Source organism: Winogradskyella sp. (assembly GCF_003712105.1).
GTDB lineage: Bacteria > Bacteroidota > Bacteroidia > Flavobacteriales > Flavobacteriaceae > Winogradskyella.
Window position 1 is genome coordinate 1 of sequence record NZ_RHLG01000003.1, and the last position, 57,671, is coordinate 57,671.

Genomic DNA, 57,671 nt, shown 5'->3' on the forward strand with positions numbered 1-57,671 from the left:
TCACGCCGATTTTACTTACGATCAAAAGTATGGCATACGAGATTATCGCGGTGGTGGACGCAGCTCGGCTCGTGAAACGGCTTGTAGAGTAGTGGCTGGTGCAATTGCAAAACAATTTTTGTCTCAGATACATATTAATGCATTTACCTCTTCGGTAGGAGATATTTCTCTAGAAAAGCCTTATCAAGATTTGGATTTTAGTAAGATAGATTCCAATGTTATTCGTTGCCCTGATGCTGAGGCTGCAGAAAAGATGATAGCTAAAGTGCAAGAGGTAAAAAAACAAGGTGATACTATTGGTGGGACTATTACTTGTGTTATTCAAAATGTTCCTGCGGGATTAGGAGAACCAGTGTTTGATAAGCTTCATGCCGAATTAGGAAAAGCGATGTTATCTATTAACGCCGTAAAAGGTTTTGAATATGGTAGCGGTTTTGAAGGTGCAAAAATGATTGGCAGTGAACATAACGACAAGTTTAATGAAGATGGTACTACACAAACCAATTTATCTGGTGGTGTACAAGGTGGAATTAGTAATGGAATGGATATCTACTTCACAGTAGCTTTTAAGCCTGTAGCAACTACCTTGCAAAAGCAAGAAACTATTAATAGCCAAGGCGAAACTGTAGAGATGCAAGGTAAAGGAAGGCACGATCCTTGTGTTGTGCCTAGAGCAGTACCTATTGTCGAAGCAATGGCTGCATTAGTTATTGCAGATTATACCTTACTAGATAGGATTAGTAAGTTATAATAAATTCTATACGAAAATAGTTAAACATATATCGGTTGTAATACTATTTAACTGTACATGAAATATTTAGTTCTAAAGAGAAAAAAGCTATGGAAGCTATTGCTGTATATAGGTTTAATACCTTTATTGGTTCTAAGTATAATTTTTGCATACATCTACTCCAAACAAGATGCAATAGTAAAAAGTCAGATATCTAAATTAAATGAGAATCATGCCGCGCTAATAACTGTAGGAGAAAGCAATATATCGTTGTTTAAGAATTTCCCTTATGTATCTGTTAAAGTCAGTGACTTAGAAATTTTTGAATCTAAGGCGGAAGACGCTTCACTTATTACGCGATTAGATAAAATTTATGTAGGCTTTAATTTGCTAGATATTTTAAATAAAAACTACGATGTACAATCTATTTTGTTAGAAGACGGTTTTGTAAATTTTGTGTTGCATGAAGATGGTACTAATAATATTGAAAATGCTTTAAAAACTGGCTCTGAAGCTTCTGATAGTACATTAGCCACTGATATTCATCTCAAAAAAATTAAGGTCAGAAATTTAGATGTACATAAGTTAGACGAGTCCACTAATTTAGACATAGAATCTTTAATCTATTGGGGAAATGGCGGCTTTAAGACTAAAGATAATCAGATAGAAGCTCATATAGATTCAGAGTTTGAGCTTAACATTATAAAAGATTCTGATACAACTTACATAAAGCACAAACATTTTCAATTTGATACAGATTTAAGCTTTAATCAATCTTCTGGCATACTTAGTTTAGAGCCTACAACAGTAGTGATGGAACATGCAGATTTTGAGTTAGAAGGCACTTTAGATACTAAAAACGATATGGATTTAGATCTTTCTGTTAAAGGCAAAAAATCCAACTTTGATATACTTATAGCTTTTGCTCCTCATGACCTTATTCCTGTTTTAGAAAGCTATAATAATGCAGGTAATATCTATTTCAATAGTATTGTAAAAGGTCCTGTATCTAATAACCAAATGCCTTTTATAGATGCTAATTTCGGAACAGATAAAGCATTTTTAGAGAACACTCAAAAAAAACGACGAATTAGTGATTTAGGGTTTAAAGGTCATTTTACTAATGGCGATGCACGAAGTCTTGAAACTATGGAATTTTCATTAACTAATATGAATGCCAAGTTAGAAACAGGAAATTTTACAGGCAATTTTGTAGTTAAGAATTTTGAACACCCAGATATTGATGCGCAAGTTGATGTTGATTTTAATATAAAGTTTGTTGCAGATTTCTTTAATATTCAAAGTATTCAGAACACAGCTGGGAATATTGCTTTGAAAATGAACTTTCATGATATTATAGATCTCAATCAGCCTGAGTTAGCCATAAGTAAATTAAATCAAGCTTATTTTAGTGAGTTAAAAATTAAAGATTTAAGTATAGATTCTGACGATTTTCCAGTTCCCTTAAAACAGTTAAATGCACATGTGGTATTAAATGGTAAAGACGCCAAAATAGAGAACTTAGATGCACTCGTAGGTAAATCAGATGTATCTATTAAAGGCACACTTTCAGATTTTCCTTCTATTATACATCATACAAGCGATAGTGTAAATGCACATTTAGATATTACTTCAAAGTTAATTGACTTAGCTGAGTTTACCAGATATTCTAAAGTTGATAGTGTTGGTATGAATGAGCAGCTCACAAACCTAAGAACAGGATTATCCTTTAAGGCTTTAGCAAAAGATTTTACTGAATTTGACCATTTGCCAAAAGGTGAGTTTTTTGTAGATAGTTTGTATGCAGAACTAAAACATTACCCTCATAATTTTCACGATTTTCACTCTGATATATTAATTGATGAAAACGACATGAAAATTGTAGACTTTACTGGTTATATTGATGATTCAGACTTTCATCTTAATGGTCTTGCCCATAATTATGAGTTTTGGTTTAAAGACAGTTTAAACGGAGATGTTGATCTTGACTTTAAATTAACTTCAGATAAATTAAGACTCGAAGACATATTTACTTATAAAGGCGAGAATTATGTTCCTGAAGAGTATAGACATGAAATGTTTAAAAACCTAAAGTTGCACTTTAATTCCTCAATGCATTATAAAGCTTCTAGTTTACAATCAATAGATTTAGATGTGCAGCAACTAAATGCAAATATGCAATTACACCCTAATACGTTTGAAGACTTTAGTGGGCATTTTCATTATGAAAACGACCAGCTTGTAGTCAATGATTTTAATGGAAAAATTGGCAATACCAATTTTGATGTAGACTTAAATTATTATTTAGGTAAAGAAGATGGAAAAAGTAGTAATAACTCACTAAACCTTAAGTCGGATTATATTGACTTTGATACCCTTTTTAAATTTGACCCAAAACCGCCTAGTAAAGAAGTAGTTGAAAACGAATTTGAAGATGTAAAATCTCATGCCGAAGCTTTTAACATCTACGAGTTGCCTTTTGCAGATTTGACCTTAAATCTTAATGTTAAGCGTTTAATATACCACAGGATAGATTTAAAAGATATTAAAGGCGAATTGCGCACTACTAAAGATCATTTTATCCACGTCGATACGTTGCAACTTAATTCTGCAGGCGGAAACTTTAAACTTTCAGGTTATTTTAACGGAAGCGATGCAAAGCATATTTACTTTAAGCCAAATCTCGTTATGGAAAATGTGGATATAGATAGACTAGCTTATAAGTTTGAGAATTTTGGACAGGATCATGTCTTATCAGAGAATCTACATGGTAAATTAACGTCTACAATTACAGGTAATGTAAGATTATATCCAGATATGGTGCCCGATTTGGATCAGTCTGAAATTCATATGAATGTCAAGATTTTAGAAGGTAGACTCGAAGATTATGAACCAATGTCTATGTTTTCTGATTATATTGGTGATAAAAATCTAAAGAAGATTCGTTTCGATACGCTTCAAAACAGTTTAGATATAGATAAAGGAAAAGTAGTTATTCCAAACATGACAATTGAATCTACGTTAGGCCATATTGAGTTTTCTGGTACACACGATAGTAGTCATAATATTGAATACTATATACGAATACCGTGGAAAACAGTTAAGAAAGCTGGGCTTTATAAAATTTTTGGAAACAAGAAAAAAGCAGATTCTGTTTATGGAGAAGAGGACATTGTAAAAGTTGACAAAACGAGAAGAACACGTTATTTAAATCTAAAGATTATAGGAACAATGGATGACTATGATATATCTTTGGGAAAGAAAAAGAATAAAAAATAAGATACACTATAAACTAGCATATGAAAAAACTAGCTCTACATTGGAAGATTTTAATAGGAATGCTATTAGGACTCATATTTGGATTTTTTATGACCCAAATAGATGGAGGTAAAGCCTTTGTTTCGGATTGGATAAAGCCTTTAGGTTCTATTTTTGTAAAACTATTAAAGTTAATCGCTATTCCACTAATTCTAGCTTCACTCATTAAGGGAATATCTGATTTAAAGGATATATCAAAGTTTAAGAATATTGGACTTCGTACTATTGGTATTTATATTATAACCACAATAATTGCTATTTCTATTGGTTTAGCATTAGTAAATGTTTTCCAGCCTGGAGATGGAGTTTCACAAGAAACCATAACTAAACTAACAGAGACATATTCTGAAAACAGTAGTGTAAAAGCTAAAATTGCTGAAGCCTCAAAGCAAATGAGTTCTGGACCTTTACAATTTTTAGAAGATATGGTACCGGATAATGCATTTTCTGCACTTAGCAATAATAAGTTAATGCTTCAGGTTATTTTCTTTGCTATATTCTTAGGTATTTCACTATTACTTATTGGTGAAAAGAAAGCCGAGCCATTAAAAAATGTTTTTGATTCTTTAAATGATGTAGTTCTTAAAATGGTTGATCTTATTATGTTGTCTGCGCCTTACGCAGTGTTTGCATTATTAGCAAATGTTGTTGTGTCTTCCGATGACCCTGATATACTATATGCTTTATTGAAGTATGCAGGAGTAGTAGTGTTTGGTTTAGTCTTAATGATTGTTTTTTATACATTTCTTGTGGCGACCTTCACAAAGAAAAATCCATTATGGTTTTTAAAAGAAATTAGCCCTGCACAATTATTAGCATTTTCTACAAGTAGTAGTGCAGCGACTTTACCAGTAACCATGGAGCGTGTGGAAGAGCATATTGGTGTAGATAAGGAAGTCTCTAGTTTTGTTTTGCCTGTAGGTGCTACTATTAATATGGATGGTACAAGCTTGTATCAAGCTGTTGCAGCGGTGTTTATATTTCAGGCATTGGGGTTAGATTTAACTTTTGCTGATCAAATCACAATAGTACTAACAGCCTTATTGGCTTCTATTGGTAGCGCAGCTGTTCCCGGAGCTGGAATGGTAATGTTAGTAATAGTTTTGGAGTCAGTAGGATTACCTCCAGAATTATTACCAATAGGTTTAGCCTTAATATTTGCTGTAGATAGACCTCTAGATATGTGTAGAACAGTAGTGAACGTCACCGGAGATGCTACAGTATCTATGGTTGTTGCAAAATCTGTAGGTAAGCTCGGAGAACCAAAAATAAAAAATTGGGACGATAATTATGAAGCTGTAAAATAGATTTGTAAAACTCTATAAACTTAGTATCTTAACGCTACAAAAATCAACCATAAAGATTATGAATGTTTGTTTTATAATGTACTCTTGGGAAAAGATTGACCCTGAGAATGATACAAGTTTGGCATTAATAAAAGAATGTGTAAAAAGAGGTCATGGTGTAGCCATGTGTACACCTGCAAATTTGACTATAAGAGATAGTGTAACAAGTGCTTTTTGTACGGTAATTGGTCGTATGGAAAAAGTACCAAGTGGATTAAAATCGTTTTACAATAAAGCAAATCTACGCGAAGAAATGTTACCATTAGCTGGTTTTGATGCTATATTTTTTAGAGCAAACCCGCCACTTGATCCACTAATGCTTAACTTTTTGGATTCTGTTAAAGATGATGTTTTCATAGTGAACTCATTACAAGGTATGCGTGAAGCCAATAACAAGTTATACACAGCTGCCTTTGGTGATGCACATAGCAATATTATTCCTAATACACATGTGTCTAAAAATAAAGAATACCTTATTCAACAAATAAAAGAATCTAATGCAGATAAGATGATTCTAAAGCCATTGAATGGTTTTGGAGGTTCTGGAGTTATCTTGATCGAAAAATCAGCAATGAGTAATATTAACTCGCTTTTAGATTTTTACATTAGCGCTGGTGATGGTGAATCTAACTATGTTATTCTTCAAGATTATATCGAAGGTGCTGATAAAGGTGATGTTAGAATATTACTACTTAATGGAGAACCTGTTGGAGCTATGAAACGAGTACCAGGTAGTGACGATCATCGCTCAAATGTTTCTGCTGGAGGTTCGGTTCAAAAGCATACCTTAACTAAAGAAGAGAAAGCCTTATGTAAGCAAATTGGTCCTAAATTAGTAAAAGACGGACTCTATTTTGTGGGTATCGACGTGATTGGTGGTAAACTTGTAGAAGTAAATGTAATGTCTCCTGGAGGAATTACCTACATCAATAAAGTATATAAGAATAAGCGTAAAGTAGAAGAAAAGGTCATTGACTTTTTAGAGAGTAAAGTTATAGACAATCTTCAAGCGTTTAATAGAAGAGCAAGACTGCGTAAAACGGTTGATGAAGCTTAATCGCATGTAACAATGCTTCAGATACAATCACCATTAGTTTCAGTTGAATGGCTTCATGAGCATCTAGAAGCCCAAAATCTTATTGTTTTAGATGCCACTATCCCTAAAGTGTCAGGAGATGTATCTTACGACTCAGGAGAACTTATACCTAAGTCTCGATTTTTTGATATAAAGACAAAGTTTAGTGATGTCAATGCAGAGTTTCCAAATACGTTGCCTTCGATAAAACAATTTCAAGACGAAGCTAGAAAGCTTGGGGTAAATAGAAATAGTCCAATTGTAGCATATGACAAACATGGTATATACTCAAGTGCACGCGCTTGGTGGTTATTTAAATATTTTGGACATGAAAATGTTGCGGTTTTAGATGGCGGCTTTCCTGAATGGAAAGAATGTGGGTTTGATATAGAACAGCAATATTTCATTGATTTCGAAGAAGGTAATTTTTTTGCTACTGAGCATAAAGAATTGATGACTAATTTTGAAGGTATAAAAGAGTATTCTCATGATAAAGATGCTTTAATTATAGATGCACGTGCTAAAAAACGATTTTCTGGTGAAGTTCCTGAACCAAGAAAAGGGTTGAGAAGTGGCACAATCCCGAATTCAAAAAACTTGCCATATACAGATCTATTAATTAATAAAAAGTTTAGAAGCGTCTCAGAGTTAAAAGAAATCTTTGAGGATGTAAATTTTGAACAAAACCATTTGGTTTTTAGCTGTGGTTCAGGAATAACAGCATGTAATTTAGCATTAGCAGCAACTCTTGCTGGATATGATAAATTAACCGTTTATGATGGGTCTTGGACAGAATACGGATCACTGACCAAGTCTTTTTTAGATACACCAAATTGGTCAAAGGACGAATTAATAGCCTATATTTTGCTATATGCTTCACATTCTGACCTTAAAGAAGATAATCATGAGCGCAACGTTATCATCTCTAAGGTAGATATGCAGACATTTCAAAAAATTCACGATGAATTTTCTAATGACAATGACTTTCAAAGTATTCAAAAAATATTGGCTTCTATAGAGAGACACAATTACTCTAAAGAAAAACTAGAAGAACTACTTGTAGATATTAAAGCGCTATTTTTTGCTGACGGTGATTTTGATATCAGAGAGCATTTAATGCTATTATTTTTAAAACGAATCTTAAAATAAAACCTATGCAAAAGTTATCTATTGATGCAATTATAAAAAATATTGAATCAGAGACATGTTTTCATGCGGTAGCTGAGGACTATTCTTTTACAATAAAGATTGACAAATATGTACATTATGCCTGTGGTGCAGTTCATGATGGACATCAGTTTAGGAAAGAATTATGGGACAACTGTTTGCATACCGAGTATGACCGTTGGTATGAAGAAGACCCAGAAACTAAGGCCATGGTGATTTCGCATCCAATTGTGATAGCTGGTTGTGACTCTCGTTTTGAATATGATTTAAACAGAATACCAGATGAAGCTGTTTTTGAAACTGCTTGGGGTAAACAACTATGGAAATCACCTTTACCAGAAGACCAAAAATCTAAAAGTCTGCAGAAGCACACTAACTTTTATAAAGTCGTACATGCATTGATAAAAAAACTAGAGTCAAAGTTTGGTGTATGTGTTGTTTATGATATGCATAGCTATAATTGGCAACGATGGGATAGGGAAGTGCCAACTTGGAATTTGGGTACTGCCAATATAGATAATGAACGATTTGGTAATAGTGTGGAGTCTTGGAGAAGTGTTTTAGGTTCACTTTCGTTACCAGGACATATTAAGCAAACAGCGAAAATCAATGATACCTTTCAAGGTAATGGTTATTTTTTAAAATTTATTACCAATAATTTCAATAATACGTTAGTTTTGGCAACCGAAATCGCAAAAGTATATTGTGACGAATACAATCAGATAATTTATCCTGAAGTTGTAGATGCAGTTGAGAAGCAATTGAGAGATAAATTACCAAAACATGCCGAAGAGTTTTACAAAACGTATTCTAATTAATGACGATAATTAAAACTACAGAAGAGTTTCAAGACATTTTTGATATTGATTCCAATCTCGATAGATTGGTTAAGAATATTGAATTACTTAACTATATAAATCCTTTAAACATATCTGTTGAGAAGAAAAAATTCTTTTCGGCTAAGTACAATTACGAGCCACAATTTAAGTACCCAAAATTAAAATTCAATGGCTATAAATTGCACCGTCTATTCTTTTCGCAACGATTGGAGCGAATTGAAGATGATGATATTCGTCAATTATATGAAGACGTCATTTATGAATATTCTGGGCTCATAGAATGTATACAAACTATTGGTCAAGGTCGTAAGTTCTATTACAATAGTCTAAAAAGTTTTGGTACACCAACTGAACGCGACATTGAAAATGCGCGATTTATCTTGAGGTTTGATGATGTTAATGAAACGGATTTAGAGCCTATTCATGATGTTAATTTCGCTAAAGATTATTTTGAAGATTATTCTAAGCGATACGATTTTAAATACACATTAAAGATTAGTAATAATATTTCTGCCGCTGCAATGGTGTTGAATAATACGCAGACTTTAGTATTACGAAAGAATCATCTATTTAGTAACAATCAACTACAAGTACTTGCTAATCATGAGATTGGTGTGCATATGGTGACAACATTTAATGGTTTGTCCCAGCCATTAAAAGTATTCTCAAATGGGTTTCCAAATAATGTTGAAACACAAGAAGGCCTAGCCGTATATTCTGAATATATGAGTGATTCTTTAACTATGTTTAGATTAAGGGAATTGGCATTTAGAGTTATCGCTGCTGATAGTCTTAACAAAGGCTATTCATTTTCTGATACTTTTGATTTGCTTCACAGACAATACAAACTTGAACGCAATAAAGCATTTAGTATCACTCAGCGTATTCATCGTGGTGGTGGATTTACAAAAGACCATTTGTACCTTAAAGGCTTAAGTAATGTTTACAAATATGCTTCAGAGGGAAAGGATTTAGGAAGATTATTAATGGGGAAAGTGTGTATGTCTTATTTGCCTACAATAGAGAAGCTCCTCGATATGGGGCTTGCCATAGAACCAAAGTATTATACAGATTCTTATTTCGAGAATACCAATAGCAACCCAAATATCAATTTTATTCTTAAAGGATTAAAGTAATTGTTAATCCATAATAAGATTAAAACCTCAAAGCAAATAGATCTTATCATTTTTCAATGATACCTTCAAAAGATTAGACTTGCCTTCTAAAGGAGTTTAACTCATTCCTAACTAACTGAAGTTAGGGTCAAACTAATTACAATTTGCTCTGAGGTTTTTAAAAATAACCATCAACTTAAAACTCTCTGGCATAAAAGTATGGAGTAGTTGTAATTCTTGAAAGGTATATTGAGTAAATGGGTCGTTTTGGTGAGTAAAATGACCTTTAGAATAAGTTTGCTTAATCTATAAACTTAGCTTTTAACTCTGGAGTAGGAATCATACATGCGTCTTTTCTTCCAAACCATTTGTAACGATTACGAGCAATAAAATCATAAACCCAATTTCGAATGACGTTTGGAATTATATAAAAAACAACTAGCAGATTCGTTGGAAATCCCAGATGTTTGGCTACATTTAAAGCAGCAAGCGATTTGTAGGTTATTGAATCTTTACTTGGATTATATAGGATAATAGAATCAACTTTTGATGTGTCTACATCAAATTTTTTAATCAAGTGTTCACCAATCTCACTTTGCAATGGTGCAAAAAGAAATTTGTTCTTTTTATCACGTTTTATTACGTATAACACACTGTTATTACATAGGTTACAAACACCATCGAATAAAATAAGTTGTTTATCTTTTGGAATAGTTTTCATCATTTTTTTCCTTCCACTAATTCTAATAAATCTAAGCTAACATTGGTAGTAAACAAACCATAGTTTACTGTTGCTTTACCTTTTTCAATGTTATCTATACTGCCAACAGCTCTACCATCATGCATACGTACACGGTCACCAATTTTAAGTACAGGTTTTGGTGGAGCAGGCTTTTCCTTTTCTTTTTTCTTGGCAGCTTTCTTCTTTTGTCGGATTACTTCTACTTTCTTTTCAGCTTCCTTTTTCACCTGAGCTTCTTTAGCCTTTTCTGCACGTTTTTGTTTTGCTGAAAGCTTTTTGCGCTTAGAGTTTTCTATTTGCACTAACCGAAATAGCTCAGCTAATAATTCACGTTTTTTCTTATTATTCTGAAATTTTTCAGCTAAATCATTAACCTTTTGACCTAGATATATTAAGCGTTGGTTGCTATCGTACAACTCCTGATAACTTTCCAATTTCTTCTGAATCTTAAGATTAATCTCTTCTAGCTTTTCAGCTTCCGAAAGTTTTTTCTGTTCGTTAACTTTTAATGAGCGTTCAGTTCGCTCAAGTTTACTTCGTTCTTTCTGAAGTTTGGCAATGGTTGCATCAAATCTTACTTTTCCACGCTCAATTTTCTTTTTGGCTTTATTGATAAGACTATAGGGAATTCCATTTTTTTGAGCCACTTCAAAGGTAAACGAACTTCCAGCTTGCCCAATTACCAATTTATATATAGGCTCTAATGTACGCTCGTTAAATAACATATTCGCATTCTGCATATGGGGTAACTCGTTAGCTAAAAGCTTCAAGTTAGAGTAATGCGTTGTAATTATGCCAAAAGCTTTTCTATCGTAAAAGACTTCTAAAAATGCTTCAGCCAAAGAACCACCAAGTTCTGGGTCAGAACCTGTTCCAAACTCATCGATCAAGAAGAGTGTGTTTTTGTTACACTTTTTCAAAAAGTAGTTCATTTGTTTTAACCGATAACTATAGGTACTCAAATGATTTTCTATAGATTGGTTATCGCCAATATCGCTTAAAATTTTATCAAATAAGCAAGCTTCACTTCGTTCGTGTACAGGAATTAGCATACCGCTTTGTAGCATAACCTGCAATAAACCAACAGTTTTTAAGGTGATACTCTTTCCGCCGGCATTTGGTCCAGAAATAACAATAATTCTACTATCATCACTAAGTGAAATAGTTTGAGGAAATGTTTTTTCGTCTTTAGAACTATTAGTTAAATAGAGTAGTGGGTGATAAGCATCTCTCAAAAACATGCGACGTTCTTGAGTAATTTTTGGCAAAATAGCATTCATGCTTCTCGCATATTTTGCTTTTGCCGAGATCACATCTATTTTTATTAAGAAACTTAAATAGCTTTCTAACAATGGTAAAAATAAACGAATATAATCTGTAAGTTCTTTTAAAATCTTTATGACTTCTTCTTTTTCTTCATAAAGTAAGTTATTGAGCTCTCTAGAATATTGTAAGGTGGTTTCGGGTTCTATATATACTATGCTCCCTGTTTTGCTACCACCCATAATTGCACCTCTAACTTTGCGACGATACATAGCTTTAACTGCTAACACACGTTTGTTCTCAACTACAGATTCTCGTATATCATCAAGATACTCTAGGTTATGATATCTGTTTAAAGCCGAAGCAAAACTTGTATTAATTTTAGTCCGAAAGCCCGAAATTGATTTTCGCAATTGGGCTAAGTTTGGTGAGGCATCATCTTTAATGTCACCAAAACGATCTACTACATTATCAACTTGTTCTATAATAGTAGTAGTTATCTCTACAGATTGCGAGCGTTGAAATAGAGCAGGATAATACTCTTTGAACTTTTCAAGAAAATTTAAAATACTATTTATTGTAAGAGAGGTACTTACAATTTTTTGCAAGCCAGAAACTTCAAGATAAGTATTCTCTATACCAAGAAGCTTTATTTCTTTCGTTAGGTCTTCAAAACCATGATTAGGAATGCGATTGTCATTATCAAAAGACGCATGGTACTCATTTGTATATGCTAACTCTTTAAATAATATGTCCTTTTCTGAAAATGGTAAAATATTGAGCGCAGCTTTTTTTCCTAACTCAGTGATGCAATGTTCACTAACTTGGGATTTAACGACGTTAAACTCAAGGTCATCTAAAGTCTTTTGGTGTATGTTAATAGTCTTGCTCATTACTTGCGGGTGCAAATTTAAGTCAATTCGATAACAGCACCTAATGCATAGTTTTATATTTGTAGTATGAATATCTCTATAGATTCTAGTTGGGAAAATTACTTAAGCAAAGAATTTGAAAAATCTTATTTTTCAGAATTAATTGCTTTTGTTAAAGACGAATATGTTACGCAACAATGTTATCCAAAAGGATCGCAAATATTTAATGCTTTTAATCATTGTAAGTTTGATGACTTAAAAGTTGTAATTATTGGTCAAGACCCATATCATGGACCAAATCAAGCTAATGGGCTTTGCTTTTCTGTTAATGACGGAATAGCACATCCACCTTCATTAATTAATATTTTCAAGGAGCTACAAACTGATATAGGCATGCATTATCCTCATAGCGGTAATTTGGAATCATGGGCAAATCAAGGTGTGCTATTACTCAATGCAACGTTAACTGTTAGAGCACATCAAGCCGGTAGTCATCAAAATAAAGGTTGGGAACAGTTTACAGATGCAGTGATTACAACAATTAGTGAGTATAAAAAGGATATTGTCTTTTTACTTTGGGGTGGTTTTGCAAAGAAGAAAGTTAAACTTATAGATACCACTAAGCATCATATATTAACGTCAGGTCATCCATCACCATTAAGTGCCAATCGTGGATATTGGTTTGGTAATAAGCATTTTAGTAAAGCAAATACTACATTAAAAGTATTACAAAAGACAGAAATTAATTGGTCTCTTAGTTAACAGTAATTGTGTATTTAGCTTGCTCATCTGAGTTTACAATTCTGGTATTAATATCTACGAATCTAAAGTCATTACTACTGCCTATACTTACTGTAATTAAGCCAAATGCACTATTTGATGCTAATCCTGAACCAGATAGATAAAAAGTGCCTGTTTCATTTAATGTAATTGAGAATTTACTTTTAAACTGGTTGCCGTCAAATGTACTAATCACATTAATAGCAGAACCTGTAATTGTGACATCACCTTCAGTTGCAACTATATCATCACTACTCAGTGTTACGGTTAAATAATCTCCGAGAGTTTCTGTAAATAGGAATACATCGAATTGTGCTTGCTCAGCTCCGTTTGTATAATCTGTTAACGTAATAGTTTCGTTATTGATTGTAGTTTGAATATTATCTATTACAGTTTCTATAACTATTGTTTCTCCGACATTAAACGTCGTAGCATCATCTTCTATTGATATAATTGTATTGTTTGTAATTGATTCGAAATTAGCGATATCTTCTTCTGGTGCGCAAATTGTTGCTAAAAATGAAATAAATAACATTAGGACAGCTGACGTAGGTTTCATGGAGTTTTTATTTTGTAGATGATGAAACCATAAAATGGTTGCGTTTATAAATTCATTTTATAAACTAAATCTTTATAGTCCCATTTTTCTTCTATAATATTCAGTGCTAATAATTGGTCTTGTACGTTATTGAGTGTTTTTTTATCAATTAATTGTTGTGACCATTCTGTAAGCGATAACCATTCTTGAACGTCTTCTAACTTTTGTTCATAACGATTAGCAATTGTACGGTCTATGCTAGGAATATTTTTAAAGTCTAAAGTCGTATTATTTATTATATCAAGTATGATTTTAAGATCTTCAAGATTATTCTCTAGAAACTCATTACGTACAGCTATAACAAAACATGGCCAAGGCGATGGGCAGTTACCTATACGTCTAAAAGTACCATCATCCACCAAAGGCTTGGTTGTAAATTTTTCCCACAAGAAATAATCAGCAGCTCCATTGGTTAAACCTTCAACTGCACCACTCAGGTTTTTAATTACAGAAAACTGAAGGTCTTTTTCTAATTCCCAATCATTGTTTTGCGCATTAACATAGGCCATTAGATGTGAACCAGATCCATAACGGCTAATAGCTGCTCTAGTACCTTTAATATCATCTAAAGTTTTGAAATTTGAATCTGCTGCTACATGAATACCCCAAATAAGAGGAGATTGTGTATATGTCTGTACAATTTTTGAAGGATTACCGGCAATGATATCTTTTACAATCCCTTCAGTAAGTATTACAGCTAAGTCAATATCTCCATGTCTAAGACCTTTACACATTTGTCCAGTTCCGCCATGATAATCGTGCCAACGCAGGTTAATGCCCTCATCTTTATATTCGCCATTTTTAAGAGTGAGATACCATGCTAGATTAAAGTGCTCAGGAACACCGCCAATGTTTACCTTTTTCAAAATTTCTATAGTGTTTTGTGTTTACGCTGAACAATTTGTCGTAATAATATAACACCAATTGCAATTGCCCAAAATAGTATTAATCCGGTTCTAAAAATACGTTCGTTTGGTATGCCAATAAGCAGATAGATTAGGGTTCTGATTATACTTGCAATAAGTAGAAATATTGCTAAAATGTAGAATAAATTAAGCGTTTTAATTATAATGGTGTTCACAAAAAGTTATATATTAACAATGCGTTCTAAGGCATAAACAATAAGTTGTTCGACAGTTTCTTTTGGTTGTTTGCTAAATGTACCATTGGCTCTATTAGCAATAATAGCATTCAAAGATAGCGCTTCATGACCTAATAATTTTGAAAGCCCATAAATAACGGATGTTTCCATTTCAAAATTAGTTATTCTAAAGTTTTTATAACTAAAGTTATCGAGTTTAGAATTTAGATTGGCGTCTTGTAAAGGTAGCCGTAATACACGACCTTGAGGCCCATAAAATCCACCAGCAGTACCAGTCATACCTTTTAATATGTTGTTGCTTTCAAAGTACTTTTCGAGGTAATTACTATTATTAATTACTATTGGTCTTGCTTTATTTTTATCCCAATTGGTGTGCGCTATAAACGCATCTTCGATCTCAGGGTTTGATATACCATCTATTTGATAGAAATGCAGCATCCCATTGACATCAAGCCCATGAGTAGTCATTAAAAACGAATCTACAGGAATATCAGGCTGTAATGCACCAGATGTTCCTATTCTAATAATATTAAGGCTCGTTAAATTGGTTTTTGGCTTTCTTGTATTTAAATCGATATTAACTAAAGCGTCCAACTCATTAAGGACAATATCTATATTATCTGGGCCGATACCAGTAGAAATTACGGTAATTCTTCGGTCTTTATAATAACCAGTTTGGGTTTTAAATTCGCGCTTTTGAGTCGTAAATTCAATACTTTCAAAGTGCTTTGTAATCTTTTCAACTCGGTTTTGGTCTCCCACAAAGATTATAGTGTCTGAAATATGCTCAGGCTTAAGATTAAGATGATAAACGCTACCATCGGGATTTAGTATAAGTTCAGAGTCTTTTATCGACATTGTTAAACAGTTTTAATGAGTTTGTTTTCTGGTGTACTAAATTGAAAATTTAATCGAGACAACCCACCATATGCTATTTCATTTTTAATCTCCTTAGCATAATTATGTTCACCAATTAAAGCTTCATGACCCTTACGGTTGAGTGTAACCTTATCTATACCCACGTCATAAAAGATAGAAAGTTTATCTATAATCCGTTTAAATTGAGTATCACCATAACCATAAAATCCTTGGTAATTTAAACAATAGCCTAATAAATGATGTACAGATTTAATATCCTTGTCTTTTATAATTTCAAGAATATTTTCCTCAATGCTATCGAGTCCGTTTTTCTGATTAGGAAAACGTTTCAAATGTGCTTTTAGGCAATTGGTTAAATATTTAAAATTAGAATTTTTAATGATATAAGGCTTTAAAATGTTATGGTCTTTACCGCAATAGGTTCTCCACAGCGCAACAGCCAATTCCTTATCATCTTTATCCAACAACACCTTTTCCATGTAATGTTGTAATAATTGCTCAGGATTAAGCTCTGGCAATCCTTTTAAGGATTTTTCACCTTCAACACGACCACTACATATTAGATATAATGGTGTGTCAATTTCCTTTTGATGTAAGAGACTTATAACTGCTATTAAATTAATATGACAGAACAGATCATATTCGAACCATAAATTTATTTCATCATATTTTTTTTGATCCAAAACTGCAATAGATTCAGCTAAGTCATAATTACTGGTATCTATATCGTACGTTGCGTTTAAGAAGGATTTACGAGTCTCGTAGAATTTTTCAGAATCAATAAACGGAACAGTAGGGCCTTCACAAAGCATCTCTCTCCAGGTTAAGATATCATCTGTAAAATCTAATTCTCTTAAATAATCAGTTAGACTAGAGCCATTGGTAATGTGTAATCGTTGTATACTCATAAATCAGCCGCCTACACGCTTTACCTTAAAACCCTTGCGCTTTAAGATTGCCATTATTTTGTCTCGGTAATCACCTTGAATAATGATTTTTTCATCCTTGAAACTACCGCCAACACTAAGCTTTTGTTTCAATTCTTTCGCGAGCTTTTTAAAATCGTCTGTAGCGCCATTATAGCCCTCTAGTATTGTAATTGGCTTACCTTTACGTTTCTCATATTTACAAATGATAGGGTCATCTTGAAGCCAAATATTAGAGGATGTTTCATCAGTTTGTTTTGAAACGTCTTCTTCGTGATCTGGGAATAGATTCTTTAATTGATCTCTTAGATCCATAGAAACGAATTACTTTTTTAACCCTAATTCGATTAATCGCTCATTTAAGAACTCGCCAGCAGTAATATTATCATATTGCTTTGGGTTATCCTCATCAATACAGCTTTCTAAAACATCTAATTTCATTTCACTTATTGGATGCATAAAAAATGGAATAGAATATCTCGATGTGCCCCATAACTCTCGTGGTGGATTTACCACGCGGTGAATTGTAGATTTCAATTTGTTATTCGTATGGCGTGATAGCATATCACCAACATTAATCATCAATTCATCTGGTTCTGCTATGGCATCAATCCATTCACCTTTATGGTTTTGCACTTGAAGTCCACGACCTTGTGCGCCCATGAGCAGGGTAATAAGATTGATATCACCATGAGCAGCTGCTCTAACAGCATTTTTAGGTTCTTTTAATATCGGTGGATAATGGATAGGTCTTAAGATTGAATTACCATTATGGATATAATTGTCAAAATATGTTTCTTCTAATCCCACGTGTAATGCTAATGCTCTTAGCACATATTTAGCCGTTTCTTCAAGTTTTTGGTACGTTCTTTTACCAACGGTATTAAAGTTTGGTAATTCCTTTACTTCAACGTTATCTGGGTATTCTTTGCGGCGGTCTTCATCATCTTCAACATATTGTCCAAAATGCCAAAACTCTTTTAAATCGCCTTCTTTTTTACCTTTTGCACTTTCCTTTCCGAATGAGATATAACCGCGTTGTCCACCAATACCTTCAATTTCGTACTCACGTTTTTTCTCAACTGGTAGATCAAAAAAGTTTTTGACTTCAGTATATAATTCATCAACGAGTGCATCATCTAAAAAATGTCCTTTGAGCGCTACAAAACCAATATCTTCGTATGCCTTACCAATCTCATTTATAAATTTTTGCTTTCTTTCTGAATCTCCTGACAAAAAATCTTTTAAGTCTACACTAGGTATTCTGTCCATGTTGTCTGATTTAGTATTTAGTATATGCAAATCTAAGGAAAAGCCCTTAAATATTGGATTTTTGGATTCATAAATATGCAATTAATAACTAAAAATATCGCCCGATTTTAATTACATTTGGATTCACTAAATCAAAACTATTTTCATGGCTAATAATGCTGAAAATCAATTGTCATATCCTCAAACTTCTTTGGACAATGAGTTGCTATTAAGCTTATACTATAATATGCTAAAGCCTCGAATGATAGAGGAGAAGATGCTTATTCTTCTGCGGCAAGGAAAGATATCAAAATGGTTTTCTGGAATTGGCCAAGAGGCTATTTCTGTTGGCGTTACAATGGCCTTGCAATCTAGCGAGTATATATTGCCAATGCATCGTAATCTAGGTGTTTTTACTACTCGTGAGATTCCATTATTTCGATTGTTCTGTCAATGGCAAGGAAAGGCCAGTGGTTTTACTAAAGGTCGTGATCGTTCATTTCATTTTGGTACTCAAGAGTATCATATTGTTGGGATGATTTCACACCTTGGTCCACAACTTGGTGTGGCTGATGGTATTGCTTTGGCAAACCTTCTAAAACAAAATAATAAAGCCACAGCGGTATTTACTGGCGAAGGTGGCACAAGCGAAGGTGATTTTCATGAAGCACTAAACGTAGCTTCTGTATGGCAATTGCCTGTTTTATTTTGTATTGAAAATAATGGGTATGGTTTATCAACACCAACTTCAGAACAATACAATTGTGAACATTTAGCAGATAGAGGCAAAGGCTATGGTATGGAGTCGCATATTTTAGACGGAAACAATATTTTAGAAGTATATACTAAAGTCTCTGAACTGGCTGAAAGTATTCGAACTAATCCTAGACCAGTTTTACTAGAATTCAAAACATTTAGAATGCGAGGTCATGAAGAGGCTAGTGGCACAAAATATGTCCCTGAGGACTTGATGAATTATTGGGCCGCAAAAGATCCGATTACAAATTTTGAAACTCATTTGAAATCTATAGGAGTTTTATCTGAAGACAAAGAGGCCGAGTTCAAAGCTGGGATAAAAGATGAGATCAATGATGCTTTAGAAAAAGCATATGCCGAGGAAAGCATCATTCCTAATTTAACTACCGAGTTAATTGATGTTTACAAACCATTTGAATATCAAGAATTTAAGGCTAATTCAGAATTAAAAAAGTTGCGACTTATTGATGCCATTTCTGAAGGCTTAAAGCAATCTATGGAACGCCACGATGATTTAGTCATTATGGGACAAGACATAGCAGAATATGGAGGTGTTTTTAAAATTACGGAAGGTTTTGTAGAACAATTTGGAAAAGAACGGGTTCGTAATACACCTATTTGTGAGTCTGCAATTGTGGAAACTGGGATGGGTTTATCTATTGCTGGAATGAAAGCCGTAGTAGAAATGCAGTTCTCTGATTTCGTGTCCTCTGGTTTTAATCCAATTGTAAATTACCTCGCAAAGTCGCATTACCGTTGGAATCAGCAAGCTGATGTTGTAGTACGTATGCCATGTGGTGCTGGTGTTGCTGCTGGACCATTTCACTCACAAACCAATGAAGCTTGGTTTACCAAAACACCAGGATTAAAAGTAGTTTACCCAGCTTTTCCTGCTGATGCCAAAGGCTTATTGGCAACTGCTATTAATGACCCAAATCCAGTATTATTCTTTGAGCATAAAGCGTTATACCGTAGTATAAGACAAGATGTACCAACAGAATATTACACATTACCGCTTGGGCAAGCATCACTTTTAAAAGAAGGCAATGCTATCACAATAATCACTTATGGAGCTGGCGTTCATTGGGCATTAGAAGTCTTGGATAGCAATCCTGAGATATCAGCTGACCTTATTGACTTGCGCACACTTCAGCCTTTGGATAAAGAAGCAATCATTACTTCAGTAAAGACAACAAACAAGGCAATTATATTACAGGAAGACTCGCTTTTTGGCGGTATTGCAAGTGATATTTCAGCTATGCTAATGGAAGACTGTTTTGAGTATCTTGATGCCCCTGTAAAGCGTGTTGCTAGTTTAGAAACACCAATACCTTTTGATAGCCAACTCGAACAGCAATATTTAGCAAAAGGTAGATTTGAAAATGCTTTGAAGGAGTTGTTATCGTATTAATGCACCTCTACATTCTGGTTTCCCTATAAATTACTTATAGAAAATTTATAGCTAGCTCCTTGTGCACTCGTCACAGACAAGCGCTAGCAAGTGGTCTTCTACAGAACACTCACAGTTGTGCTACCCCTTTAAGAGGTTCAACTCGTTTTCTTAAACTATCCCTCATAACCTTAAAAACTTTGAATTTCTCGAATAGTTTCAGGTAATTGATCTGCAATTCTTTTAAAATCATCAACCATCCAACCACCGTTATCATTTTCATCTAAGACTAGAGATTCCTCTCTAATACTTTTAACAGCGCTTATTTGCTCTTCAATAATTAAATCTAAAGAATTTGAAGATTTTTTGCCACTAAATACATTTTCCATATCTTTTTTAGAAGCTGCTAAAATCTCTTTATCAGACTCTTCAATGGACCGTCTTGCATTGACAACTAGATTTTTTAACTCTGTAGAGAAAGCAACAGCTTGAACTTCGGTTATAACGCCATCATTTAAAATTATAGATCGTAATGTTCCAAATTTATCAAGTAGTGTAGCATCTCCTGATTCAGTATATTTAAATTGTTCTAATGCTGTTTCTTTAGCAATAAAGTCATTTAAAGCATCATCTACTAAAGATTGTATTTTACCTTTAAGCTCTCTGCGCTTAGAATACCACGGTCTAACATTTGGATATTCGCTACTTCTTTTAATTCTTAAAAGTAACCAAGCACCATCTTGAAGATGTTGACCTTTGTATGTCGGTAAGACCATTTCTCCATCTGTAATAACATCTAATTGCTCATCATCTAAATCTGCTCCCCTGTGAAATAATAAATATACTTCAGGACCTAATATTTTCTCCGCACGTATATTAAAATTTAATCCATTGAAATCAAAAAGTGGTTCATGCTTAGCCGATTGATCTGACAGGATGTTTCTTACTCCATCTATCAATTCTCCTCCAGCTGAAGTAAGTAATTGGGTAGGTCCAGTCACAGCAGCCGTATCCACCATACCTGCGACAATTCCCAAACTAGCATTTGCGGCATTTTTTAATACACTAGCTAAAACAGTATCTTTCTTAATTGCAGTTAGTGAAGCATTAAAACCGATTCCGCCACCCCTGTAGTTTCTATCTAAAAGTACTGGTCTATCAAATACAGGAGCAATTTTGGAACCGCCTCTTATTTCAAAAGTTCCCAGTGCAGCTTGATATTTTTCCATACCATTTGATAATGTTATATCAAGAGTTCCTGATGCCATTCTGTTAGAAAACCAACTATCCTCTTTATTTATAAACCATGAAACAGCATCTACACCTACGTAGTGATTTCTAGGTGTTAATGGTTCAGAATCATTATTAGTTTTCAAAATTCTGTAGACATGATGCTCTCCTTTACCTGCTTTTGTTTGCATAAGTTTTTACGTTTTAAAATGTTAATAGAACAATATTGTTCAATAACTAAATAATTGAATAAGAATACCATACCCAATAGTGGGTATAATTTTTTAATTCAGTCTAAATAGGGGAGAAAATGAGTTAGCGAACTACAATATAATAAAAAAACTCATGACTTAATTATGAATGTTAAGTATTAAAATGGATAATTTGTGTAGAAATCGACAATCTTTAATTTTCACATTGTTTATTCGCTTAAAGGTGCTCGAATTAGTTTCCCAAATCCTATGGTATAATATCAATTGTGCTTTATAAAGTCATCCAATAATTTGCAGATCGCAAAAATAAAAAAAAGTAAACCTTCAATTCTGCATGATAATAGACGTTGCTATTTTAATTCTGTTTCAAACTCTCCGCGATAGCTTGCACTTCGTCTAAAACCCTTAATAGGTTTCCAGACCATAATTGTGCTATGTCCTCGTCCGTATAACCTCTGCGTACCAGTTCGAGAGTGACATTAAAGGTTTCTGATGCGTCGCTCCAGCCTTCAATACCGCCACCACCATCAAAATCACTACTAATACCAACATGATCAATGCCAATTTTTTCAACCATATAATCAATATGGTCCACAAAATCACCAACATCAACAGCAGGAGGTAAGTCTTTCATTTTGGCCAGTTTTGCCTTTCTTATAGGTACCATAGCAGCTAAGTAGCCATAATAGTCTTCACGTTCATCAGCTGTCATAAGTTTTTGTGCTGCTCGGTCTTTCCAGGCAACACCCATAGAATCCAAAATTTGCTTGGCAACATCCACTTCAATACCTACACGTTTTTCAAACTTTTCGGTATTTAAATACGATTTAAAAGCAACGGTCTGCACAACGCCACCATTTTCTTTCATCCACTGTAGTTGTTCGTCATCGAGATTTCGGCTGTGATTACAAAGTGCTCTAGCAGAAGAATGCGACGCTATTATCGGGGCTTTAGTGAGTTCAATCATATCACGCATGGCTTCTTTTGATGGGTGCGAAACATCTATCATCATCCCTACTTTATTCATCTCAGCAATGACCAATTTGCCAAAGTCACTAACACCATTGTGTAACCAAACACCATCTGCTTCTCCAGTATTACTATCGCACAACTGACTATGACCATTATGCGAAAGTGACATATATCTCGCACCTAAGTCGTAAAATTTTTGTACGTTATTGAGATAAAGACCAACCGGATAGCCATTTTCTATACCTATCATAGCAACTTTTTTACCAGATTTAATAATGCGTCGTACATCATTAGATGATCTTGCTAATTCTATTTGATTTGGTGCATAATCTCTAACCAATCGATGTATGGCATTAAACTTTGCCATGGCATTTTCATGGGCTTTTTCAAAACCTTCACGTCCTAATGAGTCTTGACCAGTATATACCACAAACCATGGCACATCTAAACCGCCTTCTATCATTTTTGGCAAATTAACTTGGTTGTCTAAACGTTGCGTATAGTTAATCGAATCCGTAAAATTCTTTACATTTATATCGCAATGGGTATCGAGAGTTATAATGCGCTCATGGAGTTCTTGAGCATAGGCAATGAGCTCTTCCTCAGTTTTAGGTCTATCTGTTTTACAGCTTGACACTATCAATAGTAATCCCAAAATAGGAATGGTAAGTTTTAATCGCATGGTGAGTTATCTTAAATGGTCTTTAAAAATAAAATACTCAGCCTATAAAAACAAAAAACCAGCATTATTATAAATACTGGTTTGCTAAATTCTGATGCGATTTAAAGTCATCTTCTAATGTTTTCTAGGTCATCATCTAAACTGTTAGATGTGTTGACGATTCGTGATAAAGCTTTCATAGTTCTTCGGTTTAAAAGGTTATCTGTATCGCCTTTTGCTATTCCAAGCAAAGCTTTTGGTTTCAGAATTTCTACTCGTTAATTGATTGTTGTTTAAAGTTCTCATGATTGTTCGATTTTTTAATTGATTACACTATAAAGACGACACAAATCAATCTGTGTTACACATAATACTTTGATTTAACACACATTAACGTTACATTAACTTTGCTTATGAAATTAATATCGTTCTACCTTAACCTCAGATAATATAAAAGGATATGCCTTTTTTACTTCAATTAATTCTTTGTCTGTAAGTTGGTTGGGAGATTTGTTATAAACCTTTTGAGCATAAGCTGTTCTTAATTCTAAATAGGCTTTGCTAAGTTCATCTTGAACATAAATAAAAACACCATAATTGGTAAGCGCATCATGCTTTAATGAGACAACTGCTTCTGATGGTTTATCTGATGAATTGCTTCGTTGTTTACCATTACAATAATCACATACATTTTCACCATTATTATCTATGAAGTCTTTAGTAATAGTCTTAATTTCTGAAATTTCCACAATGTTATCATTAATCATTACTTCGTTATTTCTATTGATAAAGATGCGCAGGATATTACGCTCATTAATTGTTTCTGTACAGTCATCACAAAGCGCAGGTAATTTTCGTAGCAGACCTTTATCTGCCGAGATAGTCGTAGTTACTAAAAAGAAAATTAATAATAGAAAGGCGATATCGGCCATAGAACCAGCATTTACAGTAGGTGCGTTTCTTCTAAGATTTCTCATGATATATTACGTTTTAAGATTAATGTTAAAGAAATCACAAAAACAATACCACTTTTAAAATGTTGTTAACAACACCTAAACAAACCGTTATTATGTACTATTTTTGCAAAATTGGTCGGTTATTGATTAATCGATATGGCTATTAATACTTAGAAACCCAAATATGTCTTTAGAGACTCAAATAGAAGTAGAAAAAGAAAATAAGAAGCGACTATATGACTATCAAATTTCGGATTTAAACCGAATTTTTGATGTCATGCAGGAGTCACCAGAGGATTACAACCTCCTGTATCAGTTACCAACTGGTGGTGGTAAAACAGTAGTGTTTTCTGAAATTGTACGAAGATACATTCAAGATAAAAACAAAAAAGTTGTCATTTTAACACACCGAATAGAGCTTTGTAAACAAACATCTAATGTATTATCTGGTTTTGGTGTTAAGAATAAAATTATAAATAGTAAGGTAAAAACATTACCGGACCAAGACGAATACCAATGTTTTGTGGCAATGGTTGAAACATTAAATAACCGCTTGTCTGAAAATGATTTTACACTAAACGATATTGGTCTGGTCATAATTGATGAAGCCCATTATAATTCATTTAGAAAATTATTCAAATTCTTTGATAGGTGTTTTATTCTTGGTGTTACTGCAACCCCGTTAAGTAGTAATATAAAATTACCGATGAAGGATAATTATGATCGACTTATCGTGGGTGATGATATTGCTACGCTTATTACAAATGGATTTCTTGCAAAAGCAGAATTGGTAAGCTATGATGTTGGTTTAACATCTTTAAAAATTGGTATTAATGGCGATTATACCGTAAAATCCTCGGAGGCACTTTATACAAATAGTTATATGCAAACCAAATTGCTTTCGGCATATGAAGACAGCTCTAAAGGGAAAAAGACGTTAATTTTTAATAATGGTATACATACTTCAAAAGAAGTATACCATACCTTTAGACGTGCAGGATATAAAGTAAGACACCTGGATAATACAGCAAATAAACAAGAACGTAATGATACCTTGGATTGGTTCAAAAATACTCCAGATGCGGTATTAACATCAGTTAGCATTTTAACAACTGGTTTTGACGAACCGTCAGTAGAATCTATAATTCTAAATCGTGCTACACGCTCATTAACTTTGTATTTTCAGATGATTGGTCGTGGCTCGCGTATTTACCAAGAAAGAAATACGTTTCAGGTTGTTGATTTAGGTAATAATATTGCACGATTTGGACCTTGGGATCAACCCGTAGATTGGCAACATATATTTAGATACCCAGACTTTTATCTTGAAAACATTGTTGATGACGACACTCTAGAACGCGATTTTGTCTATACAATGCCAGATGCATTAAAACGGCGATTTAAAAAATCGGATTCCCTTGATTTTGATGTCAAAGCAGAATATAAAGATGTTTTAAGGTCTGGTAAAAAATCATTTACGGTTATAGAGCGTTCTATAGATCAGCATTCTAAAATTTGTATTGAAAACTGTGAAGACGTTTTTGAAGCACGCGAGTTAATTAAAGAACTTCAAGACGAAATAGCATATAGAATAAAACAATACTGCTATTGTATAATGAACAGTACTCAAAACTATAAGGATTGGCTTTTTGAGGAATACAATAGACGTCTTCGCCTTAGTTTTAACGGCAAGTTTTAACTTTTTTTTGAAAGGAATTAGAAAATTATACGTTTAATTTGATATAGGTATAGTTTTTGTTGTTATCACTATACAATAAAACTAAGTAACTTTACTATGCAGTATCGTATTATCATAACTCTTTTTTTTCTAGTCTTTGGCATATCGCTGAATGCTCAAGTCACGGATAGAGATAAAAAGACTATTAGGATACCTGCTGCAGAATCCAAAAAGGAAAAAGACTCATCACCTGTAAAAATAAAAGTGGCGCCTAAGAAAGCTCTAGAAAAAGATAAAGGCACATCAAATAAAACCAACAAAACATCAAAGAAAAACCCAACTGAGGTCGAAAAGCCTTTTTCTATGGTGGAAGATGATGGATTAAGAAGCCCTGGAGAAATCTTTGCAGAACGTTGGCGCAAAGAAGCTCAAGCATCCGGTATAGTTAAGTTTATGAGTGACCAATTTTTAGGTGAGTATCCTATTGATTCTCAGTTCGTAAATATAGTATGTCGTGATCATGAATATCCTGATGGAGATCGTGTAAGTGTTGCCGTTAATGATGAAATAGTATATCGTAATGTGACGCTTCAATCGCAATACAGACGCCTAAAAATCAACCTAATTGAAGGTGTTAACAGAATAGATATTACAGCGCTTAATCAAGGTGACTCTGGACCTAATACTGCAGAATTTGTAGTCTATGATGATAAAGGTAATGTCGTATCTTCTAAAGAATGGAATTTACTTACTGGTGTAAAAGCTACAATTGTTTTTATAAACTCAAAACCAAAGATTACTACTGCTAAGAATGATGGTAATTAAAAACCTCCATCTCACCAGGTTTTAAACCTTTTAGTGTATGATCCCCAATCCTTACACGAACTAAACGCAAAGTTGGAAAACCAACAGCAGCAGTCATTTTTCTTACCTGTCTAAATTTTCCTTCGGTAATTATAATACTTAACCATGAGGTTTTACCATGTTTTTTATCTCTTACAAAACGCTCTTCGATATGAGAAGTATTGTTTAAGATCTCTGCTTTGCAAGGCTTTGTCTTATATAATTTTGAATTCACAGAGATTGCAACACCCGTTTTAAGTTGATTTATAGCTTCATCAGTGATACTACCATCAACCATAACGTGGTATTCTTTTTCAATTTCTGAGCTTCTAATGTATTCACTAAATTTCCCATCCGTAGTAAGTAATAACAGACCTTCAGATTTTTCGTCTAATCGACCAATAGCCATTGTCTCTTCTGGAACATTAAATAACTCTCCTAAAAGCTTCTTGTTTCGTCTTTTGTTTTGATTATTCACAAACTGACTTAGATAACCATAGGGTTTATATATGCGATAATACTTATGCATATAGTAAAAGCGTTAATTGTACTTGCGATTGCTGCGAATGATATAAAGGACAAGTCCAATAAATATTAAAAAAATAAAAACCAAAAAGCCAATTATTATAGCGCTAACTCCAGAAGATTCCTCGTTACTATCAGCATTAGAGTTATTACTTTTACTTCGCTTATTTGTACTAAATACCGATCCAAATTTAGCGGCACTTTTTGGAATAAATATATAATAAGACATCATACTTTCCATATCCTTGGTATCGTCGTAAAATTCTTTAAAATCATCAACAGGAACATGATCAGATTTATTTTTAAATTCATAATCTAAATATATGATGTCCTTTGGTCTATTAGTTTTTGATTTATAGGAAAACTCAAAATGCTCTGAGTTTACAACTTCATTTTCAGAAGTAATTCCCCATGCGCGCGGTAGTTTTATCGTAATCTTATGTTTTTTATGAATAGGATAATAGAGTGAGAATGGTGTCTTGCGGTCTTTCTCGGTAGGAAAAACGATGTTGTTATATAAACTATATGGTGTAAACGAAATACCTATTTTACTTTCATCACCTAGCATTGGTGTCCATACGTCATTAAACTTATAAGACTCTTCAATTGTTATTTTATTAGCAATTGTGTCATCTTCGTAAATCATAGCTTCAAGTATTTCTACTTCTTCATAAAAATTCTTGTAATAATCTCTATACTGCTTGTTTAAGCTAGAAATACTATTCGACTTTAGAACAGATCGTATAGCATCTGCTTCACCTTGACGATAAACAGAGGTCACGTTCAAGGTCATATCTTCTCCAATTCCGTTAACATTATAAATGTCAAATATCTCTACCAAATCTGTGCTTTCTTGTTCAATGGCTTCGAGTTTGGTGTTACCTTCTTTTAAGACTAAACCATAACCATAATTTGGTAGTGAAATATCTTTGTAACTACCTTCTTGGTTTGCTATTGTTGGATCATAGTAATAACTATTGTTAGTACTATCAATAACCTTAACAATAACATGGTCAAATGCTTTTGGTGTAGGCAGGACATTATTTAACGATTTACCATAAGTACTATTAACTAATACAGGATATGCTTTAACTTTCATTTCCCGAAGCATATTTACTAATAACCAGGTTTTGTCCTTACAGTCGCCAAATCGTTGTCCAAACACTTTGTTTGGAGTAAATGGTTTATATGCTCCAATACCAGCTTCAAGGCCTAGATAACGCACTTCGTTTTGCACAAATTTTAAGGCCATTTTTATACGAAGTGATTCAAACTCTGAGGCCTTTGATATTGTGCTAATCTTATCATTAAGAGCGTCAGAAAATTTTGAGTCTTGTGTATAAATTGGTAATGCCCAATTTACTACTTGTTCCCAATTATCGTATTCAGATACAAATAGTGTTTGATACATCATTTGCCATGCTACAGTATTTTCTTCAAATTCTGGTGGTTCTGTATTTGTGTTTACCCAACTATAATTTTTTAATCCAAATCTGTTAGATATTTTAGGTTTGTAATCACTATTAAGAAGTTTGTATCGCAAACTATTTCTAGATAATATATTCAAATGAATTTTACCAACGGATTGATAATCATTAAGTATAAATGCTCCTGAGAACTTTTGATGAAGCGGATTAAACCCTTGTATGGTGTAACTAACGTCTAAAATATCACCACTACGCACATCAGATAGGTTTGCAGTTGCATTTAGACTACCATCGTATATATAGTTTTCAGAATTAGACTCTTTTCGTATAGTTTGAAAATCGCTCAGGTTAAGCTTATTAATGGTCTTACCATTTCTTAAAATATTGACATTATGTAATACCAACTTCTGATAGGTTGGGTCATAATTTATAGAAACTAAAGAACCGTCTTGAACACCAACATTGTCTGTAATTTTCTTAACATATCTTATATATTGTTGACGTTTTGGGACATGTATCTGCTCATCACTTAATAATGTCAGTAAGCCAAAAGCAATGTCATTTTCATCAATATCTGGCATTTCTTCATAATCTTGTACCACAACCCAATTAGGTACAGGAGCAGTTTTTAATTGGGAATATGATAGATAAGAAATAGTAAAAAATAAAAGAATTGTAAAACTCTTCAAAAGTGCAGGTATAGGCTTTAACATAAGTATGTATTTACCAGAGCAATATAATAAACATAATAGCTGTAACTACTTATTTTACTTAAATAATTTATAGGGTAAAAATATGTTAAACAGACACTATTATAACTTTTGGATCGAATTTTGAAGTATCTTTATAATAAATCAAATCTGTTTGAAAATGAAAAAGTTAGTATTAATTCTGTTACTTCTAATGGTAAGCGGAGATTTGGTCTCACAAAATAGAAAACAGCGTAAAGCGGAAAAAAAGGCCAGAGTAGAAGCACAGTTTAAAAAAACAAAAGCACTTATTGATTCTGGTAAATTTCAGTTTGTTGCACAATCGGCTACACCTTTGGGTAATGATGTGGCAAGAGTAGGTAGAAGCTTTAATGGTGGCAGTGCAATATTTCAAGGTAATAGAGTTAACTTAACATCCATCGATAATGCTTTAATTATCACTAATGAAAATGCCGAAATTTTTCTTCCATTTTTTGGACGCGTATTTTTTCCTAATAAAATTAATAACCAAAGCGGCATCGCGTATAATGGCAAAATAGATAACTACGAGGTTAAGATTGATAAAAAAAATAGAATACTCGTCAAATTTACTATTGATCCAAAGGACGATTTTATCAAATACACGCTTTTAATAAACCCAAGTGGAAGTACTTTGTGTACTATGAACAGTACGAACAGACAGACTATTTCTTATAATGGTACTGTGATGGCCAAAAACGACTTGTAAATCAACTTGCCTTAATATTTTAGTAGTTTTTTAGTATTTCATCTTGTCATTTAAGTGTTGATTTTTCGACTTAGTGGATAAAATTATCTATGAAGTCGAGTGTTCTTAAATATTACATAATCTCATTTTTAGTATTATCTACGTCTCTAAATTTTAGTCAAACTTATAATACCGTCGAGGATAAGGACGATGTAGAGTTTTCCCATTTCATGAGTTTAGTTGTTTCTAGTGTAAATCAACGTCATGATTTAGCAATAGAGTATATTTCAAATAATTGGCGAGAAGAATTTGAAGTAATGGCTGTAGAAGTACTTTACTTTAGTGATCATCAAAGCGCAAAATTTAAATTACTTGAGATACTACAAGATAAAACTGACAAAAAGTACGGTATAGATTTTAATAAATGGTACGAATACTTATGGAGCAAGCCTCAAGTGTTAACACTATATTATCACGAATTTAAAGCCCGATTACATGGGTTTATAGATAAACGATTTGTAAAATACTTCAAAAACCGTCAGAAGATTTCAAATATTAGACTAGATGAAGTAAGATGGGGTGGCGTCATACAAGATGGTATACCACCATTACGCAATCCACAGATGATTTCGGCTGATGATGCTACTTATCTTGATGGTGATAATATTGTGTTTGGAATAGAAATTAACGGTGATTTTAGAGCTTACCCAAAACGTATATTAGCTTGGCATGAAATGTTCACAGATACAGTAGGCGGAATACCAGTAGCAGGAGTTTATTGTACGCTTTGTGGTACAGTTATTTTATATAAAACTGAACAAGATGGTAAAAAATATGAGTTAGGAACAAGCGGCTTTTTGTATCGCTCAAATAAACTCATGTACGATAAAGAAACGCAGTCGTTATGGAATACCTTGTGGGGCAAGCCGGTAATTGGTCCTCTAGTTGATAAAGGTATTGAACTGGATTATTTGAGTGTAGTTACGACCACATGGAAAGATTGGAAAGCCAGACATCCAGAGACAACAGTATTAAGCCTAAAAACTGGTTATAATAGAAACTATGGAGAAGGTGTTGCTTATAACGATTATTTTTCTACTGATAACCTTATGTTTAATGTTCCAGAAATTGATAAATCTTTAAAAAATAAGCAATCGGTTTTAGCCTTAAGACTGCCAGACGTTACTGACGAATCTATTGCTATATCTACCAAGTTTTTAAGAAAAAATAATCTCTACAAGGGTGAAATAGCAGATAAGAACTTTGTGGTGTTAACCGATAAATCAGGTGCAAATCGTGTATATTTTTCTGAGAATGTAGAATTTATAAACTATAACCAAAAATCGGAGGTTGTTGATACATCTGGAATAGTATGGAAACTGCACGAAAACTATTTAAAATCATCCACAGGAAAAACTTTAAAAAGACTGAACTCATTTAATGCTTTTTGGTTTGGTTGGAAAGCAGCACACCCAAATACTAAGCTAATTAAGTAAAATGATGGTTTACAGTTCTAAAACCAATTTTTGACCAATTCGTAAGGTTGACGATTTTCTAATACGGTTGGTTTTGCAAATGGCTGCAATAGATACATTGTTTCGTTTCGATATTCTAGATAATGTATCGCCAGATTTCACAACATATATCTTACGTGTTTTTACCAAACTTGCTAATGCTTGTTTTTCTGTTGTATACAGTTCTAACTTGCTTTTACGTCTAGAGCTATGAAATGATGCTCTTGTCCATTCTTTAGTAACCCAAAGGTCTTTAGCGCGTATTTTATTCTCTTCAGAAAAATCAAAAATATATTCCGGATGTATGTACTGTCCTTTATAGCTTGTTATTAGATGCAAGTGACTACCAGTAGAGCGGCCTGTATTTCCACCTTTACCAATAAACTGACCTTTAGCAACAGTATCATTTACCTTTACGTTAATTCTTGATAAATGTGCATAGGCAGTCTCTAAGCCATTGTAATGTCTAACAACTACAACTTTACCAAGACCACGGCTGTATCTAGCAAAACGTACAACACCACTTAGAATAGTCGAGACACTATCGCCGGTAATTAAATCAATATCAATGCCTTTATGCGGTCTTCCACGACGCCATCCATAACGAGACGTAATAACTTTTTCTCTACTTATAGGCGAGTGATAGGTAGAATCCTCAAACTTAACTTCGAATGGAAATTTTACAATCTCATTTCGATAAGGATTAAAATTCACATTATCCCAAAATTCTGCTTTGATATCAACTGTATTAGAACTGTCAATTGTAACGATTGGAATAGACACCTCTTGAGTAGAAATACCTTTAGAGTTAACAGGCTTAAGCTGAATACTTAATGCATCAGATTGAGGCTTTTGGGCATAGGTAAAGCATATAAATAGACTTAAAAGTACTATATGGAATGATTTCACTAAGACGTAAGTTTGAAAGTTGTGCAAATGTAAACGATTAGTAAGGTCTTGTATTGCATGTTAACGAAAGTTTATATTAAAATTATTAACAAATCCCATTGTGATTTCAAGTTACGACCTCTAGATTTTTTAGTATGTATTGGAAGAAAAATCTTATTTTTGAGAGAAATCAACTCAATTAATCAATTATCAATCATGAAATTCTCAAAACTACTTTTTGTGTTTGCTATATGTTTCATTTTACTCTCTTGTAATGATGATGACGATAATACACAGAATTCAAACATAATTACTCCCAATATTACTTTAGACTTAAATGGTGTACTTTCCAGACCAGCTGGTGCAGATATCACAGATTTAATAAACTTTGGTCAACCCAATGGTGTTTCCGCAGGTGATTATTTGGTTGAGCTTAATGTTGGTACCAGACTACGACTAGAACAGCCATCAGGCTTGGCAGCAGGTCAATCACTATTATATTCAAGAATTTTCTTTTTTGAAGAAAATCCTTCAGATCCGGGTGTTTTTGACGTACAGGTAGATACACTAGACGTTTATGATGTTTGGTTAGATAGATTAAGGGCTGCTCCAGGTGACCCAGAAGCTGCTGTAAACCCTAACGATTTTGGAAGAAGTATTTCAGAATTTTTTGAGCTAATTGCTATTGATGCTCCAGATAGCGATGATATTGACTATAAATATGAAATAGAAATAGCTCTGCGTTTACCTAATGGTTCAATTTCTGACTATTACTATATAGATCCAAAAATCAGAATCAAGTCATTAAACTAATTATACTGAATTTCAAACCTTGACTTGCTTTAAAAAAATATCAACTTTTTTAGCTATTAAAACCTACATAATAGTAGGTTTTTTTTGTTGTTTTTCTATTACTTCTTTTAGTCAAAATATTAAAGAAAGTGATAGTCTGGAACGAGAACTAAAAAGCGGTATGTATGAAGGTGAAGCCAAACTAGATTTACTAAGAAAGTTAGCAGGTGAAGAAACAGATGTTGAAAAGCAATTACAGTATAGCCAACAATTAATAATAGAAGCGAAAGAACTCAATAATTCTGAACGTGAATTTGATGGATATTTGCAACAAGGAAATGCCTTTCAGCAAAAAGGGGATTTAACAACCGCATTGGAATCATATTTTAAAGCTTCAAAGCTGGCTAAAGAAAATGATTTAGCAGTTGAAGAAGCAGAGATTGATTTAGCAATAGCCGCTGTATATTCTACAATGAATGACCATGACTCTTCTTTTGAATATTATCGTGAAGGATTGACTGTGTTGCGGAAGCTAAAAGATACAGTAAACATTCTCACAGCTGAACTAAATATAGGTGATGAATTCTATAAAATAAAAGAACTCGATTCTAGCCTGCATTATGCAAATATCGCAAATGAATTAAACAAAACTCTGGAAAATGAAAATAGTGAGTTTCATGAGTTTAAAGATTTCTTTCAAGCTTATATAAACGGATTATTCGGATTAATTAACGTTGAGAAAGGAGAAGTAGATGAAGCAAATGATTTCTTAAATAAAGCCATTACAACCCTTTCTGAATATGGTGATTATGAGGCTGTATGTGAGTATACTGGTGCTTTGTCTGATATGTATTATAATAATGGACAAATTTCTACAGCGCTTAAATATGCAAAGCAAAGTTTGGAATTAGCTCAAAAAAATGGTCTAAAAGACGAAATAGGACAAGGGCTTTTAAAACTGTCTAATATTTATGAAGATAATGGTAATATAAGACGTGCTTTTACGTATTATAAAGACCATATAAAGTACCGTGATAGTGTAACTAATGTTGCAGAATTTCAAAAGCAAAATAAGATGCGTACAGAAGATGCTGTGTATGATTCTGAAAAGGCAAAAGAGGCTGCAGAAGAACAGCAACGCCTTCTGGAAAAACAAAAGCGTCAGCAGTATTATATCATTGCTATTATTACCATTGGTCTCATCATAATTGGTTTTTTAGCTCGGAAATTCCTGATGCAAAGTAAAGTTCTTGAGAAGCAAAAAGGCATCATTGAATTTGAAAAACATCGTTCTGAAGATTTACTTAAAAACATATTACCAGAAGAAACAGCCGAAGAGCTAAAAGAACATGGTACTGTAAAGGCCAAAAAGTTTGATAATGTTTCTGTGTTGTTTACAGATTTTAAAGGCTTTACGGCTCAGTCAGAAAAGCTTAGTCCGGAAGATTTAGTAAAAAGTATAGACTACTATTTTTCAAAATTTGATGAGATTGTAGATAAATTTAAGCTAGAAAAAATAAAGACTATTGGAGATTCCTACATGTGTGCTGGTGGATTGCCTTTTCCTATTGAACACCAAGCTGCTAGAGTATGTCAAGCAGCATTAGAAATGGCAGAATTTGTAAAAGTTACAAAACGAAGTATAACGCATAATCTAGCTAAGTTTGATATCCGAATAGGAATACATACAGGACCAGTAGTTGCTGGAGTAGTAGGTACCAAAAAATTTCAATATGACATTTGGGGCGATACTGTAAATACGGCAGCCCGTATGGAAAGTTCAGGTGAAATAGGCCGCGTAAATATTAGCCAACATACGCATGAGCTTTTACAATCGTATGATGTATTTAAGTTTGAACAACGCGGCGCAATAGAAGCAAAAGGTAAAGGTAAAATAGAAATGTACTTTGTTGATTACCTTGTGTAATTACTTCAAAATTATATATTTGTGTATATCAACTCAATCAACAATTACAACTTTAACAATGAAAAACATACGATTATTATTACTTCTTGTAACTGCTTTAACGTTTACAGCTTGTCCAGATGATGATATTTTAGCTTTATTTAATGATTTACCTTCAGTAAATTTTGATGTTGCTACCGTTATTGCATTACCTTCAGGTGCAGATATTACTAACTTAGTAACATTTGGTGGAGTTAATGCTGCTGATTACAGATCGGATTTAAGTCTCAACGAAACTGTAACGGTTAGTAGACCTGATGGATTATTACCAACTGATGGATTTTTGTACGTTACGGCTGTTATTTTTGACGACCAAGATGTTGAAGTAGAATTTGATGAAGTCACTAATATTAGTAGTGACGGTAATCTTGAACTTGTTGTACCTGATGGAGAACCTGCTGACTATTATGACAACCCAGATGGTGTTCCTAGTTTTATTTTAAGAGCAATAGATGCTGACCAAGCGGTAGATATTGATTATAAATATCTAGTAGAAGTCACCATTGAAAGAAACGATATTATTTTTGGACCTTACACAATAGATCCTAAAATTAGAATAAAATCCGTAAATTAACACAATCAGCTAACTACTAACTAACTCCCAAAAGGATTTATGCATTTATGTGTGTAAATCCTTTTTTTATTGGTATTTCCAATATTCTCTTGCACCAGTAGTACACTCACAATTACTTACACCTTGTAATAAATCAATACCGATTGTAATACTGTGAGTACCTGAATTATATGCAGCCAAATCATTAATAGTGAATTGGTATGAGTAAGCAAAATAAAATCCGTTTTTCATTATTCCTGCCATAGGACCAATGTTTAGAGGCTTCAATATTTGGTCATTTAGAAAACGGTAAGATGCTCCAAACCAGTAATAATCACCATAACGATTCAATTTTCTGTATTTCACGTTCACATCGGTACTTGAACGACCATCACTATTAAATCGTTGGTAAAACACCGAAGGTTCAAACTCCTTATAACGGTTAGACGCACCTCTAAATACCATACCACTATAGAGTTGAAAGTTTAAAAGACTATTTGGCTCTTGTCCAGTAAAAGGATTTACATCTTTTTCAAGAATGTTATTCACATTAAAGCTCAAGAAAAAGTTATTATATCTGTATAAAAAACCGGCATCAAAATTATTGTTTGTTTGTGCGCGATCATCAATAATACTAGGATCTATAATTGGAATATCTGGAGTGGTTACAAAGTTTTCGATATCTATTCTAAAGCTATTTATATTATACGATAATCCGAGAGATAAGTATTGTTTTGATTTATAGTCTAGTGTAAGGTGATGAGCAAATGAGAATTTCACTCCTTTTTGGCGTGTATTTCCATTTTTGTCATTATATACGCTCACTCCTATACCAGAGCGATTACCAAGTCGCATATCTGCATATAGCGCTTGGTTATCTGGTGCACCTTTAATACCAACCCATTGTGTAAGTCCATTTGCACGTATTCTAATATTATCTCCAATACCAGCAAAAGTTGGTGAGATTACAAATTCATTATCAGCTAAGTATTGTGTAAATACAGGCAAATTTAATTCCTGACTCGTGATACTTGTAGTTATACACAGTGTAATATATAGTAGTATTTTCTTCATTCTAAATGTTGTTTAGTTAAGTATTTAGTATTACCTGTATAGTGTAAAGTGACCAACAAAAGATCGTTCTACACTTGTGCCATTTGGTCTTACTACATACCAGTAATCACCTGTTGGGAGTTCACTCCCGTTATATCTGCCATCCCAATATTCACCAACTCTATAGGTAGCAACTTTACGTCCATATCTATCAAATATGTCGAATTCTAAATTTGGATAATTGTTAACACAACCTGGAGCCCATGTATCTTGCACACCATCACCGTTTGGTGTAAAGTAATTTGGAGGACATATATCTACAAACTCAAGCTCAACTTGAGCCTCAGCAGTACAACCATTAGTGTCAGTTACAAGAATGGTGTAGATACCGCTCTGTGTAATTGTATATGTGTTTTCTTGTCCATAATCAACCTCATTAAATGTATACGTGTACAAACCTGTACCACCAGAACCAGAAGCTATGATTTGGTTAATTTCACCTTCAGTAATATCTAATGCCACTGGTTCGTAATCGTCAACATCAAAAAGTTCAGTGGTCTGAATACATCCATTTGTATGACGCACATTTATAAAATGCCCTGTACCAACAGGTACATCTGTAAACACATTACTAATTTGATATGGTCCGTTATCTAAAGAATAGTCTAGCTCAGACAAATCTGTAATGGAATCATCTACTGTAACTGTAACTGTGTTATTCTGAATGTTTTGATCACAACTAAATTCAACAACAACTTCAGGGTTAATTCTAACAGATTCTGGGAACGTAATATTCCATTCTGAATCACATCCCTCTGCATCGACCACATAAACAATATGATCACCTCCAGTTAAATTCGTAAAGTCGAATATGGTCTGAGTTATTCCACCTACGGTAAATGGCCCATCAGGATTATCTAAGCTTACGCTAAACGGTAATGTGCCACCAAAGATTTCAATACTAAACTCACCGTTAGCGTCACCTTCACATACTTCTGGTAAAATAGAATTTGGGACTATATTTAATAAGACTTGAGCAGGTTCGGTAATTGTTTCAGTAAATATGAGGAAACAACCCAGTTCGTCTTGTACGATTATATCGTATTCTCCCGGTTCTAGGTTGTCAAAAATATTGGTATCAAAGAATTGATTTAGTTGTGGTGAAATTGCATATTTAATAACACCGGTTCCGCCAGTAGCATTAATTTCGATTGACCCATTTCCAGAGCCTGCACATGTGATGTTTCTTACTATTAAAGATGCATCAAGTTGAGTGCTAGGTTCAGTTATAGATATAGGTTCAGAAATTACGGAGCAATCACCACTTTCTACTGAAACGATATAATTACCTGCTAACAATTCGGTAAAATACCCAGGAGTATTTTGTGTGGCATTAATTGTATTACCACCAGTATCCTGAAGTTCGTAACTATAATTACCTAAACCTCCAAAAGCTATTGCTGTAATACTACCAGTGTTATCGCCTGCACAATTAATTGTTGGATTTACAGACGCCAATTCAACAGTTAAATCTGGTAGCGGTTCAATAGTAATTTCATTAGATACTATGCTTATACAGCCATTGTCATCCCTTACATAATAAGCATATGTTCCTACTGGTACACTAAACGTAGTAGATGTACTAAACGTACCTAAAACCGTAGTAAATGATATATCATCGCTATAGGTATATTGTCCTGTACCACCAGATGCCGAAAGCGTCAATGTAGACTCCGTAAGACACGTTTGAGACGTATCTAAAACTAAACTAGCATTAATAGGTGTTGGCTCGTCAATAACAATATCTAATGAGGTAAACTCACAATCAAAACCATCATTAATTGTAATATTATATGTGCCAGCTGTTAAACCATCGAACACATTAGATGTTTGTGGTCCAGAGGTTGTTACTACAGGAGTTAAAGTATTTAATGTATAGGTATAATTACTGCCTTGACCTCCTGTGACATTAGTTATAGTAATACTCGCATCTGAATCTCCAAAACATGCTACTGTTGATACACTAGGTGTAAAAATGGCATTTATTGGTGTAGGTTCTGATAATGTTATATTTTCACTTACAATACAACCTTGGTCGTCTCTAACACTAACTGTATAGTTACCGGCAGATAAGTCAGTAAATGTGCTATTTGTAGAATAAGGAACAGATGCATCCCCTGATAATTCATATTCATAATTTCCCCAACCACCTGTTGCTTCAGCTACTATAGTACCTTGATTATTATTACAAGTTACATTTGAGGTTTCAGAAACATTTAGCATAAGTTCTTCAGCAGGAGAATTGATAATAACATCAGATGAAGACGAACAAAATGGACTACTAGTTTGCGTAATATTTACTGTATATGTTCCTGAAGTAAGACCTGAAACTGTAAGCGGATTTGTGGATGTGTTAGCAGAAACAACTCCAAAAACTGAATTGTTAGCGCTATCAATAACTTCGTATGTGTACGGTCCGGTAAAATTCAGAATGTCTATGTCAAAACTTCCATCATTATCTGGGAAACAAGTCACAGCGGTAGATGTTAAATTGAAAGTAGGAGGAATAGCTTCAGGCAGTGCAACTGAAACAGTTTCTGTACAACTTGTAGTAGTATCAGTAATTGTAATATCGTAATTACCAAATGGCACACCAGATATAACATTTCCAGCTATACTTATTGACGGTGCAGTTGGCGATATTGCATATGCATAATTTCCTGAGCCACCAGTTGGGTTAAGCGTTATCACACCATCATCGTTGTTACATGTTGGTACTGCAGTAATATCTGGAGTAAAATCTAATACTGGTAAAACATCGATAGAAACTAAATTTCCACAACCATTAGCATCATTAATTTCTACTGTATGGTTTCCAGAGAATATATTTGAAATTGTAAATGGGAATGTTTGGGATTGAAAAGCACCACCATCAATACTAATGCTGTAAGGCGCCACACCATTTGATACTAAACTTACATCAATTTGAAAACTTCCATCTGTATCCAAACATTCATTATTAACTGCTGCTGAGATAACTGGAGTGTCATCCATTGGAAGCACGGTAGCAGGACTAGAAACAATACATCCATATGCATCTAATACATGAATATAATACGTGTTTGCATCAAGATTAAATGTACTATTAGAGTTCCAACCTGCATCTGTAGCTAGTGGAGCAGCAGGTGTTGTTGTTACTTGGAATAGGTATGGTGGAGTTCCATTTTCTGCTAGTGCTGAAATTACACCAGAGTTTGGATTACAATTTGCATTCTGATTCACAAAAACAGCTAAATCTAATGGGAATTCAGATTCAGTAATATTAAAAGGTGTTGTTACTATACCACAACCGGCATTTGGTCCTGAGTTTTCAGTAATTGAAACAAAATAATTTCCAAACGGTAAAGGTCCTAAATTGTTAATTGTTAGTGTATCATTAGCGTTTACAGTACCTGTGCCAGAAATAAATGTCGTTGTTAATGATTGTGAATTAAAAATTTCATAAGATAAATCAACAGGTATACCATATGTACTTGTAACCGTAAATGATACATTGCCATCTGCACTGCCAGTACAAGTAATATTATTTACATCAGGTGCAGACACAGTTAATGTAGAATTTGTAGGTATAGGTACCGTAGCTGGTTCGTAATAGCTACAATTTGTTGCAGAGTCATAAACAATAAATGTATATAAAACACCAGGTGTTAACCCAGTAAACGTTGTAGATTGACTTCCTGCAGGCATTTCTGGCAGCCACGATCCTGGTGGATTAGGATACACCGATGATGGCCCTTGATAAATGCTAAAGAAAAAAGGACCACTACTACTCAATGATGAACTTACAGATACCTCAGCTTCACCACCAGTTGCACAATCAACCGAAGGTGTTATAGTAATATCTAAGTCAGATGGTGGAGATGCAACTAATACATCTTGCACCAAAATTGAACAACCGTTTGAATCAATTACATTTATTTGATACAAGCCAAAATCAACGACATCAAAGCTTACTGAGGTTGTGCCACCTACATTAAATTCAGAATTAGAATATCCGTTTGTTCCAGTTACAAAATAATTATAAGGTGGTGTTCCTCCGGTAACTGAATCTACAATAACAGAACCTTGCGAAACACCACCAGCTGTACATGTAATATCTACTGTACTATAATTTACAACTATTGCGTCTGGCTCATTAATTATAATCGTTTCTATATCGGTACAAGAGTTGGCATCTGTTACAGTTACAGTATAAGTCCCAGCGGGTAAACTTGTGGTTTGAGAACCATAATTGACACCTGTTGTATCGTTATTTACATTAATTACAAATGGAGGCGTACCTAGAGTCGTGTTTATAGTAACATCTATTGCTCCAGTAGCTTCTCCATTACAATTAATAGATTGACTCTGTAAAACAGTATCAATTTCAGGAAGCACTAATGGATTTACAGTAATAATAGAAGATAATACGCTACATCCATTACCGTCTGTGATTTCGAATTGATAGTCACCATCTGTAAGTGTAGTATAGGTAAATGTATTACCAGTACTACCTAAATCTGTAAATGAACCACCATTAATAGATACAGCATAAGTAAATGGTGATGTGCCACTTATTGTTCCAGTGATAACTGCATCTGGACTAGCAGTACAATCCAAACCATCCGTTAATACAACATTTACTGAAGATTGAGGAAGCGGCGCTATAGTGTATGATTCTACATAAGTACAATTGTTTTCATCTCTTACTTGAAATGTATACGTGCCTGGTTCTAAACCTGGGAATACAGTTGATGTTTGATATGCCGTAACTGCACTTAACGGAGCAATAATTTGATATTCCAAAACTCCTGTTCCTCCAATAGTATTAGTTATAGTTACTGTGGTAGTATTGGTAGGACAATCTATAGGTGTATTGGAGAACTCCATATCCGTTGGTGGATCTAACGGTGGAATTATGATTTGATTTGTAATAAACGTACAACCATTATCATCTTGAATAGTAACTGTATAAGTGCCTTGAGTTAAACCAGTAAACACATTACTAGTTTGAAAGTTGACACCATCTAAACTGTAAGAGTATGGAGCAGTTCCGCCTGTAACTCCAGTAACAGTTATAGTAGCATCAGCATCACAAGTATAATTAGAAGTTAATTCTGCTGTACCATTAATAGCAGGATTTTCATTAATTGTAACGATATCAGGAATTGTAGTACAAACCGAACCTCCAAGACTATACTCAACTACCACATTATAAGTTCCTGCTGATAACCCATTAAAAACTGGGGAACTAGAAAATGTTAAGCCATTATCAATGCTGTATTGCAACGAATTACCATTGGCATTAGTTACATTGATTGATATGGAACCATCATTATTTCCTGGGCAGAGAATATCTGTGGTATTCACAGTAAATTCTGGTGCTAATACATTATCTACCGTTATTGTAGTAGAAGCACTGCAATTATTGGCATCAATAACTGTGATGTCATATACTCCGGCTGAATTCACTGTATATTCTGGTACAGTCTGAAAATCAGTTGTACTATTTATAAAGTAAAAATATGGCGGTGTTCCGCCTTGCGGATAAATAGTGATTTCTCCATCTATACAAGTTAATGGTGTAGTAAGTGCAGCAGTTACCGTTAATAATGGTGGTTCAACAATTGTAATGTCTTCAGAATGAGTACAACCATCTTCAGTTTCTAAGGTTATTGTATAGGTGCCTACATTAAGATTTTCAAACTCATAAGTGTTTTCTATTATAGGACCAACACTATTTACAAGAACACCACCTTGATATATAGCATATGTGTATTGTGGTTCTACATCATTAGCAGCGATTTGAATATTACCAAAATCACCATTACAAAGTGGTTGCGTAACTGTTGTTGATACGGTAAAGTCTCGATCTCTTATAAGTACATCTGGCACAGAAAAGATGCAAGGATTGGTATCCACACCTATTTGTCTTATATACACAGTATATGTGCCTGCTGTATTGACTGTAAATATATTACTAGCTTGAAAATTAACACCGTCTATACTGTATTCGTAACCAGATGGCACATCATTAACAATAATGCTACCTGGTGTAGTACAAATAATATCCTCTGAAACGACTGAAGGATTCAGTAAATTTTCGTAAACATTAAAGTAGAATTGAACAAAACATCCACCATCATAATTGATAGTTAAGCGATATTGGCCAGCAGTATCCGCAATATAATCTTGTCCTGTATTCACTTGATTCCAAGTACACGAACTGTCTTCATTAGCACAATCAGGGTCAGTAACTGCAGGGCAACTAGATTCGTCTAAAATTTCCCATATTATTGATGATGCTCCTGAAATATCGGTGTCTATATTTACAAAATCATCAGCACCACATAAGTAAATGTTTGGTAATTCTTTTCCATCATTTGGACAGATTACTACTTCGTCTGCAAAAGGTATTACCGGGTTTGTAGTTGTATTACCAAACAATGACACATTAAACTGCTGCTCGATGGATTGACATGGAGCTATAGCCGTGTTAAATGAATAGTATGTTCCGGTAGAATTAACTGTAATCGTTTGAGTATTGCCAATTACTGGCGTGCCAGAAGGACTTGTAGACCAGGAGTAAGAATCGTAACCATCTGCTGCCGTAAGTTCAACAGTACTGCCACAAAGCACAATTTCTTGTATGAATTCACAATCTAAATCAGCTAAGAAGTTAGTTGCTTGAGGTGTTAATAAACAGCCAGTATTACTGTTAATACTTGGATCGTCTGTAATTTGAAACGTAGGATTGTAAAATCCGTTGTAAGTTGCAAATGCTTGGTTATTGATGATATTAGAACATGCATCTGCCAATTGACTACATTCATCTACCACTTGTACCTCAATTCTAATTTCATATCTCGGATCATTTTCTTCAACTAGGTAATCTTCAATATTTAAAATGAGTTCTCTAGTTACTGGATTATAACTGGCTACAGTAACCCCAGCTGGTAATATTAAATCTGTGGGGTGATTGTAAATGATGTTAATAGGTAGTATATCTCTAATTTGAAAATTGGTAGCATTGTCATTACCTACATTTTGAAAGCCAATAACATAATTTAAAGGTGCGCCAAGATTAACAAGTTGGCCACCAATATCATTTCCTAAATCATCTTCAACTGTTTTAGTTAAGACTATATCGGGTTCAATAATATCTACAGCAAAAGCAAAGAAATAGGGGAAATAAGTGTCTCCACTAGTCTCAAGCCTTACAGTTGCTGCTGTATCGTCATTGGCAATAATAGTATTGCCAGGATTAGGAACTGCCATAACACCTGTATCAAAACCAAGAGTGTTGGTACTATTAGGTACACGGTTATTAACAGGTGTAGCATCTAATCGCGTTACGGAGCTATTAAAGAAGTTTCCGACAGGTCTATCTGTTGTTGATAGAGGACTGCCATTAAGTAATAATCTATCTCCAAGAATCGGACTATCACCTTCTAATGTAGCAAAAGCAAAGTTTGCTCTAACAGGAGCAGGTGCTGGCACGGTTCTAAATCCAGACACAGGAATATCTAGGTTAGGGTTTCCACCAGGAACACTAATTGCACTAAACCCATCAAAACTAGTAATTGATTTTCCAGGTAGTGTTGGATCTTCATAAACTATGAACAAAGACCAGCCTGCAGATTGACCAGTACCATTATAAGGGTTGAAAGTTGATGTTTCGCCTAATCCCGAAGATACATTTGCCACGGTATATGTCCCTAAATCATTCCCTAAGTTTGTTACTATAGCAGTTACATCTGCAAAACACGCATAAGAGAAACTGTCGCCACCATCAACCGAGTTAGGACCAGCATCATAAATTAGAGTCCCCGTAATATCATTATATGTTCCTGTTGGACCTCTAAACCTCACCTCAGTAATCGGTTCATTACCTGGATTAACTGCACCCCAATATAATCCTGCATAAATAATTCTATAACAATTTGGATTTGGTATCTCTAAGTCTGCACTCGAAGAACTAAATGTAGAAGGATCACCATCTATGTCAATATATTGCATATCAACATTATGATTATACACACCATTATTATTAAAAGCATTATTGTCTGGACCTAAAATGTTATTACCAATTAATATAATATCACCTTTTAAATCTTGATCGAATCTTGGTGTAAACGGCACGTAATTTTGGGCGTAGGTGTGTAGTCCTATAACACATAAGATTATAGTGGCTATACTAGAAAATGTAGGTCTTTTCATGGTGTATATATAATTTTCGCTACTTAGTAATCATCTGGTTTGGGGCTTAATAACTACTAGCAGACGTGGTGATATGTTACTTAGTTCTCTATTTTAATAATTGACATGTTTCTATTATAGGGTTCATTATCTTTCTCTTTTAGTTTTCTATTTGCTTCTTGAATGGTTTCTACTTTTTCTGCGTATATATAATATTTACTTGTATTTACATCATAGAAAAATTCTACACTTGCTAAACCTGAAGCCAATACCTTTTTGATAAAATCATCACGTTTACCGATATCACTATGTATAGCAAGTACAGCATAATACCCACTATCTACATAGTTGATATTTTTAAGTATTTGAATATTGCTATTCTGTGGTTTTCCAAAATCAAAATCATCTGGCTTGAGCTCTGTGGTGTTGATTTGGGTAGTTTTCTTCAGGTTAGCTAATCGTGTTCTATCTTGTTTGTATCGTTCTTCTTCATTATCAAATTCAGCACGTTTTATGCGACGACGTTTCTCAAATTCAATAGCTACTTGAATATCGTTTAATTTCTTTTCCAAATCAGCTCTAAGCTCTGAAGTCTTAATTTGCTCAGACTTAAGACGAGTAATTTCTTTTTTGTAGTATAACATTACGACTTCGTTTACAATGGTATCTGCTTCATACATCTCATCATATAGTTTTTCTAGCTCCTCTATTTTATTACTTCTATCAGAAATAGTTTTATCTAAGTCTTCTTTAATTTTTCTAAGTCTTTCATTTTCTTTAGTAATACTCTTAAAAGGTTTTGGTTTTACTACAATACCTTGCTCGCTTAAATCATTTTCTTCCTTTAGATTTTTTAAATTCTCGTTTTTACCTTCTACTGCCTTGTCATATTCATCTAGTAAGTCACTTTGCTTTTCGGTATCAGATTTTACATCATCAATAAGACGCTTCATTGACTTTTCAAGCTCATTCTTTGGATTGTTAATGGCATCTAATTCGGCTTGCTCTTTTTCTTTTGCAATGCGTTCCGCTTCAAGTTGAGCCAATCTTTCTTGTTCAGCCTTTTCTTCTGCTAGGCGTTCTGCTTCAAGTTGTGCAAGTCTTTCCTGCTCAGCCTTTTCTTTCTTTAAGCGCTCAGTTTCTAATTTTGCTAGTCGTTCTTGTTCTGCCTTTTCACGTGCAATTCGCTCTCTTTCGAGTTTTTCTAATCTTAGTCGCTCAGCCTTTTCTTTAGCTAATTGTTGTGCTTTGAGCTTAGCTTGTTTTTCTCTGGCAAGCCGTTCTCTCTCCAAACGTTCTGCTTCTTTTCTTGCTCTTTCTTCGTCTTCTGCTTTCTGAAGCGCTTCGAGTTCATCTAATTCTTCTTGAGTTTCTTCTTTAGCAGGAATTTCTATAGTGTCTAACTTAGGTTCTTCAGTTTTGCGTTTAGCAGCAACATATCGGGTAAATGCACCTGATCTTTTCTTATTTGTCTTTATTAATGAAGTCACTTCATCTTGACGGTTATAATCGAAGAATTTTTCATTTTTAAATCTATAAGCCAATGTGATCTCGTGAGAAGGACCAAAATTGCTTATGTCTCCCAATGCCATTTCGTAGTTATACTCAAGAGCAATTTCTTCAGTAATATTAAGACCTAAGCCTGCAGATGCACCAAATTTTGTATTATAACCACCTTGTACCCAAAATCCTTTAGGAATACTAAGCATTACATTACCTGCAATTATGGTTTCATCTTCTCTAAACTCACTTCTAAGCAATCCTGTAAACTTACTATCATCAAAAAAACCACGGCTAGACATATAACCTGTGTACATTATATGCCCTTGAATGCCGCGGTTTGGCACATCGTCCAATAACTCTGATGTTTGAATGTTATATAACAGAAGATTGTTGATTGATATACCGAAATCTAGAAATGTTGTTCCAAAATTTACACCTGGATTAACAGCTAATAAAAAATTGTTTTCAATAGTATTCAATGATGGGTCTGGAAGATTAGTAACCACGTTACCAGAGTTTATGCCACTACTATATGCAGCCATGTTAAGACCAAAAGTAAGATTGGTGTCTCGTTCTAGTCTAGCATTATATGCAAAATTAATAACGCCACCGTAGGTTGTTAAAACACCATAATCTTGTTGAAACAAACTGATACCGGCACCTATATTATCTGTAAATCTACCAGAGTATGCTACAACATAGGAGAGAGGTGCGTCGTTAAACTGTACCCATTCGCGTTTATTGTAAGCACTAATAAATCTGTTTTGCTCCCTAACATAACTAAATGTTGGATTAAGTAATGTTCTATTAAAGGTCAATGAGTTACGTATTGGCAAATCAAAAGCGACAACACCGTCTGTGTCTTGAGCCAAAAGTGGTTCAAAAAGTAAGACTAGTGATATGTATATAAGTGCTTTTAAATTCATCTTATAATTGTAATGGAACCTTTTTTTGTATCGCCATTACTAGTGGTTATTATATAATAGAATACCTGATTGATACTCGTGATATTTAAATTGTTTAGTGGCCAATTATTTTGATAATTAGTAGTTTGAAACACTCGTTTTCCTTGGCTCGAGAAAATCTCAATAGTCGTATTTGTTCCACTTACATATGCTGTTGGAATTACCCAAGTATCATTGATGCCATCACTATTAGGACTAATTAAATTTGGAATATTATCTACATCAGGAAATGGTTCAGGAGCTTCGCTAACCTCGAATACTATTTCACGAGATCCAGCACAGCCAACAGTTTCTGTTATTACCACTCGGTACATACCAAATTCGGTGGCTGTATAAGTATTATCATCGGCTTCGTCAATTAAAGTCTCATCTATAAACCACTGAAATTCTGGGTTATTAGCGTTTGTAGTAACTTCTACATCTAATTCAGAGCCATCTTCTATTTCATTGGTTTCATCGACATTAATTTCAGCATCAAAAAGATTACTTTGTAAGTCTATTGTCCCTGAAGTTTGACAATCTCCAAGATCAACCTGAACAGAAAACATACCTGATTCATTAGTTTGATAAAACTGCTCTGTTGCACCATCAATAATATCACCATCACGATACCACTGGTAACTTAAACCGCCAATTGTACTTAAAGTTGTTAAACCTTGTTCAGGACAATAAGGATTACCTAAACTTGATGCAATCTCTGCATTAGCAACACCAGTTGAAGCCTGTACAATTTCAACACGATTAGAAAATGAATCTGATGTACATGTACCATAATTAGTTTCAACAAAGTATGTACCTTCTTCTGATACAGATAATGTTTCGCCCTCCGAAATAAAGATAGATGACGTTGGGCCAGTCTCTTTGTACCAATTAAAGGTTAATGATGGATAGTTCAATGGCGAATCGTTACCATTAATTCCAGGATTGTCTATTGTGAGTAGATAACTTCCACCAGGACAAAATGCCCCAGATGATACCAAATTATTTATTGTAAATGGTGAATCTTGTAGCTTATAATATGCAGGAAATGCTACAGAGCTTGTACTCGTAGCAACTGGAGATGTACTTTTAATCCTAATTTTGTAGCCTTCTCCAGATGTTGTTGTAGGTAAAGAAAAATTAATAGATGCAGGAGATGTTGTAATGCTTCCACTAGCCGAAGTATAAACAACGGTTGCGTCACTAAAATCACCCTCAGCATCAGACAATTCAACAATAAATTGGTTATTACTTTGTAGTCCAGATTCTGGAGAAAAAATAAAGGTTGTGCTATAGGTGTTAAACGATGGGCTTGCACATGCTTGGCTAAATCCCAAACTAGGTGTGCCAATGACTATTTGAGCTGTTAATAGCTCAACACAACACAACATAGTAAGCCATAGACACAGATGTTTAATCCTTATGAAGGCAATTTTGGAGCGCATGTAGTTGGTCTTGTAATTTTATGCTATAGGCAAATAACTTTACTTAAGCGTTAATTAGTTATCATCATAATCTTCAAAATCGTCCTTATCTGTTGTAGCAACGATTTTATTTATTCGTAATCTAAAGTCTGGTGTTTTCGGATGTTTTAAATCAATAAATGTTTCTGAATCCGGACCTTTAGAATACACATTGTCAAAAGCACGACTTCCGTACCAGCTTTCTAGATCCTCATTATTAGAGTTGTATTTTTTAAAAATATTTCCTGTACAATTATTAAAATATGTACGTTCGAAGCTGATATTCTGAAGGTTATCGTTATTTATAACCATATCTTCATCTAAGTACACTGCCGGTTTAAAACCTGAAATAACACTTTGCTTTAAGGAGAATTTAGCATCATTTTTAATGTAAATAGCTTCTTTAACCAGGCCAATGTTTATGGCTTTGTTAAGATCGTCAGTGGCATTAATAAGTGTTAGGTTAGAAGCTAATACTAGCGTGCTTGGTTTATTAGGATCTACATCATCTTTATTGTCATATGACGATAAGTACATACATCTATAACCTTCGGGGCTAGAAACAAATGGTGAACGAATCGCCAATGAGTTGTCAATAAGTACCTGTGCGCCATCGTTAAACATATAGTCATTTTGATTACAGCGATATGATACTAACTTATTTAGTGTTACATTTCCACCTTCAACTTTAAAAGCATTTCCTAAGGCATAGCTTACCATTACATTATCTATAAGTGTTTCGTTTCCTACACCGGCAAGTGTTAATCCATTTAAATAGCCATAGCTTTTTGTCTGCAGTCCGGCATATTCAATTCTAATATAGCTTAGCACACCAGAATTACTCATCGTATTTTCGCCACCATAGCTTATATCGTTCAAGTTATCTGGCTTAAGACCATAATTTAAAAGTCCTTCGTTACCAAATTTATTGGTTGGTGCATTTCCAAGGATAAAAATACCACCCCAATCGCCAGGCTTTTTCATAGGACGATTAGACGTAAATACAATTGGATCAGTTTGCTCACCTTCTGCAATAATTCTTGAGCCGTTACTAATAATCAATGATGCTTTGGTTTGGTAATCACCAAGTATTACAGTGCCAGGTTCTATGGTGAGTGTTGTGCTGTCAGTTACAAAAACGTTGCCTACCAATAGATAAGTGTCTTGTTTTTTAAGCGTAATATCACTGGTAATATTACCAGTTAAAATTTGCGTTGGTTCTCCGTAAGTTGAAGTATTAGGTTTAAAATCGGTCCAAGTATTTAACCAGTTATCAAAACCAATAATACCTTTTTCCTGTTGAGCGACAGTTATGGTAATTGAAAATACACACAGTAGCGCTAGAAGCGTAATTTTTTTCATTGTAGGTTAAGTTTAAATATTAGAGAGGGACATATCAAACCTAATATTATTGCCTATCAAATACAAATTATATCGATGTATTACTCAAATCTTTTAGAAAAAAACGAAAATACTTACAAATAAAATCTTTTAAACGAGATTTTTAATGAAAACTTTTAAAACCTTTACAAAAACAGTGATGATAATAAACAAAAAAGCCCCAATCATAATGGATTGAGGCTTTTAAATTTGATAATTTATTTAGTTAGCTTTAAAATCTTCGTAGGTATATAAAGATTTTAGTGTTGTTTCGTAAAATAAAATCGCAGCAATTAAGTCTGAAGTATCTGAATAAGGTAGAATTTTCTTCTGAAATTCAATAGTGCTATCAAAGTAATCTGCAGAAGCTTCTTTATTCTCTTCAAGAGCTTTTAAATTCTCCTTAGTATTAGGAATTCCTAATGATTCCATAGTGACATTTGCACTTGTTGCAAAAGCGATATTTGGTAATATATTAACAATGACTTCTATGCGTTCAACATACAAATCCAATAAATCGCCTTTATTCATTCTGTTTAGTTCCTCGCGTTCATGATATTTTGCAATGTTTATTTTACCACTAATAAATGACTTAGATTTTGTCTTTTTTTGGGCAAAGCTAAATGTAGATACACAAAATATTAAGACGATTAATAGGTTCAGTTTTGTCTTCATTTTTGTAGATTTTTGTTTTTGTGGGCAAGACAAATCTATATAAATATTTATGATTTTCAATCAATAAGAGTTACTTTTTTTGAAATTTATTTTATCAATGAAATGCATAAAAGAGCGATAAACTGCATAAACACTAGACTAAAAGCATATTTATCAGATGAAATACACTTGTTTAATTTTCAGTTCATTTCTTTAGTTTTTTCATAAAATGAATAGAAAAAAGGGTGTGGATAGCATGCGGTTTACCGATAGAATTTGCATTTCTCTTCATTATATCGAGTTTTTAATGCATTCATTTGATTTTTATGGACTTACATAAAATTATGACAACATTGTAAGTCCAAATCATTCATAAACCATGAAAACAAAACCTCAATTACTAAGTACCATCTTCATAATCTTAGTATATGTTTCTTTCGCACAGACTAGCAATAATGAATTTAAATCAATAGATTTTATTCAAAATACTATGAGTGAAGCTACTATTGCCGACTATAATGAACGTACAACTAAATTTAAACTTACGGGAACATTATATCTTGCTGACGGAACTACACCTGCTGCTAATCATAAAATTACATTGAATCAGGCTGATGAAGATGGCAATTTTAAGTTTTATAAGGAGAATGGTGTTAAAATATTACGTCATGCAGCAACACTAACTACCGATGCCAATGGTAAATATACTTTTTACACGTTTGTACCTGGTGGCGATAGACTATACAATCAGATACAAGAATTGTACTTAAAAGTTGAATTACCAGACCAAACAGAATATGCACTACCATCATTATTTTTTGATTCGGACCCTATGTTGAGTAAGCGCTGTCGTAAAAAAATGCTAAAACGTGGTGAAGAAAAACGCATATTAATACTAAAGGATACTAATAATTTACTTGAAGTAACACATGACTTTATCGTGTCAAGTAATTTAAAACCAATACAATAAATCTATATCCATTAACCGCTCAAAAAGCTGAAAGAATTTTCTTTCAGCTTTTTGTTTTTATAACTACTTAATCTTCGATTAGTTTCATATATTTGAACTCCCTTACGTAGCTATTTAATTCGACGATTTCTTAAATTTATTAAGCACTTGATTGGCGGCTAAACTAAGATTGTAAAATTTATAATCTTAAACATCAATTATGAGCGATTCTAAACCAGGTGACGGGAAGTCGCAACGGTTTCAACCATTTAAAAACATAGGTTTATGCTTTAGTGGCGGTGGTTACAGAGCAACATTTTTCGCATTAGGAATTGTATCTTACTTAGACCGAGTTAATTATAACGGTACATCACTATTATCTTCTGTAAAAGCCTTAAGTAGTGTTAGTGGTGGTACATTATTAGCTGTAGCCTATGCTAAGGCAGTGCAAGCAGATAACTATGATTTTAAGTCTTTTTTTAAAACATTTTATCACACCTTTACTCCTGAAAATGACAAGCTTTTAGAAACAGCTATTTCTAAATTAGAAGACACTAGTGTTTGGGAGGCTAATCCACATAAAAAGCGTTCTCTAATTAATGCATTTGCATTGACTTATGCCGAAATGCCCGTGTTTAGAGGAGATTTTCATGATTTTCAACCAGATACTATAAAACAATTAGAACAGGTTTGTTTTAATGCTACCGATTTTTCATTTGGTTTAACCTATCGTTTTCAGAATCGTGGTTATTTTGGTAATAACCCATTATATCGAGATTTTCAAAAAGAAGTTAATGCGCTGCGTTACGATGTGCAATTGGGAGATGTTATTGCGTCATCGTCTTGCTTTCCCGTTGGTTTTGAACCTTTGGTGTTTCCGGATGATTATTTTAAAAATCAAATATCTCCAGAATACAAAGCATTAAAACATATTGACAGATTCGCTGACGGTGTTGGTATAATGGATGGTGGAATTGCCGATAATCAAGGTATAGATAGTATGTTACGTATTAATGACCGTATGGATGATGCATTAGATCTTATTATGGTGAATGATGTTGGTAGTTATAAAATGCAACCTTGGAAACAAGCCAATACTAAGATCGGTAAGAATTCTACAGTAGAGCGCATTATTAATAAATTCTTGCAATATTTTACAATAAAACCATTTTACATTATTGTTTTAATAATTGGTATACTATCAATTGTCTTAAACTATATGAATGCTTTTGGGCCAAAAGCATACACAAGTATATATATCATTGGAAGTTCTATTATGGGTATTGGCATATTACTAAGTGTATTTGGCATAGTCGCTTCTGCTGTGAAAAATAATGTCTTAAGACGTGCTAAAGACTTATTTAAAAAGAATGTACCAGAATCCTTATTAGACGATATAGCAACGTTTAAGAAGTTAGATATTAGCCTAGTACAGCGAATGACTCTGGAACGTGTAAGTTCAGCTATGACAATGATTAATGACGTGTTTTTAAAACAAATACGTCGCTTAAATTATGATATCTTTTACTCAAACCCTGATTTAGAGCATAAGCGCATTACTAATACAGTATACAAGTTAAACGGCCAGCCGTCACTATATGGAAACAATGATTACAACAAGGATATACCTAAACCAAAAAAATGTTTAGAAAGCGTGTGTTTAACTGCTTCTGAAACACCAACAACGCTTTGGTGGGATAAAACGGATATTGCTAAAAACCGTATGGAAACCTTAATTGCTTGTGGGCAATTTACGGCTTGCTATGAATTAATGGATTATATCTTAAAACTCAAAAAAGATAAAGTTGTATCAGCTGCTGAAACTAAAGAACTTGATGAGCTTTATAAAGCACTCGAAGCAGATTGGTCAATATTTAACAAAACACCATTATGGTTAGTAGAAGAGTTAAAGTAATAATGATTACACTAAACATCAGTTGAAATACGTTTATTAAACAAACCTCTAAACCAATGAAATCATCCTTATTTCCTTTAGTTTTAACTGCTATCTTTTGTGTTCAAAGTCAAGCACAGACTAATATCTATTTAAAGCAGAAGCCACCAGGTAATACTCCTGAAGTATTTGCACTAAATATTATTTCTACTGATAATGAATACGAATTTGGCTCAGTTTTTAATGCCGCTGGAACTGAGTTTTACTACGGTGTTTCTATCAATGGCAAGGAGGAAATGCGATACAGTGAACTAGTAGGTGAGAGTTGGTCTGCACCAAAGACCATTATGGTTCATAAACAATATGGCTATAATGATCCATTTTTATCTCCAGATGAAAACCGACTGTATTTTATCTCTAAACGTGCTTTGGATGGTAAAAGCGAACCAAAAGATTATGATATTTGGTATGTAGAGCGTCAAGACAACAATTGGTCAGAACCAATTAACGCTGGTAAAAACATAAACACCTCTAGTGATGAGTATTACATTTCATTTACTAATGATGGCACCATGTATTTTGCCTCGGGTAGAACTAATGGTAATTTTGATATTTATACCTCAAAGTTTAAAAATGGTAAGTTTCAAAAAGCAGTGGCATTACCTTCAGAAATAAATACAAGTCATTACGAAGCCGATGTTTTTGTTGCCCCAGACGAATCTTATGTTATTTTTTGTGGTAATCGTCCAGATGGTTTTGGTCGTGGTGATCTTTATATTAGTTTTAAAAACGAAGATGGTTCTTGGACACAGTCTGTCAACATGGGTAGCAAAATTAACACTAGAGGTCATGAGCTCTGTCCGTTTGTAACAAAAGACGGTAAATACTTCTTCTATAGTAGTAATCAAGATATTTATTGGGTAAGCGCTTCAATTATTGATGACTACAGGAAATAATTTAGCTTTAATTTCAACTTAATACAGTTAGTATATAACTTTGTGGTTATATGTTAAAACCAATTGATTTATTCAGTTCTTGGTATTCAGAAGAACAAAAACTATCTAAGCGCGAGATTCCTTCTGCTGTGTGCTTATCTACAATTGGAACGGATGGATTTCCAAATGCTCGTTTTGTATCTTTAAAAGAAGTCAGAAATAATACCTTCATAGTTACTGGGCCTTTAGATTCAAAAAAAGGTATAGAAATAGGAGCAAATCCAAATGTTGCCTTAACCTTTTGGTGGACTGAAACCAACCGGCAAGTCAGGATTCAAGGTATTGCAAAATATATCACAGACGATTTAGCCGAGCAATATTTTAATGATAGAAGTAGAGCTTCTAAAGCCGTATCAAGACTAAGTAAGCAAGGCGAAGAAATAGCAGATTTAAAAACTCTTGAAAATGATATCCAATCATTAATTTCTGATTCTTCTGAGATTGAAAGGCCAATGTATTGGAGTGGTTTTTCGATACAACCCATTAGAATAGAATTCATGCAATTTGAAACATCAAGATTTCATAAACGCACATTATATGAGTATCTTGATGGTGAATGGCATTCTAAATTAATACAACCCTAACCAATGTTGTTATTTCTTGTAAATAAAATTCTGAATGGTTTTCTAAAAGCAGAAACTGATAGAGAGTTAACGGTTTGGTTACTCATGGGGTTTTCTGTAGCTTTTGTAGTATTTGTAATCATTTCAAGATATCTCACTAGACATTACGATCACGACGATGATGATATAGATATTGACGAGTTTTTATAAATCATTCAAACATTTATTACCTTTATAGAAATCTAAAATATACCACCAAAAAATGAAACAGTTTATCAATTGCATTCTAGTTATAAGTTTAATTATTGTAAGCTCTTGCAAACAAGACAAAGAAGCTAAAGAAGACATAACTCGAGAAGACGTAGAAATAAAAATCAATGGACAAGAAGTGAGTTATGCTACAGATTCTACTAATCTTAAAGGCTATATTGCTTATGACGAAGCTAAAGCAGGTAAACGACCAGGAGTTATTATAGTTCACGAATGGTGGGGACACAATGATTATGTACGCGAGCGTGCAGATATGCTAGCCGAATTAGGATATACCGCAATCGCAGTAGATATGTACGGTGATGGTAAGCAAGCAAGCCATCCTGATGATGCAGGTAAATTTGCCATGAGTGTGTTTTCTAACCTGCCAGAAGCAACAGCACGTTTTAATGCGGCATTAGACCTATTAAAAGAACACAAATCCGTTGATGCAGAAAAGATAGCTGCAATAGGGTATTGTTTTGGAGGAAGTGTGGCTTTGACTATGGCAAACAGCGGAGCTGATCTTGATGCGGTAGCTGCATTTCATAGTGGTGTTGGCTTACCAGTTATGCCTAACGATAAATTAAAAGCCAAAGTATTAGTTTGTAATGGTGCAGATGATCCTTTTATTAATCCTGAATCTGTAGTTGCGTTTAAATCAGCATTAGATTCTATTGGTGCAAAATATGAGTATGTGTCGTATCCTGGTGTAAAGCACAGTTTTACATCTAAAGCTGCAGATGAAAATGCCAAGAAGTTTGATTTACCACTTGCATACGATGCTAAAGCTGATATGCAATCTTGGGAAAGTTTACAAAAGCTATTGACAGAAAGTTTTAACTAATATATGTATTTAAAGGGCATTCAAGAAGATTGTTGCTGCTATACCAAAACCAGCACCAGACACAAACAGATTCCATTTTAAATGCTCGCCTTTAATTATTTTCGTATATATCCATAATGCAATCATAAAGAGCAGAACAATAAATAATTGACCAACCTCTATACCAACATTGAATAAGAATAGTGGCATTATAATACTGTCTTCAAATAACATAAACTTAAAATTACTGGCAAAAGCTAAACCATGTATAAGTCCAAATACTAAGGCAATAATGTACTTTAATTTTGTGTCAGACGATTTATTTTTATCGTAATTCACAATATTAGCAATAGCAGTAATCATAATTGTAAACGGAATTAAAAGATCAATTATATCAGGGTTTACAGGTATAATATCTAATGCACTTAAAATAAGTGTACCACTATGACCAATTGTAAATGCTGTGATTATAACTAGTATCTGTTTCCACTGGTTGAGTTTAAATGCAGCACAAAGTGTCATTACAAATAATAAATGGTCGTAGGCATTGATATCAACAATATGTTCCCAACCACTAGCAAAAAAATTGTTCATAGTATAATGTTATTAATATTAAAATGTTTGTGAGTACGAGTTACTTTCAATCTGACTTTCAAAACTACCTTTTGGTATAAATGGCGGAATACGCAATGTAACCCAGTTGGTTTGCATTGGGCCAAACACTTCAAAAAGAAGGTTGTTTTCTATGTATAGTTTATCGCCCTTTTTTAATGTGATATAGTTCTTTGCAAATTCAATGTTCATAACATTAGATTGGACCTTGTAATCCTTAATTTTAAAAGGTAGAACCTTGCCATTAATTGATATTCTATAATTAAAAGCAAAATAATTTTGAATCGCTAACTTATCGTCTTCTGTGATGTTTGAATTCTCTAAACGATCAAATAGCGTCTTATTTATTACTGGAGCAAAATCGTCTATGAATACTCTACAATCTACACGAATGCTTTTGGTCTTTTCATCGTATTTTATCTCGGAAGCGGTGAGCTTTAGTGGATGACTTGAGAGTGAAGCGAACAGGAATGCGCTTAAAAGCAAAAACGAAAAAAATAATTTAGGTTTCATCTAAGGTAAAAGTAGTATTATTTGCAAGGAATCTGACCTTTCAGTGTTTTTAC

The 57,671-nt window shown here is 33.8% G+C and carries 46 protein-coding genes (1 of these 46 running past the window's edge); 22 read left to right on the forward strand and 24 right to left on the reverse strand.

The features are described from left to right. The 7 genes from aroC to ED556_RS07930 form a co-directional block, all read left to right on the forward strand. Positions 1–751 (forward strand): chorismate synthase (aroC, locus tag ED556_RS07900; RefSeq protein ID WP_296321806.1); only part of this gene is annotated, 751 nt, incomplete at its 5' end. 57 nt (positions 752–808) lie between these two features. Beyond that, positions 809–4,009 (forward strand): AsmA-like C-terminal region-containing protein, encoded by a 3,201-nt coding sequence (locus tag ED556_RS07905; RefSeq protein WP_296321808.1) that lies wholly within the window; start codon positions 809–811, stop codon positions 4,007–4,009. Positions 4,010–4,029: 20 nt separating this feature from the next. Then, complete coding sequence (locus tag ED556_RS07910) at positions 4,030–5,355, forward strand: dicarboxylate/amino acid:cation symporter (protein WP_296321811.1); 1,326 nt, start codon at positions 4,030–4,032, stop codon at positions 5,353–5,355. A 58-nt stretch (positions 5,356–5,413) separates the two neighbouring features. Further along, complete coding sequence (gshB, locus tag ED556_RS07915; RefSeq protein WP_296321814.1) at positions 5,414–6,451, forward strand: glutathione synthase; 1,038 nt, start codon at positions 5,414–5,416, stop codon at positions 6,449–6,451. A 12-nt stretch (positions 6,452–6,463) separates the two neighbouring features. Further along, the gene (locus ED556_RS07920; RefSeq protein WP_296321817.1) at positions 6,464–7,618 is read left to right on the forward strand and encodes a sulfurtransferase; all 1,155 of its coding nucleotides are present in this window, start codon (positions 6,464–6,466) and stop codon (positions 7,616–7,618) included. 5 nt (positions 7,619–7,623) lie between these two features. Further along, positions 7,624–8,454 (forward strand): N-formylglutamate amidohydrolase, encoded by an 831-nt coding sequence (locus tag ED556_RS07925; RefSeq protein ID WP_296321820.1) that lies wholly within the window; start codon positions 7,624–7,626, stop codon positions 8,452–8,454. Continuing rightward, positions 8,454–9,611 carry a tyrosine/phenylalanine carboxypeptidase domain-containing protein gene (locus ED556_RS07930; protein ID WP_296321823.1) on the forward strand — a complete coding sequence of 386 codons (1,158 nt, stop codon included), beginning with the start codon at positions 8,454–8,456 and terminating at the stop codon, positions 9,609–9,611. Before ED556_RS07925 ends, ED556_RS07930 begins: the two co-directional genes overlap by 1 nt. A 280-nt stretch (positions 9,612–9,891) precedes the next feature. On the opposite strand, the gene ED556_RS07935 is transcribed toward ED556_RS07930, so the two are convergent. Continuing rightward, a complete protein-coding gene (locus tag ED556_RS07935; RefSeq protein ID WP_296321826.1) occupies positions 9,892–10,314 on the reverse strand; it encodes a DCC1-like thiol-disulfide oxidoreductase family protein in 423 nt (140 codons plus the stop codon). Then, positions 10,311–12,488 carry a DNA mismatch repair protein MutS gene (locus ED556_RS07940; RefSeq protein ID WP_296321827.1) on the reverse strand — a complete coding sequence of 726 codons (2,178 nt, stop codon included), beginning with the start codon at positions 12,486–12,488 and terminating at the stop codon, positions 10,311–10,313. The genes ED556_RS07935 and ED556_RS07940 overlap by 4 nt, the downstream gene beginning before the upstream one ends. Positions 12,489–12,554: 66 nt before the next feature. On the opposite strand from ED556_RS07940, the gene ED556_RS07945 reads away from it, so the two are divergent. After that, positions 12,555–13,229, forward strand: a complete 675-nt coding sequence (locus tag ED556_RS07945) for a uracil-DNA glycosylase (protein ID WP_296321830.1) — start codon at positions 12,555–12,557, stop codon at positions 13,227–13,229. Here the strand turns inward: ED556_RS07945 and ED556_RS07950 are convergent. The 7 genes from ED556_RS07950 to ED556_RS07980 are packed head-to-tail and all read right to left on the reverse strand — an operon-like array spanning position 13,222 to position 18,024. Further along, on the reverse strand, positions 13,222–13,806 hold the full coding sequence (locus tag ED556_RS07950; protein WP_296321833.1) for a hypothetical protein: 585 nt from the start codon (positions 13,804–13,806) through the stop codon (positions 13,222–13,224). The genes ED556_RS07945 and ED556_RS07950 overlap by 8 nt on opposite strands. 44 nt (positions 13,807–13,850) lie before the next feature. After that, complete coding sequence (locus tag ED556_RS07955) at positions 13,851–14,711, reverse strand: substrate-binding domain-containing protein (RefSeq protein ID WP_296321838.1); 861 nt, start codon at positions 14,709–14,711, stop codon at positions 13,851–13,853. Positions 14,712–14,716: 5 nt separating this feature from the next. After that, on the reverse strand, positions 14,717–14,926 hold the full coding sequence (locus ED556_RS07960; protein ID WP_296321841.1) for a hypothetical protein: 210 nt from the start codon (positions 14,924–14,926) through the stop codon (positions 14,717–14,719). Positions 14,927–14,932: 6 nt separating this feature from the next. Next, positions 14,933–15,805 carry a nucleoside phosphorylase gene (locus ED556_RS07965; protein ID WP_296321844.1) on the reverse strand — a complete coding sequence of 291 codons (873 nt, stop codon included), beginning with the start codon at positions 15,803–15,805 and terminating at the stop codon, positions 14,933–14,935. 2 nt (positions 15,806–15,807) lie between these two features. Next, positions 15,808–16,734, reverse strand: coding sequence for a DUF1835 domain-containing protein (locus ED556_RS07970; RefSeq protein ID WP_296321848.1), 927 nt, complete (start codon positions 16,732–16,734; stop codon positions 15,808–15,810). A 3-nt stretch (positions 16,735–16,737) separates the two neighbouring features. Continuing rightward, positions 16,738–17,067, reverse strand: coding sequence for a translation initiation factor (locus ED556_RS07975; protein WP_296321851.1), 330 nt, complete (start codon positions 17,065–17,067; stop codon positions 16,738–16,740). 9 nt (positions 17,068–17,076) lie between these two features. Next, complete coding sequence (locus ED556_RS07980) at positions 17,077–18,024, reverse strand: 2-oxoglutarate and iron-dependent oxygenase domain-containing protein (protein ID WP_296321853.1); 948 nt, start codon at positions 18,022–18,024, stop codon at positions 17,077–17,079. A gap of 145 nt (positions 18,025–18,169) precedes the next feature. Here ED556_RS07980 and ED556_RS07985 point away from each other — a divergent pair, with 145 nt between their 5' ends. Further along, positions 18,170–20,170, forward strand: a complete 2,001-nt coding sequence (locus tag ED556_RS07985; protein WP_296321856.1) for a dehydrogenase E1 component subunit alpha/beta — start codon at positions 18,170–18,172, stop codon at positions 20,168–20,170. A 170-nt stretch (positions 20,171–20,340) separates the two neighbouring features. On the opposite strand, the gene ED556_RS07990 is transcribed toward ED556_RS07985, so the two are convergent. The 3 genes from ED556_RS07990 to ED556_RS08000 form a co-directional block, all read right to left on the reverse strand. Beyond that, complete coding sequence (locus ED556_RS07990) at positions 20,341–21,570, reverse strand: hypothetical protein (RefSeq protein ID WP_296321859.1); 1,230 nt, start codon at positions 21,568–21,570, stop codon at positions 20,341–20,343. 376 nt (positions 21,571–21,946) lie between these two features. Continuing rightward, positions 21,947–23,245: a dipeptidase gene (locus ED556_RS07995; protein ID WP_296321861.1), complete on the reverse strand. Its 1,299-nt coding sequence runs from the start codon at positions 23,243–23,245 to the stop codon at positions 21,947–21,949. A 398-nt stretch (positions 23,246–23,643) separates the two neighbouring features. Further along, entirely contained in the window at positions 23,644–24,201 is a 558-nt protein-coding gene (locus tag ED556_RS08000) for a biopolymer transporter ExbD (RefSeq protein ID WP_296321865.1), read from the reverse strand. A gap of 163 nt (positions 24,202–24,364) precedes the next feature. Here ED556_RS08000 and ED556_RS08005 point away from each other — a divergent pair, with 163 nt between their 5' ends. Then, positions 24,365–25,879: a DEAD/DEAH box helicase family protein gene (locus ED556_RS08005; protein ID WP_296321870.1), complete on the forward strand. Its 1,515-nt coding sequence runs from the start codon at positions 24,365–24,367 to the stop codon at positions 25,877–25,879. Between the two features lie 96 nt (positions 25,880–25,975). Then, positions 25,976–26,683: a hypothetical protein gene (locus ED556_RS08010; protein WP_296321873.1), complete on the forward strand. Its 708-nt coding sequence runs from the start codon at positions 25,976–25,978 to the stop codon at positions 26,681–26,683. On the opposite strand, the gene ED556_RS08015 is transcribed toward ED556_RS08010, so the two are convergent. Together ED556_RS08015 and ED556_RS08020 are read right to left on the reverse strand one after the other, a co-directional pair. Next, positions 26,664–27,230: a pseudouridine synthase gene (locus ED556_RS08015; RefSeq protein WP_296321876.1), complete on the reverse strand. Its 567-nt coding sequence runs from the start codon at positions 27,228–27,230 to the stop codon at positions 26,664–26,666. The genes ED556_RS08010 and ED556_RS08015 overlap by 20 nt on opposite strands. 12 nt (positions 27,231–27,242) lie before the next feature. Then, positions 27,243–29,366: a DUF3857 domain-containing transglutaminase family protein gene (locus ED556_RS08020; RefSeq protein WP_296321879.1), complete on the reverse strand. Its 2,124-nt coding sequence runs from the start codon at positions 29,364–29,366 to the stop codon at positions 27,243–27,245. Positions 29,367–29,523: 157 nt separating this feature from the next. Here ED556_RS08020 and ED556_RS08025 point away from each other — a divergent pair, with 157 nt between their 5' ends. Together ED556_RS08025 and ED556_RS08030 are read left to right on the forward strand one after the other, a co-directional pair. Further along, positions 29,524–30,090, forward strand: coding sequence for a DUF4251 domain-containing protein (locus ED556_RS08025; protein WP_296321882.1), 567 nt, complete (start codon positions 29,524–29,526; stop codon positions 30,088–30,090). Positions 30,091–30,179: 89 nt separating this feature from the next. Continuing rightward, on the forward strand, positions 30,180–31,565 hold the full coding sequence (locus ED556_RS08030; protein ID WP_296321886.1) for a DUF3179 domain-containing protein: 1,386 nt from the start codon (positions 30,180–30,182) through the stop codon (positions 31,563–31,565). 9 nt (positions 31,566–31,574) lie between these two features. Here ED556_RS08030 and ED556_RS08035 read toward each other — a convergent pair whose 3' ends face one another. Continuing rightward, the gene (locus ED556_RS08035) at positions 31,575–32,492 is read right to left on the reverse strand and encodes a M23 family metallopeptidase (RefSeq protein WP_296321889.1); all 918 of its coding nucleotides are present in this window, start codon (positions 32,490–32,492) and stop codon (positions 31,575–31,577) included. A 195-nt stretch (positions 32,493–32,687) separates the two neighbouring features. Between ED556_RS08035 and ED556_RS08040 the strand changes: the two genes are divergently transcribed. From ED556_RS08040 to ED556_RS08050, 3 genes are read left to right on the forward strand one after another with little or no spacing between them, the layout of a single operon-like run. After that, complete coding sequence (locus ED556_RS08040; RefSeq protein WP_296321892.1) at positions 32,688–33,284, forward strand: hypothetical protein; 597 nt, start codon at positions 32,688–32,690, stop codon at positions 33,282–33,284. Between the two features lie 19 nt (positions 33,285–33,303). Beyond that, positions 33,304–35,190, forward strand: coding sequence for an adenylate/guanylate cyclase domain-containing protein (locus ED556_RS08045; protein ID WP_296321895.1), 1,887 nt, complete (start codon positions 33,304–33,306; stop codon positions 35,188–35,190). 58 nt (positions 35,191–35,248) lie between these two features. Beyond that, positions 35,249–35,803, forward strand: coding sequence for a hypothetical protein (locus ED556_RS08050; protein WP_296321897.1), 555 nt, complete (start codon positions 35,249–35,251; stop codon positions 35,801–35,803). Positions 35,804–35,869: 66 nt separating this feature from the next. On the opposite strand, the gene ED556_RS08055 is transcribed toward ED556_RS08050, so the two are convergent. The 6 genes from ED556_RS08055 to ED556_RS08080 all read right to left on the reverse strand — a co-directional run bounded on the left by ED556_RS08055 (position 35,870) and on the right by ED556_RS08080 (position 51,038). Continuing rightward, on the reverse strand, positions 35,870–36,856 hold the full coding sequence (locus ED556_RS08055; RefSeq protein ID WP_296321900.1) for a type IX secretion system membrane protein PorP/SprF: 987 nt from the start codon (positions 36,854–36,856) through the stop codon (positions 35,870–35,872). A gap of 30 nt (positions 36,857–36,886) precedes the next feature. Beyond that, a complete protein-coding gene (locus ED556_RS08060) occupies positions 36,887–45,094 on the reverse strand; it encodes a T9SS type B sorting domain-containing protein (RefSeq protein ID WP_296321904.1) in 8,208 nt (2,735 codons plus the stop codon). A gap of 80 nt (positions 45,095–45,174) precedes the next feature. Beyond that, positions 45,175–47,502 (reverse strand): PorP/SprF family type IX secretion system membrane protein, encoded by a 2,328-nt coding sequence (locus ED556_RS08065; RefSeq protein WP_296321907.1) that lies wholly within the window; start codon positions 47,500–47,502, stop codon positions 45,175–45,177. After that, entirely contained in the window at positions 47,499–48,965 is a 1,467-nt protein-coding gene (locus ED556_RS08070) for a gliding motility-associated C-terminal domain-containing protein (protein WP_296321910.1), read from the reverse strand. Before ED556_RS08070 ends, ED556_RS08065 begins: the two co-directional genes overlap by 4 nt. Before the next feature lie 54 nt (positions 48,966–49,019). Beyond that, the gene (locus ED556_RS08075; protein ID WP_296321915.1) at positions 49,020–50,345 is read right to left on the reverse strand and encodes a hypothetical protein; all 1,326 of its coding nucleotides are present in this window, start codon (positions 50,343–50,345) and stop codon (positions 49,020–49,022) included. A 240-nt stretch (positions 50,346–50,585) separates the two neighbouring features. Continuing rightward, a complete protein-coding gene (locus ED556_RS08080) occupies positions 50,586–51,038 on the reverse strand; it encodes a hypothetical protein (RefSeq protein ID WP_296321918.1) in 453 nt (150 codons plus the stop codon). Positions 51,039–51,396: 358 nt separating this feature from the next. Here ED556_RS08080 and ED556_RS08085 point away from each other — a divergent pair, with 358 nt between their 5' ends. The 6 genes from ED556_RS08085 (at position 51,397) to ED556_RS08110 (ending at position 56,514) form a co-directional block, all read left to right on the forward strand. Next, on the forward strand, positions 51,397–51,987 hold the full coding sequence (locus ED556_RS08085) for a hypothetical protein (protein WP_296321921.1): 591 nt from the start codon (positions 51,397–51,399) through the stop codon (positions 51,985–51,987). 199 nt (positions 51,988–52,186) lie between these two features. Continuing rightward, complete coding sequence (locus ED556_RS08090) at positions 52,187–53,881, forward strand: patatin-like phospholipase family protein (protein ID WP_296321924.1); 1,695 nt, start codon at positions 52,187–52,189, stop codon at positions 53,879–53,881. A gap of 56 nt (positions 53,882–53,937) precedes the next feature. Beyond that, positions 53,938–54,816 carry a hypothetical protein gene (locus ED556_RS08095; RefSeq protein ID WP_296321927.1) on the forward strand — a complete coding sequence of 293 codons (879 nt, stop codon included), beginning with the start codon at positions 53,938–53,940 and terminating at the stop codon, positions 54,814–54,816. A 50-nt stretch (positions 54,817–54,866) separates the two neighbouring features. Continuing rightward, the gene (locus ED556_RS08100; protein WP_296321929.1) at positions 54,867–55,439 is read left to right on the forward strand and encodes a pyridoxal 5'-phosphate synthase; all 573 of its coding nucleotides are present in this window, start codon (positions 54,867–54,869) and stop codon (positions 55,437–55,439) included. A 3-nt stretch (positions 55,440–55,442) separates the two neighbouring features. Then, the gene (locus tag ED556_RS08105; protein WP_296321932.1) at positions 55,443–55,628 is read left to right on the forward strand and encodes a hypothetical protein; all 186 of its coding nucleotides are present in this window, start codon (positions 55,443–55,445) and stop codon (positions 55,626–55,628) included. A gap of 52 nt (positions 55,629–55,680) precedes the next feature. Beyond that, entirely contained in the window at positions 55,681–56,514 is an 834-nt protein-coding gene (locus ED556_RS08110; RefSeq protein WP_296321934.1) for a dienelactone hydrolase family protein, read from the forward strand. 9 nt (positions 56,515–56,523) lie between these two features. Here the strand turns inward: ED556_RS08110 and ED556_RS08115 are convergent, their stop codons facing one another. The 3 genes in view from ED556_RS08115 to ED556_RS08125 are tightly spaced (at most 18 nt apart) and all read right to left on the reverse strand, a layout consistent with a single transcriptional unit that may run on beyond the window. Continuing rightward, positions 56,524–57,087, reverse strand: a complete 564-nt coding sequence (locus ED556_RS08115) for a HupE/UreJ family protein (RefSeq protein WP_296321937.1) — start codon at positions 57,085–57,087, stop codon at positions 56,524–56,526. Between the two features lie 18 nt (positions 57,088–57,105). Beyond that, on the reverse strand, positions 57,106–57,618 hold the full coding sequence (locus tag ED556_RS08120) for a DUF6702 family protein (RefSeq protein WP_296321940.1): 513 nt from the start codon (positions 57,616–57,618) through the stop codon (positions 57,106–57,108). 17 nt (positions 57,619–57,635) lie between these two features. After that, positions 57,636–57,671, reverse strand: the 3' portion of a protein-coding gene (locus ED556_RS08125; RefSeq protein WP_296321942.1) for a cation transporter. 270 nt of this gene lie beyond the right edge of the window; only the last 36 of its 306 coding nucleotides appear in the window; the start codon falls outside the window, past its right edge; the stop codon is at positions 57,636–57,638.

What these genes read in the sequence shown, in the direction of transcription:
- ED556_RS07905 (WP_296321808.1), top strand. Translation starts at nt 809, where the DNA reads ATGAAATATTTAGTTCTAAAGAGAAAAAAGCTATGGAAGCTATTGCTG.
- ED556_RS07910 (WP_296321811.1), top strand. Translation starts at nt 4,030, where the DNA reads ATGAAAAAACTAGCTCTACATTGGAAGATTTTAATAGGAATGCTATTA.
- gshB (WP_296321814.1), top strand. Translation starts at nt 5,414, where the DNA reads ATGAATGTTTGTTTTATAATGTACTCTTGGGAAAAGATTGACCCTGAG.
- ED556_RS07920 (WP_296321817.1), top strand. Translation starts at nt 6,464, where the DNA reads ATGCTTCAGATACAATCACCATTAGTTTCAGTTGAATGGCTTCATGAG.
- ED556_RS07925 (WP_296321820.1), top strand. Translation starts at nt 7,624, where the DNA reads ATGCAAAAGTTATCTATTGATGCAATTATAAAAAATATTGAATCAGAG.
- ED556_RS07930 (WP_296321823.1), top strand. Translation starts at nt 8,454, where the DNA reads ATGACGATAATTAAAACTACAGAAGAGTTTCAAGACATTTTTGATATT.
- ED556_RS07935 (WP_296321826.1), bottom strand. Translation starts at nt 10,314, where the DNA reads ATGATGAAAACTATTCCAAAAGATAAACAACTTATTTTATTCGATGGT.
- ED556_RS07940 (WP_296321827.1), bottom strand. Translation starts at nt 12,488, where the DNA reads ATGAGCAAGACTATTAACATACACCAAAAGACTTTAGATGACCTTGAG.
- ED556_RS07945 (WP_296321830.1), top strand. Translation starts at nt 12,555, where the DNA reads ATGAATATCTCTATAGATTCTAGTTGGGAAAATTACTTAAGCAAAGAA.
- ED556_RS07950 (WP_296321833.1), bottom strand. Translation starts at nt 13,806, where the DNA reads ATGAAACCTACGTCAGCTGTCCTAATGTTATTTATTTCATTTTTAGCA.
- ED556_RS07965 (WP_296321844.1), bottom strand. Translation starts at nt 15,805, where the DNA reads ATGTCGATAAAAGACTCTGAACTTATACTAAATCCCGATGGTAGCGTT.
- ED556_RS07970 (WP_296321848.1), bottom strand. Translation starts at nt 16,734, where the DNA reads ATGAGTATACAACGATTACACATTACCAATGGCTCTAGTCTAACTGAT.
- ED556_RS07975 (WP_296321851.1), bottom strand. Translation starts at nt 17,067, where the DNA reads ATGGATCTAAGAGATCAATTAAAGAATCTATTCCCAGATCACGAAGAA.
- ED556_RS07980 (WP_296321853.1), bottom strand. Translation starts at nt 18,024, where the DNA reads ATGGACAGAATACCTAGTGTAGACTTAAAAGATTTTTTGTCAGGAGAT.
- ED556_RS07985 (WP_296321856.1), top strand. Translation starts at nt 18,170, where the DNA reads ATGGCTAATAATGCTGAAAATCAATTGTCATATCCTCAAACTTCTTTG.
- ED556_RS07990 (WP_296321859.1), bottom strand. Translation starts at nt 21,570, where the DNA reads ATGCAAACAAAAGCAGGTAAAGGAGAGCATCATGTCTACAGAATTTTG.
- ED556_RS07995 (WP_296321861.1), bottom strand. Translation starts at nt 23,245, where the DNA reads ATGCGATTAAAACTTACCATTCCTATTTTGGGATTACTATTGATAGTG.
- ED556_RS08000 (WP_296321865.1), bottom strand. Translation starts at nt 24,201, where the DNA reads ATGAGAAATCTTAGAAGAAACGCACCTACTGTAAATGCTGGTTCTATG.
- ED556_RS08005 (WP_296321870.1), top strand. Translation starts at nt 24,365, where the DNA reads ATGTCTTTAGAGACTCAAATAGAAGTAGAAAAAGAAAATAAGAAGCGA.
- ED556_RS08010 (WP_296321873.1), top strand. Translation starts at nt 25,976, where the DNA reads ATGCAGTATCGTATTATCATAACTCTTTTTTTTCTAGTCTTTGGCATA.
- ED556_RS08015 (WP_296321876.1), bottom strand. Translation starts at nt 27,230, where the DNA reads ATGCATAAGTATTATCGCATATATAAACCCTATGGTTATCTAAGTCAG.
- ED556_RS08020 (WP_296321879.1), bottom strand. Translation starts at nt 29,366, where the DNA reads ATGTTAAAGCCTATACCTGCACTTTTGAAGAGTTTTACAATTCTTTTA.
- ED556_RS08025 (WP_296321882.1), top strand. Translation starts at nt 29,524, where the DNA reads ATGAAAAAGTTAGTATTAATTCTGTTACTTCTAATGGTAAGCGGAGAT.
- ED556_RS08030 (WP_296321886.1), top strand. Translation starts at nt 30,180, where the DNA reads ATGAAGTCGAGTGTTCTTAAATATTACATAATCTCATTTTTAGTATTA.
- ED556_RS08040 (WP_296321892.1), top strand. Translation starts at nt 32,688, where the DNA reads ATGAAATTCTCAAAACTACTTTTTGTGTTTGCTATATGTTTCATTTTA.
- ED556_RS08050 (WP_296321897.1), top strand. Translation starts at nt 35,249, where the DNA reads ATGAAAAACATACGATTATTATTACTTCTTGTAACTGCTTTAACGTTT.
- ED556_RS08055 (WP_296321900.1), bottom strand. Translation starts at nt 36,856, where the DNA reads ATGAAGAAAATACTACTATATATTACACTGTGTATAACTACAAGTATC.
- ED556_RS08060 (WP_296321904.1), bottom strand. Translation starts at nt 45,094, where the DNA reads ATGAAAAGACCTACATTTTCTAGTATAGCCACTATAATCTTATGTGTT.
- ED556_RS08065 (WP_296321907.1), bottom strand. Translation starts at nt 47,502, where the DNA reads ATGAATTTAAAAGCACTTATATACATATCACTAGTCTTACTTTTTGAA.
- ED556_RS08070 (WP_296321910.1), bottom strand. Translation starts at nt 48,965, where the DNA reads ATGCGCTCCAAAATTGCCTTCATAAGGATTAAACATCTGTGTCTATGG.
- ED556_RS08075 (WP_296321915.1), bottom strand. Translation starts at nt 50,345, where the DNA reads ATGAAAAAAATTACGCTTCTAGCGCTACTGTGTGTATTTTCAATTACC.
- ED556_RS08080 (WP_296321918.1), bottom strand. Translation starts at nt 51,038, where the DNA reads ATGAAGACAAAACTGAACCTATTAATCGTCTTAATATTTTGTGTATCT.
- ED556_RS08085 (WP_296321921.1), top strand. Translation starts at nt 51,397, where the DNA reads ATGAAAACAAAACCTCAATTACTAAGTACCATCTTCATAATCTTAGTA.
- ED556_RS08090 (WP_296321924.1), top strand. Translation starts at nt 52,187, where the DNA reads ATGAGCGATTCTAAACCAGGTGACGGGAAGTCGCAACGGTTTCAACCA.
- ED556_RS08095 (WP_296321927.1), top strand. Translation starts at nt 53,938, where the DNA reads ATGAAATCATCCTTATTTCCTTTAGTTTTAACTGCTATCTTTTGTGTT.
- ED556_RS08100 (WP_296321929.1), top strand. Translation starts at nt 54,867, where the DNA reads ATGTTAAAACCAATTGATTTATTCAGTTCTTGGTATTCAGAAGAACAA.
- ED556_RS08105 (WP_296321932.1), top strand. Translation starts at nt 55,443, where the DNA reads ATGTTGTTATTTCTTGTAAATAAAATTCTGAATGGTTTTCTAAAAGCA.
- ED556_RS08110 (WP_296321934.1), top strand. Translation starts at nt 55,681, where the DNA reads ATGAAACAGTTTATCAATTGCATTCTAGTTATAAGTTTAATTATTGTA.
- ED556_RS08115 (WP_296321937.1), bottom strand. Translation starts at nt 57,087, where the DNA reads ATGAACAATTTTTTTGCTAGTGGTTGGGAACATATTGTTGATATCAAT.
- ED556_RS08120 (WP_296321940.1), bottom strand. Translation starts at nt 57,618, where the DNA reads ATGAAACCTAAATTATTTTTTTCGTTTTTGCTTTTAAGCGCATTCCTG.